Here is a 57,671-nt window from a genome sequence, read left to right as displayed (position 1 = left end):
TCCCCGAGGGCAGCAAGTACGTTGCAAGTGCGCCGGAGCTCGAGGGCGTCAAGGATGCCGATAAACTGGGCTTTCTCATGTTTGGTGGCCGTCCCTTCCAGCTCGGCTGGTGCAACGGCCACAACACGCGTCTCAACTGCCTGGAGTACCACCGCGCGAGTGAGTTCAACCTGGGCGCGCGCGACTTTATCCTGCTCGTGGCGCATCGCTGGGAGATCGAGGACGGCAAGCTCGATACCGCGTGCGTCAAGGCGTTCTGCGTGCCGGCGGGCAAGGTTGTCGAGGTCTTCAACACCACGCTCCACTACACGCCGTGCATGGTCGACGACGGTGGCTTCCAGGTGATGGTGGCGCTTCCCGCCGGCACCAACGGCCCGCGCCCCGAGGCCGCAACCGACATGCCTACCGCCGGTGACAGCTACTGCTACTGGAAGGCCGACAAGTGGGTTCTCTGCCATGCTGACAGCCCCAAGGCTGCCGAGGGCGGCTACGTAGGCCTCATCGGCAAAAACCTCGATATCGCCTGCGACTAGAATCTTCTGTCTCGATCTGTAACATCTAGCGGGCTAAATCGTCTCTACCTGTTACAGATTTAGACAAACTGCAGGGGACAGACCGAACAATCTCGATCTGTAACACCAGGCTCGGTTTCGACGGCCTACCTGTTACAGATCGAGCCAAACCGGGCCCAAGCCGCCACAAAGGTGCCTGTCCCCTTTGTGGTGGCTGCCTAGAGTTGGCTGCGCAGATAGTCAGCCATATATGGAACGGCGAAACGCACGTAACCGCGGCGCGCCTGTTCGATTACGCCGGCGTCGATGAGGCGCCGGCGATACTTTTGCGCATAGTCGGGTGTGACTGACATACGTTTCGCTACATCGGAAATGCGCGAAACGGCGTCTTCGTCATCAGTCATTGCGTCGAGAAACGCGACGTCTTGGTCCGATAGCGCGGCGAGCGTCGTTTCACAAACATCGTTTTCGAAATCGGCTTTTGACGCTTCGATAGCTCCGTCGACTTGCTCTGGCGTTACGTGTTCTCCTGTCTTGCAGCGATTGCCGATGTTATAGCCGATGAGCTGCAGCATATAGGGCGAGCCTTGGGTTGCGCGAGCGGCACGGAGGCGAAGATCGCCTGGAATATCAAGGTCGAGCTCTTCGAAAGCCCGCTGATAATAGGCATCGACATCTCCGACTGAAAGCGGTTCGAGCGTGACCTTGCGAGCGCGGTTGAGAAATGTCAGCACGCGGTCATTGAGCGTTGCACAGACGGCTCCCGGGAGACCTGCCATAACAAGCGCGACGTTGAGTCCCTCACCGACCAGCTCTTGATAGGCGGTGACGAGCTGTCTAATCTCAGGTGAATTAGCTTGGAGCTCATCGATAAGGATGAGGATGCCGTGCCCCTGCTCGGTCAGCTTGCGCGCCAGCTGCGTGAGTTTGAACTGGAAACTCTTGGTCTCCTGCACATCGCGTGTGAACTCGAGACCGGCTGAGAAGCCGAAGACGCTCAAGCTACCGCCAGAAAGTTTGGGGAGATGACGCTTGCTGACATAAGGCTCGCCTGCTTCTTGGATTTTTTCAACAATGCGCTCAAGCATATCTTCGGAGGCTACGGTGGGTGTGGCGACAACAAAACCGAGCTTGCGTGCGCGGTCGGCAAGTTCCCACAGAAGAACCGTCTTGCCGCTGCCTCGCTGGCCGAGCATGAGCATGGCTCGGTCTCGATTGCCCGGCTCCTGCTCAAGACCGGAGATGAATGTCGAAATCACGTTCCCGCGACCCACCAGATAGGACGGGCGATTTCCAAATGAGGGGGAGAAGATGGTTTCAGTCATAAGTCTCCTTTCCTTTTTTTCCTATTTTTTCCTTTCTTTCCTATTCAGTCAAATGAATTGCTGAGCGAAGGCGGTTACGTAGGCCTCGTCGGCAAAACCTCGACATCACCTGCGACTAGAATCTTCTGTCTCGATCTGTAACATCTAGCGGGCTAAATCGTCTCTACCTGTTACAGATCGAGACAAACCGGGCCCAAGCCGCCACAAAGGTGCCTGTCCCCTTTGTGGTGGTTTGGGGCGGCGGTATCAGAAAGTGTCAGACGGGGGCGGCTGCCGGGCCGCCGTGTGCGAAAAGAAGTGTCGGCCTGCGTCGCTGTCGTTGGGCGAGGCCCTATTTGCGGGGATACTGAAACCACGACAAGCAGCGTATGAAAGGATCGATGCATGGCTTTTCGTAAAGACTTTCTGTGGGGCGGCGCGACGGCTGCCAACCAGTGCGAGGGCGCCTATAACGTGGACGGCCGCGGCCTTGCCAACGTGGACGTGGCTCCGCACGGCCCCGAGCGCTATGCGGTGGTCTCCGGCCAGCGTAAAATGCTCGACTTCGAGGACGGCTATTACTATCCCGCGCAGACCGGCATCGATTTCTATCACCACTACAAAGAGGACATTGCTCTCTTTGCCGAGATGGGCTTTAAGACCTTCCGTATGAGCCTGGCTTGGACCCGCATCTTCCCCAACGGCGACGAGACCGAGCCCAATGAGGCTGGCCTGGCCTTCTACGAGGATGTATTCCGCGAGTGTCAAAAGCACGGCATCGAGCCGCTCGTGACCATCGCGCACTTCGACTGTCCGATTCACCTCATCAAGGAGTACGGCGGCTGGCGCAACCGTAAGCTCATCGACTTCTACAAGAACCTCGCGACCACAATCTTTACCCGCTACAAGGGTCTGGTGAAGTACTGGCTTACCTTTAACGAGATCAATATGATCTTGCACCTGCCGTTTATGGGTGCCGGTCTGGTCTTTGAGGAGGGCGAGAACAAGGAGGCTGTCGAGTACCTGGCCGCCCACAACGAGCTCGTTGCCAGCGCTTGGGCAACCAAGATTGCCCACGAGATCGACCCCGAGGTCAAGATTGGCTGCATGCTCGCCGCAGGTAGCTACTACCCCTACAGCTGTCGTCCGGGCGATGTGCGCCAGGCGCAGCTCGACAATCAGGACAATTACTTCTTCGTCGACGTTCAGAGCCGTGGCTACTACCCGGCCTATGCCGTCAAGAAGCTCGAGCGTCTGGGTATCGATGTGGGCATGACGGACGAGGACCGCGAGATCCTGGCCGCCAACACCGTCGACTTCATCAGCTTTAGCTATTACAGCACCCGTTGCTCCGCCGGTGCCGATAACCCCGATGTCGAGCGCACCCAGGGCAACGCCTTCGCCGGCGCCAAGAACCCCTACCTGCAGGAGAGCCAGTGGGGCTGGGCCATCGATCCACTGGGCTTCCGCATTACGCTCAACGACCTGTACGACCGTTATCAGAAGCCACTGTTTGTGGTTGAGAACGGCCTGGGCGCCAAGGATGTTGTCGAGGAGGATGGTTCCATCAACGACGACTACCGTATCGACTACCTGCGCCAGCATATCGCCGCGATGCGCGATGCGGTGACCGAGGACGGCGTTGACCTGCTGGGCTACACCACCTGGGGCCCGATTGACCTGGTGTCTGCCGGCACGGGCGAGATGTCCAAGCGCTACGGCTTTATCTATGTGGACCGCGATGATGCGGGCAACGGCACCCTCAAGCGCTCCAAAAAGAAGAGCTTCGACTGGTACAAGAAGGTTATCGCCACCAACGGCGAAGATTTGGCCTAAGGGCACTGAGGTACTCAACCTTGAGGCTCCAACCCTCCTCGCGTACCTAAAGTACGCTTCGTCGGGCTTGTCGCTCCCAATCTTGAGCACCTCAGGCCCTTAGGAGGCGGACCTGACCGTCGCGTTTCGGAAGTCCTGCTTTATAACGTCCTAGCCCAGGCGCCCGGCGAGCAGTTAATGCTTGCCGGGCGCGTTCGCATCGGGATGCCCATCAAGGAAGTGGCGTTGCGCGTGTCCCTTCTGGTCCATGCGGCTCAAAATCGCGGCGTGATGTGGATGACTGGGGTCGAATTGGCAGCATTTCGAGCCTGGCTTCGATATTGAGACTGGTTCTTTATTAAAATAGATTTCCAGACAATTGAGCTGCTGGGGGTTAACCATGAGGGGCATGGGAGACACAACCGCATATTTGCGTCGGGGCATTCGGGAGATTATATGCCTGGCGCTGTTCTTCTTCACGTTTTTGGCGTGCGAGTATCTTTTTGATGTGCGCATAGCCGAGTTCGTGCCATCGAGTGAGGTCGTCATCTACGAGAGCATCGTTGTCGGCGCGAGCGTGATTGGCTTTTTCGTGCGCCCATTTCTGTACTATCGCCTTCCCCAGACGATCGATGCGACGAGCGATATTACAGGCGTGCTGTTGGTATCGGCGTTGCTGCTGATGATTACGGCAGTGCGGTTTGAGGTAGTAATTGCCGGCGGCCTGGTGGCGTGCTGCGCCCTGGGCTATTGCGGATCGACCGCCCATGCCAATCTTGCGCGGCGTTTTGCGCAGACGCCCTGCCTGGCGCGCGCCGCCGCACTTTCTTACGCCATGGGCGTTCTGGTGCAGGTTCTCAACCACATGGTGATGCCTGTCGGCATTCCTCAGCAGGCTGTTCTGGTCGTCTGTGCGATCGCGCAGGTGGCGTTGCTCCACGGTGCCCGATGCGCCAAGCTGCGCGACGAGTCCGATCCCAACTTTGAACCCAGTGCTGCCGGGCTTTCGGTAGATGCTCTGGAATATGGCGCCAAGTGGCATGACGATCCCGAGGCAAAGGCGGCATTCCGTCGCGCCGTAGTTCGCCTGACCGTGGCGACGGCGTATCTTTCCAGCGTATTCGCCGCTCTCAACGCGGGCTTCACGACCCTGCATGCTGTCGGAGCCGTCGATTTGGGCGATTGGCCGCGCCTGCTGCTTGTCGTGAGCTCGTTGGTCGCTGGCGCACTATTTGACCTGCACGGCCGCTCGTATATGAATATCGGCATGACATGCGCCGCCATACTGTCCACGCTTTCGTTCTTTGTGCTCATCGTCGATGGCAATGGCGGCAACGAGCTTGCTGCCACGATCATCTTTTATCTGGGCTCGGGCTTTTTCGTGGTGTTCTTTACCACAAAATTCGCCGCCGTCTCGCTCTATGCGCGCTGGTCATATTTTTGGCCGTGCATGGGTCGCGTCGTCAACAACGTGTGCTCGATGCTCGTGACGGCGCCGGCGGTGGCGATCATCTCGAGTCAAAACGTGCTGGCTGCGGTCGGTGCGGCGCTCGTGATGTTTGTGGGCATTGCGATTACGCTGCTGGGGCAGTTGGGGCAACGAGCCGATGATGCCGTGATGCAGGATGGCCTGCCGCTTGCCACCGACGATCTTGGTGGGGATCTTGCGCCCACATGTTCCGACCCCGAGCCCGTGGAGGCAGCGGAGCTCACGTCCGATGAACGCCTCGATGCTTTCGTCGCCACCTTTGGGCTTACAGAGCGCGAGCGCGATATTCTTGAGGTCTTGGTCGTTTCGGACCAGAGCGTTCAGGACATCGCCACAACGCTCTTCCTTTCGCGCTCCACGCTCTATCGCCACATTTCCTCAATCAACAAGAAGACCGATACCGCCTCGCGTGTGGCCCTTATTAACTTCTTCTGGTCCTGGACGCCCAAGGACTAGCGTATGAGCCGCCGCCCAGTTCCTTACTCTAACGGGGGGATGTGGCCTCAAAGCACGCCCACATCGACGCCTCGCCTGCGCTAAACTGAAGAGCACGTACGCAATTACGAGAGGAGCCCGCATGGAGGCTTACAAGCAAGAGTTCATCAAGTTTATGGTTGAGTCCGACGTTCTTAAGTTCGGCAGCTTTACGCTCAAGAGCGGCCGTCAGTCCCCGTTCTTTATGAACGCCGGCGCTTACGTGACGGGCTATCAGCTCAAGAAGCTGGGCGAGTATTACGCCCAGGCCATCCACGATAACTTTGGCGACGACTTTGACGTCCTGTTTGGGCCGGCCTACAAGGGTATTCCGCTGGCTGTTGTTACCGCAATTGCCTACCACGAGCTGTACGGCAAGGAGGTCAAGTACTGCTGCGACCGCAAGGAGGCCAAGGACCACGGTGCCGATAAGGGCAACCTGCTGGGTTATGAGCCCAAGGACGGCGACCGCGTGGTCATGGTCGAGGACGTTACCACCAGCGGCAAGTCCATCGACGAGACCTATCCCAAGGTCAAGGCTGCTGCCGATGTCGAGATCAAGGGCCTGATCGTGTCCCTCAATCGCATGGAGGTCGGCAAGGGCGGTGTGACCACCGCTCAGAAGGAGATCGAGGCAAAGTACGGTTTCCCCGTCGCGAGCATCGTTTCCATGGCCGAGGTCGTCGAGACCCTCTACAACCACGAGATCGACGGCAAGGTTGTCATCGATGACGAGCTCAAGACCGCCATCGACGCCTACTACGAGCAGTACGGAGCTCGGGAGTAGTAGTTACGCGGTTTTACCAAATCGCGTAACGGCTCGACGCTGCGCGGGCCGCATTTGGACAATCTGACGTTCAACTTCAAGGGCGCGACCGAAAGGTCAGCGCCCTTTCGTTTCACGTCACCTTGCCTCAAATGCGGCTCGCTCGCTGTCCGTTCTCTACCTGCGGCGTCGTCTTGCTCCGAATGCGGCTCGCTCGCTGTCGTTGCCGAAACATCGGCGTTGCCGGACTAGTCATTGGGGACGTTCATAAATGACTACTCAGGAATGAGCGTGGATAATCTCCCGTTTTTGGCCTGTGTGCAGGCTCAAAGTGGGAGATTATCCACGCTCGCTTTAATTTGCCTGGGTTGCGATGCCTATCTAATCGGCTCGGCGTCTTCCCTGAGAATCGAAAGATACTCTTCATACCCGTACTGCCGGTATCTCTGTCTTGACTCGTCGAGCGGACGGAGGATACCCAATTCTTCAAATGATTTGACGAGCGAGCTCGCGGTACTCCTGCCGATATCGAGTTGGGCAGCGATGAATGCGGTGTCGACGATGGGGTGCTCTTCAAGAATGCCCAACAGCCTTTGCCCGTTTGCAGCAGTCCTTCCGAGATTTTCGGTAATGGTTGCTGTGGAACGGTTATGGAGGTCAACAAGGTTTTTTAAAGACCCTACCGAGTCCTCCGCACTCTCGAGAAGACTGTTGCAGAAAAACTCTATCCATTCCTCGTAAGTGCCTCTCTCCCTTACGGATGTGAGTTGCCGGTAGTACTCGCTTCGATTTTTCTTGAACTGGAACGATGGATAGAACAAGCAAGAATGAAGAACGCCATCATTGATGAGCATAAGTGTAATGAGAAGCCTGCCCAGGCGACCGTTTCCGTCTAGGAATGGATGGGCAATTTCAAATTGGTAATGGACGAGCGCCGCCCGCACAATCGGATCCATTTCGACTTGAGGCTCATTGATAAAGCGTTCGAGGTCCTGGAGCGTGTTACTCAAATCTTCAATGTTTGGAGGGACAAACGATGCGGTTGCAATGGTGCAGCCTGAGGGGTCAATCCAGTTTTGTGAGGAGCGCAGTTCGCCTAGATTCTTCTCCGTTCCGCGCACTCCGTCCAGCAGGACCGCATGAACTTGCCTAAGAAGTCTCGTGCACAAGGGCATCTTTTTGAGCAGTTCTACGCCGCGGTCGACAGCACGGACGTAATTCACGACGTCTGCGACATCTTTATGATGGAGTTGTGTTTGCGATGGACTAAGTAGGTCGTCAAACGTGCACTGGGTTCCCTCAATTTGCGAAGAAAGGAGTGCTTCTTTGCGCACGTACATTGTCAGATACATGTCGGCGTTGGGAACAAAGTAGAGCATGCCTTCAAGCTCTCCAAGCTTTCGTGAGCATGCGGAAAGCGTGCGATAGGTTTCCTCGGTGAGGTTTAGCTGCCTCAATGATTGCAAGGGCGTTGGAAAAAACGAATAGTAAGCCAATTTCCCCGATAGATTATTGCGGAGCGTTCCCTGGCCGTTCTCCTCGATTTGCATCGCGCCCTCCATATCTTTAGTGCCGGAAACTCGTTATTAGGCTAATCATATCAATTCTAATAACGAGTTTAAGGATTAAATAGTTATTAGAATTCATGTAAACAATCTAATGATGAGAAGTCGTTATTACTTGACCATGGAGCTCGGCTTGGTACAAGGGGGTCATCCAAAATGAACGTGGATAATCTCCCGTTTTTGGCTCGGTGACGGCCTCAAAGTCAAAGTGGGAGATTATCCACGCTCGTTAGTTAAGCGTCCGAAAATCCACACTCGCCAAACCTACCAAAAAGGGACGGGTTTATTTTGGCACGTTTCGGTCGGTATCAGGAAGTGTCAGGGACGGGGCGGCGGCAGGACTCGAGAGCGAAAAGAAGTATCTGGCTTGGTGCGCCCGCTTCTGCTCGTCCCGTGCGCAGGCGATACTCGGCTTATCGACCCGCGATGCAAAGGAGATGCTCATCCCACGAGCACTACCGGGAAGGGCTTGCGATTCGAGCCCTCGCCTTAGTATTTTGGTCATTTGGCACTATAATCACCATAGGGATGCGCATAACGTTGCGCTTAATCAAGAGGAGAAAACGTATGGGTCTGTTTGACATGTTCAAGAAGAAGGCTGAGCCCGCGACTGCCGCTGCTCCGTCCTCCATCTCTGCTTCTGCCGGCGCCGACGTGCTGTGCTCGCCCGTCAAGGGCAAGGTCATCAAGATGGCCGATGTGCCCGATCCCGTCTTTGGCGGCGAGGTCCTGGGCAAGGGCTGCGCCGTGTGGCCCGAGGACGATCTGGTCTACGCTCCCTGCGACGGCAAGGTGACCGTCACCATGGGTCACGCCGTGGGCCTGCAGTCCGATAGCGGCATCGAGGTTCTGGTGCACGTTGGCGTCGATACCGTCAACATGAACGGCGACGGCTTCGAGGGCTTCGTCAAGGCCGACGATGTCGTTAAGGCTGGCCAGCCCATGCTCAAGATCGACCGCGCCAAGATCGCCGCTGCCGGCTACAAGGACTGCGTCGTCGTGGCTGTGTCCAACACCGCCGAGTTCGCCGACGTCGAGCTCGCCGTCGAGGCTGACTCCGCTGTCTCCGCTGGCGATGCCATCGTCAAGGTCGTCCGCAAGTAGTCTGCGGCAACATAAGGGTGTTTTGGGGTGGTCGGGTTATCCGGCCGCCCTTTTTTATTGCAATGCGGCGGAACGTTTTATTGCGCGTTGGGCGGACCGGTAAACCGTTCGGACGTTAAATCGAGCCGACTGCGCCTTTGCTTTGCCGGGGGTGTTCGTTATCGGCTAGTATGGCCTTATTGTTACGACGCGCACCGCGTCGGGAAGCGCGGTGCCGCTTGTTGGGAGGAATGTCATGAAGAAGAAGCTGCTGCTTGCGCCCCTGATGGCTGTTCTGGTCGCGTGCGTGGTTGTGCTTTCCGGCTGCGGAGGTCCTTCGGTTGAGGAGCTCATCACCGAGGATCTTACGACGCAGTTTGACGAGGTCAAGAACGGTGGCGACGACTTCCTCTCTGGTCTGGAGGAGGCTTCGGGCGACGAGTTCGAGCAGCTGGGTATCGATCCCAAGGAGTATGCCAAGACCTATCTCGAGGGCTTTGACTACAAGATCGGCGACGTGACGGTCGACGAAGACAAGGGTGTCGCGACCGCCGAGGTCTCCATCACCTGCAAGTCCATGAACAAGATCGTCGAGGACTTCTCCACCCAGTATCAGGAGAAGGTTGCCGCGCTTGACACGGTTCCTTCCGATGACGAGCTGTACAAGATGGCCGGTCAGGTTATGGTCGATGTGACCAAGGCCACCGAGCCCAGGAAGACCACGGTTATCTTCAAGTACACCTGCAACGACGACGGTGAGTGGTCTGCCGACGACTCCGTCAACTCCGAGATGATGGATGCAATGCTGAGCTAGTTCGTTGCGGCGTTTTACCAAACGCCGCAACTGCTCGACGCTGCGCGGTCACCAGAGCGACAACTTGTCATTCAAAGAGGACGGCATGACCAGAAGGTCAATGCCGCCCTCTTTTCATGCCAATTTGTTCGCTCTGGTGACCGCTCGCTGTCGTTGCCAAAACATCGGCGTTGTCATGGCAGTCATTGGGGATGTTCTTAAATGACTAGTCGTTGGTGACGTTCTTGTTTGACTAGTCGTTTAAGAACGTCCCCAACGACTACTTTCCGCGCAACGGTATTGCGACGGCTGGGTTGAGCAGCACCAGCGTTACTCGCCCAGAATCAGCGCCGCGAGCTCTGCCTGGGTGTCCACCACGTAGTCGGCGCCGGCGGCTTCCAGCTCTGCGCGGCCGCGGAAGCCCCAGCTGACGCCCGCGCTCTTAAGGCCGGCGTTGTGGCCGGTCAGGATATCGACATTGGAATCGCCCACATAGAGCGTGGTTGCCGGATTGGCGCCCAGCTTTTCCATCACATGTAGCGTAACGGGTGCTTCGGGCTTGGGCGGAAACGCATCGACACGGCCCTGTACCAGCGCAAAGCGCTCGGAACCAAAATACTTCTCGATAAGCGGAGCCGCCGAGACGTGGTCCTTGTTGGTGAGCACGGCAAGCTGAACGCCCGCGGCGCGTAGGCGGTCGAGCATCTCGATTGTACCGGCATAGGGGGCGGTGTGGTCCTCCTTGTGCTCGCCGTAGTAAGCCCTAAACTCGGCAAGCGTCTGCTCAAACATGCGACCGCCGCACGCATATTCGGCAGGCATAAAGCGTTCGACGAGCTTGAGCATGCCGTTTCCCACCTTGTAGCGGTACTCGTCGACGGCAAACGTGGGCCAGCCGTGCATCTCGCAGGTATGGTTGCCGGCGGCCGCCAGGTCCTCGAGCGTGTTGAGGATGGTGCCGTCCAGGTCAAAGATCACATGGGAAAAAGCTGCTGCCATGAAAGCTCCCGTCATTGGGTTCCAAAACGCACCCCATGATACTGGGCATGCGTGCCGGGCATGTTTGGAATCTGAATATCTTTAATAGCCCTGAGCCTTTGTCGCTAGCAAATCCTCGGCAGCTGCTCTCCCACGAGCATGTCGAGGATGCGGGTCGAGCCCCAGCCGGTGCGCACGCGCACGGCGGGACGGGCATCCTCGGCAAGTGGCAGCACGCGACCGATGATGGCGGCATTCTCGCCGTAGCGGGCGGCGCGCATGGCGGCTAGCGCGGCATCGGCTTGCTCGGCCGGCACGACGGCAACCATCTTGCCCTCGTTTGCCACCTGCAGCACATCGTAGCCGAGCATCTCGCAGGCGGCCTGCACGTCGGGACGCACGGGCACGGCATCTTCGTCGACCTCCATAGCAACATTGCTGGCCTGGGCAAACTCGTTGAGTGTGGACGCCAGGCCACCGCGCGTGGGGTCGCGAAAGCAACGCGTGCCGGGCGCTGCGGCCAGAACGTCGGCAATCAGGTGGTTGAGCGGCGCGGCATCGCTTTCGATCGTGCTCGAAAACGCCAGGCCCTCGCGTTGGCTCATGATGGCGATACCGTGGTCACCCAGTGTGCCCGACACCAGGATAACGTCGCCGGGCTGGCAGTTGGCGCCGCTGAGCGCCACGCCCGTGGGAACCTCGCCCACGCCGGCGGTATTGATGTAGACGCCGTCGGCCCCGCCGCGCTCGACCACCTTGGTGTCGCCCGTGATTATGGACACGCCCGCCTCACGTGCTGTCTCGGCCATCGTCTGCACAATCTGGTGGAGCTTATCCATGGGATAGCCCTCTTCGAGGATAAAGCCACACGACAGGTAGCGCACGTTGGCGCCCGAGGTCGCGACGTCGTTAACGGTTCCGCACACGGCGAGGCGGCCGATGTTGCCACCGGGGAAGAACTGCGGCGAGACTACAAAGCTGTCAGTCGACATGGCTATGCGCCCGCTCGCGGGCAGCGCGGCGACGCCGGCGTCGTTGCCTTCGAGCAGCTCGGGCGACCCAAATGCATCCAGAAAGACCTCATCGATGATGCGTTTCATCATCTGACCGCCAGAGCCGTGGCCCAACAGGACGGTGCTATCGGTGGCAGTACGGGACATATCGAAAACTCCAATCGTGGGTGGTGCCGGTGTGTGGGTGTGTCCGGGCTAGTCGCGGTAGCGGTAGTACGCCGCGCAGCTGCCCTCGGAGCTCACCATGCACGGGCCGACGGGGTGCTCGGGCGTGCAGGTGCGGCCAAAGAGCGGGCAGCTGCTCGGCGCAATGGCCCCGCGCAGCACGTCGCCGCAGCGGCACCCGCGCGGCTCGACCGTCGCCTCAACGGGCACGTCAAAGCGAGCACGGGCATCAAAGCGCGAGAACTCGGGGCGGATGGAAAGACCCGAGTTGGCAATCAGCCCCAGCCCGCGCCATGTGGTATCGCACGGCTCAAATACCTGCTCGACCAGCTGGCGCGCCACGGGATTGCCGTCGGCATTGACGCCGCGACGGTAGGCGTTGTCGATTGCGGGCCTGTCCTCGACAACCATCTGGACCAGCATACAGATGCCCTGCAGGATATCGACCGGTTCAAATCCTGTGACCACGCCCGGGGTATTGAACTCGTCGACCAAAAAGCCAAAGGGGGCTAAGCCCGTGATGGTGGCGACGTGTCCCGGCAGGATAAAGCCGTCGATGGCGGTCTCGGGATCGTTGGCGATGGCGCGCAGCGCCGGCGGCGTGGTCTTGTGGGCGCAATAGACCGAGAAGTTCAAAAGCCCGCGCGCTTCGGCCTCCAAGATGGCGGCGGCGATGGTGGGCGTTGTGGTCTCAAAGCCCACGCCCATAAAAATGACCGGGCGATCGGGGTTTTGCTCGGCAATGTCGAGCGCGTCGAGCGGGGAGTAGACGATGCGAATGTCACGCCCTGCCGCTTTTTGCGCAGCGAGCGAGGTGGATGATCCGGGCACGCGCATCATGTCGCCAAAGGTGGTGATGATGGCGCCGTCTATGTTGGCGAGCGCGATTGCGTGGTCGATGTCGCGGTTGGCGGTGACGCAGACGGGGCAGCCCGGGCCGCTCAGCAGCTTGAGCCCGGCCGGCATAATGGAGCGAAAGCCATAGCGCCCGATGCTCACGGTATGCGTGCCGCAGACTTCCATAAGGTTGATGGCGCGGTCGCCGACAAGCTCATGAATGCGCTCGATGAGCTCGCGAGCCAGCTTGGGATTGCGGAATGCCGAGAAGTCGATACCGGAGCGAGCCGGTTGTTCGGGCGCCACTAGTAAGCCTCCGCCGGGTTGGTGGCAAGCTGGTCTTCTTCGACCAGCTCGGACATGGCATTAACAAGCTCGAGCGTTTCCTGTGCTTCCTGCTCGTCGACGATCTGGATGCCAAAGCCGGCGTGTACGAGAATATAGTCGCCAACCTGCGCCGTCGGCACGAGTCGCAGCGACACGGGGCGCTCGATGCCCATCATGTCGACGGTGGCCTTGAGGTCGTCGTCGCGTTTGACTACTTTACCGGGAACGGCAAGGCACATATTGTTCCCCTTTTATACGCTTTGCGCTGGACGGGCGCTCAATAATCCATCAGTTGATGGTAGCGCTCGCGGGCGCTGCGGGCAAACGCGCTACACCTGTGAGACGGCGGCTTGCGGGCTGGCCGAACAGCCTATTGCGGTGCGACCTGTGCGAGGCGAGTGCGTGCGACTGCCGCCTGACCGTAGGCGATGCAGCCGTCGTTAACGGGCACGGTTTGGGGAATCAAGACCGTAAGGCCTGCGTCTTTAAGCTTGCGGGTGAGGAACTGAAGCAAAAGTCGGTTCATGAACACGCCGCCCGAGAGCGCGACGGTATCGATGCCCTCGTGCACGCAGATATCGCTGGCGATGCGCGCCGAGGAGCGCGCGACGGCGACATGGAAGTCGAGTGCGAGCCTGTCGGCGGGCGCTCCGGCTTCAATTCCTCCCAAAAGTGCCTCAAAGAGTGCTTTCTGGTCCAGAACATAGGGGCCGTCTAGCCACGATGGGCCAGATGCGAAATAGCCGGCGTTGTCGTCGGGAAAATGGGCGATTTCGTTGTCGAGCGCGCGCCAGGCGGCGGCCTCAAGCTCGATGGCGGGTTCGCCCTCGTAGGTTGCCTTGTCGCAGATGCCCAGAATTGCTGCTGCGGCATCAAAGAGACGCCCCATGCTGCTGGTACGCGGGCTGTTGATGTCGCGCTCGATCATGGTGGCTGTCACGCTGCGCGTTTGCTCGTCGAGGCTGTCCAAAAGTCGAGCGGCACCTGGGTGCTCGAGCAGGCCGAGCTCACTGAGCAGGGCAAAGGCGTTGCGGCGGGCGTCGCGCACGGAGGCCGCCCCGCCGGGGAGCGCCCAGGTGCGCAAATGCGCGGCGCGCTCAAAGCCGCCAAGGCCGGCGACAAGAAACTCGCCGCCCCAAATGGTCCCATCGGTGCCGGCGCCGGTGCCGTCAAAGGCGATGCCAAGGACGCGCGCGTCGGTTGTAAGCTGGCCCGCGGCGATGGCCTCGGCCATTACGCTCGCGATATGCGCATGATGGTGCTGCACCTCGACGAGCGGCAGATTGCATTTTCGCGCCTGCTCGCGCGCCCACTGGCCCGATAGATAGCTGGGGTGTACATCGCAGGCCAAGGCGGCGGGCGCCAAGTCAAAGAGATCTTCCAAGCGCGTGCGCGCGGCGTTCCAGGCATCGAAGGTCCCGCCGTTTTCAACATCGCCGATATGCTGCGACACAAAACAGGTTGCCTCGCCGTTCGTCCCTTCGCGCGTGAGCGCAATCGTGGCCTTTTGTTGTGGCCCGCAGGCGAGCACGCAGGACGGAGCGCCGTCGAGCGCCGGCAACGGCAGCGGCTGGGGTGCATATCCGCGAGCGCGGCGCACGGGCATAACGGCGCCGCCGACCACGCGCACTACAGAGTCGTCGTAGCGCGAGAGGATCGCGCGGTCGTTACCGAGCAACGCGTCGGCGATGCCGGCGGCAACGAGGTGTTCCCAGGCAAGATCGTCATCGGTCTCGATGGGCTCTTCGCTCAGGTTGCCGCTGGTCATGACGAGCGCGTGCATACCGCGGGCTTCTGCCGCGGCAAGCAGCAGATGCTGAAGCGGGGTGTAGGGGAGCATAACGCCGAGCTCGGGCAGGTCGCGCGCGACGGACGGTGCGAGCGCGAGGGCGTCGGGAGAATCACCGCTCTCGCAAACAGCACGTCGGCGCAGCAGCACAATGGGGCGAATGCTGCCGGCCAGCAAGCCGCGCTCAACGTCGCTGATATGGCACAGGCGTTCAGCGTCGGCAAGGCTGCGCACCATAACGGCAAGTGGCTTGTTGCTGCGGCGTTTACGGCGGCGAAGCTCGGCTACCGCCTGCTCGTTGGAGGCGTCACAGGATAGATGGAATCCGCCCAGGCCCTTGATGGCGACGATGCCACCAACGGCCAGCAGCTCAACGCAGCGGTCGATAATGGCGTCGCTGGTCTCGCGCGTGGTGCCGACGGCCAGCGGCGCGGCGGCTTCGCCCGGCTCATCGCCCACGCTCGCTTCGCGCCACATGATATGCGGCCCGCAATTAAAGCAGGCATCGGGCTGCGCGTGAAAACGCCGGTCGAGTGGGTCGGCATACTCCGCGGCACACTCAGGACACATGGGAAAACGGTCCATCGAGGTAGCCGCTCGGTCATAAGGCAGCGATCGGATGATGGTAAAGCGTGGGCCGCAGTTAGTGCAGTTGATAAAGGGGTAGTGATAGCGTCGGTCGGCGGGATCGAACAGCTCACGCAGGCAATCGTCGCAGGTGGCGATATCGGGCGAGACGAGCGTCGTGTGCGCGGTCTGGTCCTGCGATGCTACGATGCGAAAACCCTGTTCATTGGCGGCATCCCAACCGTTGGCTGCCAGGTCCACAACCTCGACATGCTCTACGCGGGCTGCCGCAGGCGCATGCTCAGAAAGCGCGGCAACAAAAGCATCGAGCGCATCGGCCGGAGCATGCGCCTCGATGTGCACGCCGTCGCCCGCATTGAGCACCCAGCCGCAAATGCCATGCGCCATGGCCTCGCGATACACAAACGGTCGCATGCCAACGCCCTGCACAATGCCCGTCACATGAATATGCACATGCCGCATGCGACACCCCTCATCAAAACCGACCAAAAAGGGACAGGTTTATTTTGGTAGGTAAAACTTCTAAACCTGCCAAAACAAACCTGTCCCTTTTTGGCAGGTGCGCTGCGGGAAATCCCGCTATAGCCCCAGACTTTGCCTGGTGGCGGCGCAGGTGAGCTCGCCGTGCTTAACGCCGCGCAGGCCCAGCAGGCGATCGGCCAGTTCGTAGACGCGCTCGCCGCGACCCTTGAGCGCCAGGATCTCCAGACAGTTGTGGTGATCCAGATGCACGTGCATGGTTGATACGATCTCGTCGGTGTAGTCGTGCTGCACCTCGTCCAGGCGGCGCGTCAGATCGCCGGTATGATGGTCGTAGATCATGGTGAGCGACCCGATAACGTGCTCATCGGGCGTGCGCATTTGCTCTTTGGCGATTGAGGCGCGAATCAAATCGCGCACTGCCTCGGAGCGGTTGGCCACGTCGCCGCGGCGTGCGATCTGCTCGTCAAAGCGGCGCAGTAGGTCATCGGGCGCGGTGACCGAAAAACGGACCAGCTCGGAGCCGCCGCCGCAACGGCAGCTCGCCTCGTCGCCCGTGTCGTTGCAGTGGTCGTGCCCGCAGCCGTGCTCGTGTTCGTGTTCGGACACCCTACACCAGCTTTACGGAGCCGACGGAGTTGTGGTCAGCCTCGATGGCTTCCTCGTAGCCCTCGAGCGCGTCATGCGCCTCGTGCAGTGCGGCCATGGCAGCTTCGAGCTTGGCGCCAATGCGCTCCATGTCAAAATTCTCGGTCGCATGCAGCAGCTGATGGCTCCACTCGTGGGCGAGCTCGATGGTGTCGTCGACCTGCTTGACGCTCATGGCAAGCTGGCTCATGTTCATTCCGACGTCATGCATGGGAAATCTCCTTATGCTCGGGGCAATCCAGTGGTTCAGATTCTACTACGCCCGCGCGGGGCGCTACCGCATAAGAAAACGGGTGCGAGTCTGCGTGACCCGCACCCGTTCACTGGGGGCTGTTTGTATTTACCATACTATCCGTGGTCGCACGCGGTGCACCCAGAAGTCCGGCGAGCGGTGCAAAAGCGCTCATGGACGGCGGCAGGACGCCAAAATGTAACCAGCGTATTACAGGTGCTTTTCCAGCAATGCCTGCAGCCTTGCCTTGGGCAGCGCGCCGACCGAGCGGTCGACCTCCTCACCGTTCTTAAAGACAATCAGCGTGGGGATGCTCATGACGCCAAACTTCATGGCCAGGTCCTGATTGTCATCGACATTGCACTTGGCAACGGCAAGCTTGCCGGCCAGCTCGTCGGCTACCTCGTCCACGATGGGCGAGAGCGATCGGCAGGGCCCGCACCAGGGCGCCCAAAAATCAACCAGTACGGGAAGGTTGTCGCTAACGACGGAATCGAAATTCTCGGGGGTAATCTGCTTAATGTCAGCCATGGTGACCTCCATAATGCGACGCGGCTCGGCCGCGTAAAACTCAGTACGACCGTGCTTATACCCAACGGCCCGCAAAGCAACCACTCACGGGCGGCTCTTTTATATAATGGTGGGCACGCAAACGATTGGAGAGCGCATGCCCACGTCACAAAGCCAGAAAAAAGAAGCCATCGCCCAAGCGGCCGAGCAGGAGCTTGCATCGCTTGCGGCCCGTGGCGTGCGTATCGCGGGCAACGCGTGCTCGCCGATCGTGCTGGTCAAAGGTGATTTGGATGATGCCGAGCGCTCGGGCGGCGAACTTGCCGCCGGCGCGGATGGTGCCGCATTGCGCAAGGCGCTCGGGGCAATCGGTTACGCGCCCGAAGATTTTTGTGTGCTGGCGAGTGTTGCCGGCGCGGGCGACGGAGCTGTGACGGTGGACCACGCCCTGCCGTGCGACCTGTTCCGCGAGGCGCTTGAGGCTCTGGATCCCGAGGCGGTGCTGCTGCTCGATAACAGCGCGGCCGATGTCATGCGCGAAACCTACGCCGATATGCTCGTGGCGATTGATGACTTCGACACCGCCATGCTCAAGCCCGGTCTGGTCGCCCATGTGCAGGGCCGTCGCGTGCTCGCGCTCGATGGCTTTGAGGCGGCGCTGACCGACAAGGCGGCCAAGCAGCGCATGTGGGCCTACATCAAGCAGCTGACCCCGGCGGCCGCTCCGCTGTAGCGGATTGGCGCCGGCGAGCGATTGCCTGGCGGGCAAGACACGCCGCGAGATCGGCGCCGCGCTTCTGCATCACAGCGCGCAGCTCAAACCGATCGCCGTTAATGCGGAACTGGCAGTTGCCGTTCATGCGCTCGACGGCAAGTTTGATGCTCTTGGTGCCAAAGCCGTGGCCCGCATGCTGGGTCACGGGCATGCCGTCGACCATGCGCGGCGCGCGGTCAAACGTGTTGGAAACTAACAGCAACAGCTGGCCGTCCTCCAATCGCAGGTCAAAGTCGATGAATCGCTTTCCTTGGGGTGCGGCGCTTGCGGCGGTGATAGCGTTTTCCAAGGCATTTGAGAGCACGCTAAACAGGTCAGCGTCACCTACGTGGATGGTTTCGGGTACGGAGGCGCGCAAGTTGGCGGTAATGCCGTTTCTATTGATATCCGAGTTAAATGACGAAAGCGCAATGTTTACGGTCTCGTTGGCGCAGAAGCGGCGTACGGCGGTTCGGTCGCCGACTTGGCAGAGCTCATCGATGCGTTTGAGCGCCTCGTCGGTGTGGCCCTCCTCAATTAAAGTGGCCAGGCCGCGTAGGAAGTGGCGCATATCGTGGCGAAGAATCGACAGCTCGCGCCCAGATTGACGCCAGGCCTCGAGCTCTTTGATGGCGGCGCTGTCGCGGGTTTCGAGCATCCAGCGCTCTCGCTCGGCGGTTTCCTTTTCTTCGTATTCGCGCAGGTAAACAGCAAGAAACAGAAGATAGAAGGCACAGAGCGCAAAGGCTAAAAACTCAACCGTCACCACCGAGCCCGAGTGGAACAGCGTGGTGTAGACGTTGGTGGCATAGTCAAAGACGTAATAGACGAGCGGCAGGATTAAAAGGATGCCCAGCTCGGTGGCGCTTTTAATCGCCAAGCGCGGACCGATGTCGCCGGCCCAATGCAACAGGACGGCAAAGACGGCGAGTGTGGTTGCGATGCGTGCCAGATAGTACGCGATCTGCGAATCGGTTGCGGCAAATGCAGCGATGCCCATCCAATTGCTGAACTGGCAGCTCAGATAAGCACTCGTAATGCCGAGCGCGGCAAGCAGCGGACTCAGGCGGTAGCGCGCACACAGGTAGACGATAAGCGGCAAGTGCACGACAAGTGGATAAACCTGTCGTGCAAATAGTTCGCCGCCAACGACGTTGGCGATTGAGAAGGCGGCGCCGGTCACGACGCCGGCCCCCAGCAGCTCAAGCGCGTGGCGTCGGTTGATTTCGACACCGCACAGCGCCGCCGAGGCAAAGACGCCAAAGAGCAGCGTCGTGGCGTGGTGGATTGCCCAAAGGACCATTTCGACCGAGGAGGCCATCAGCGCCTCCTGCCCTCAAAGCGCACCGCAAAGTAGGCGTCTTGGAACCCCTGTTTGCTGCTGCGCGACAGCGGAATGCACGCGCCGGAGCGCATGACGATGTCCGTGCGATCGAAGTGGTCGATGTTGCGCAAGTTGACCTGGTAGCTACGGTGGCATTTAAAGAAGGTGGCATTTTGCGCCAAACGGTCCTCGACGCTGCGGAACGACTCGAGTGCCTCGATATCGCGCCCGTCGCGCAGGTGGAAGACCACGTGCTTGTTGCGCGCCTCGGCATATTCGATGTCGGACAGGCGCAGGGCATGGTAGCCAAAGGACGTTTTGATCACGAGCTCGTCGGTCGCTGCCGGACGCATGCTCGAAAGCTCGTCGAGCAGTTGCGCCAGGCGTTCGTAAGTCACGGGCTTGAGCAGATAGTCGAAGGCGCGGACCTCGTAGGACTCCAGTGCAAACTCGGGCGATGAGGTGAGAAACACCAGGCGCACGGCGGTATCGGTCTGGCGCAATTCGCGCGCGGTATCCATGCCGTTAACGAGCGGCATGATCATGTCGAGCAGGATGATGTCGGCGCGCGACGTGGCATGGCGGGCCAGCAGGTCCTCGCCGCGCGTGACGAGCGCAACATCGACCGCCGTGCCCGTCTCGATTGACCAACGGTCGATCATCCGGTGCAGTCTATCTAGAAAAGCGACGTCATCGTCGCAGGCAATAATCTTGAGCATTCTGAGCCCCCTTAGTAGTTCGATTTTGCCACATTGGGTGCGGACCGCTCGCGGAGGCGTGTCCCGTTTGCGCCCCACGGCGTGCAACTCGCGCCGAGCGGAATTGCGGTGGCGAAAGATGCCTCCTGCGCTATCGAGAGCTCGGCTATCCTCAGCTTGCCAGTTCGAATATGGACTTGCCGCATGATCGAATCTTTATTTCAACTTTACACCTAGGTTTACAGCTGTCTTGTCAGCTGTAAACCTAGGTGTCATACTAAAGCCCCAAGATTCGCCAAAAGAGAGGGGCCTTGATGGCACAGAGCGCGAACATGGATGCGTCGGAGCTTGCACGCGATATCGCGGCCGGCCTAGCATCGGCAACGACGGCAACGGAGCGCGCGGCACTGGTGCCCGCAGAGCTCGTCGAGGCCATTCAGCAACTTAAAACCCAACGCGACGCGGTGATCCTGGCGCACTATTACGTGGCGCCCGAGGTTCAGGCTGTGGCCGATTACGTCGGCGACAGCTTCTACCTGGCAAAGCTTGCCAAGAGCCTGCCGCAGCAGACCATCGTGCTGTGCGGCGTGGAGTTTATGGGCGAGAGCGCCAAGCTGCTCAATCCCACCAAGACCGTGCTGCTGCCCGAGCCGGGCGCGGACTGTCCCATGGCGCACATGGTCAAGCGCGAGACGGTCGATGCGGCGCGCGCCGAGTACGGCGACGACCTGGCCGTGGTCTGCTACGTCAACTCCACGGTCGAGATCAAGAGCTGGAGTGACGTGTGCGTTACCAGCTCAAACGCCGTCAAGATCGTCTCCGAGCTGCCGCAGCAGCACATCTTGTTCATTCCCGACCAGAACCTGGGCCGCTTCGTAGCCGAGCAGGTGCCCCAAAAGCACGTCATCCTCAACAACGGCTACTGCCCGCGCCATCACATCATCACCGTCGAGCAGATCGTTGACGCGACGGAGGCCCACCCCGACGCGCTCGTGCTGGCGCATCCTGAGTGCAAGGCCGACGTCTTGGCCGAGGCCGACTACATCGGCTCCACCGCCGGCATCATCAAGTACGCCGAGGAGTCCGACGCGAGCGAGTTCATTATCGTGACGGTCCGCGGCGTGCTCTACGAGCTCGAGCGCCGCTGCGAGGGCACCGGCAAAAAGTTCTACTTCCCCGCGGTGCAGCCCACCTGCGTCAACATGGATCTCATCACGCTCGAAAAACTCGTGCGCTGCCTGGAGACGGGCGAGGGCGAGGTGCAGATCGGCGTGTCGGACGAGGCCGCCGACCAGGCCAAACTTACGCTCGACCGCATGCTCGAGTACGCGGCGCGCTAAGCCAATGTGACATGAGGGACAGTCCCTTATGTCACATAACAAGGGAGAGGATTCCTGTGGAAACCAAACAATACCCCGACATGGAGTGCGACGTTGTCATTGCCGGTTGCGGCGTGGCGGGCCTGTACGCGGCCCTCAATCTGCCGACGAGCACGCGCGTGATCATGCTCTCCAAGGGCGCTGTCGACGAGTGCGATTCGATGCTCGCGCAGGGCGGCATTTGCGTGCTGCCCGAGGGCTCGGACTACGATGCCTTCTTTGAGGACACCATGCACGCCGGCCACTACGAGAACCGCCGCGAGAGCGTCGACATCATGATCCGCTCGAGCCGCTCGGTCATCAACGACCTGCTGGCGATGGGCGTGGACTTTGAGCGCAAGGCCGACGGCAGCCTCGACTTTACCCGCGAGGGTGCGCACAGCCGCCCGCGCATTGCCTTCCATGCCGACATTACGGGCAAGGAGATCACGACCAAGCTGCTTCAGGCCGTTCGCAAACTGGATAACGTGCAGATTTTGGAGCACGTGGCCATGACCGACATCCTGACGGGCGAGCGTGACGGCGCCACGGTGTGTGCCGGTGTCGTCGCCGTTCCCGTGGACGAGGACAACTCGGTCCGCCCCGCCGACGAGCTGATAAATGCCGCCGAGGGCGCGCATGCCGGCGAGCCGTTTAAGATCCATGCCCGCCACACGCTGTGGGCAACGGGCGGCATCGGCGGCATATACGACCACTCGACCAACTATCCGCAGCTCACGGGCGATGCCTGCTACATCGCTCAGGAGCATGGCATTAAGATGGAGCACCTGGACTACGTGCAGATCCACCCCACGGGACTGTTCTCGCCGCAGCCAGGCCGCACCTTCCTGATCAGCGAGAGCTGCCGCGGCGAGGGCGCGATTTTGCTCAACGCCGCCGGTGAGCGCTTTACCGACGAGCTTCAGCCGCGCGATGTGGTCGCTGCCGCTGTTCGCGAGCAGATGAAGCGGGACGGTACCGAGCACGAGTGGCTGAGCTTTGCCCCCGTCGAGCGCGATGTAGTGACCGGGCACTTTGCCAACATTCGCGCACGCTGCTTGGAGGACGGCCGCGACATCTTGGACGAGCCCATCCCCGTTACGCCTACGCAGCACTACTTTATGGGCGGCGTGTGGGTCGACAAGGACGGCCGCACCTCGATGCCCGAGCTCTACGCAGCCGGTGAGACGGCCTGCAACGGCGTTCACGGCAAGAATCGCCTTGCATCAAATAGTCTGCTCGAGGCGCTGGTCTGGGGTCGTCGCGCCGCGTGGTACATGCGCACCGGAGAGTCGCTGGCCGTGGAGCAGGCGGGCGAGCCCGCGCTCGATGGACGCCATCGCGCCCTGAGTTCCGATACCCTTGCAATCGATGATTTGGCCCGTGCCGCCGGCACGCAGGCCGCAGAGGAGTAGACCATGAATCCCATTACCATGAAGCTCGTCGTCGATGATCTGATTCTGCAGGCTCTACGCGAGGACATTACGTTTGAGGACGTGAGCACGGCGAGCGTGTGCCCCACGGCGCGCCCCGCCACGGTGGAGCTCATCGCCAAGGCCGATGGCATCATCGCGGGCTTGGATGTGTTCGCCCGCACCTTTGAGCTGCTGGATTCGCAGAGCTCGGTGCTGTTTGATGTTGCCGACGGTGACGAGGTGCACGCCGGCGACCACGTGGGCCAGGTGCGCGGCGATGCGCGCGTGCTGCTTTCGGGCGAGCGCGTGGCGCTCAACTACCTGCAGCGCATGAGCGGCATCGCTACCTATACGCACAACATGGCAGCGGCGCTCGAGGGTACCAAGACCGTGCTCGTCGACACACGCAAGACCACGCCGGGCATGCGCGTTTTCGAGAAGGCCGCGGTCGAGATCGGCGGCGGCAGCAACCACCGTTACAACCTGTCGACGGCCGTCATGCTCAAGGACAACCACATCGATGCCGCCGGTGGCGTGACGCGCGCGATCGAGATGGCACGCGCCCACGCATCGTTTACCGCGACGGTCGAGATCGAGTGCGAAAACCTGGACATGGTGCGCGAGGCTGTGGAGGCCGGCGCCGATATCATCATGCTCGACAACATGACCCACGACGACATGGCTGCCGCGATTGAGCTTATCGCCGGCCGCGCCAAGACCGAGTGCTCGGGCAATGTGGACGCCAGCAATATCCGTGCACTCGCCGACCTGGGCGTTGACTTTATTAGCTCGGGGGCGCTGACGCACTCTGCGCCGATTCTCGACCTCTCGCTTAAGCACCTGCGTCTGCTGGACGGTAAATAATGGACGCCCGCGAGCGTCGCCGTGCCATCATGGGCGTGCTCGAGCGAGCCAAGGGCCCCGTCTCCGGCAGCGCACTTGCTCGTGAGGTGGGTGTGAGCCGCCAGATTGTCGTGCAAGACATCGCCCTGCTGCGCGCCGATGGGCACGATATCGTGGCGACCAATCGCGGCTACGTGCTGCAGGAGGCCCCCAGCAGCCCCGCTGTGCCCACGCGCTTGGTCAAGGTTCGCCACGGCGTGGAGCAGGCAGACGATGAGCTTACGAGTATCGTCGACGCCGGAGGCGCCGTGCTCAACGTGATCGTCAATCACCGCGTGTACGGTAAGATCACGGCCGACCTGGACATCCGCAATCGTCGCGATGTTGAGCGCTACCTGCACGATATCGAGAGCGGCAAGAGTTTCCCGCTACTAACGGTGACGAGCGGCTATCACTTCCATCGCATCGCGGCGGAGGACGAGCAAACCCTCGACGAGATCGAGGCGATGCTCAAGGAGAAAGGCTACCTAGCAGACCTGATGCCCTACGAAGACGATCTCTCTTAGCCGACGCTGCAAACGCCCCATTTGGGCAATCTGGCCTTCAATCGTCGGTCGCGTACCAAAGTACGCTTCCCTCCTCTTTCAGGCCACCTTGCCTCAAATGGGGCGTTTTCGCTGGCGCGAGTTCAACCAACGGCGGTGCCAAATTAGCTGCCCACGAATGCAAAAAAGGAGGCCTCCGCGGCGATGCGGGGCCTCCTTTTTGTGCACGGTGTACTTTTGAGTGTGCAAGTGGGGGAGTTGTTACTCCTCGACGATCTCGGTGATCGCGCCGGCGGGGCAAGCGTCCTGGCAAGCGCCACAGGCGACGCAGGAATCCTCGTCAGCGACAGTAGCGACGTCCTGGAGCTCCAGAACGCCAGCGGGGCAGGAGTCGACGCAAACGCCACAAGCGATGCACTCGTCGGCATCAATTACGGGATGAGCCATGGTAGTTTCCTCTCTGTTGACCGACGCTACAGGCGATGTGCGCCGGTTTGATTCGGGCAAAAACATACCACGGGAGCGACCGTTTGCAATACCCTCTGGCCGGCATCTTCATACCGTTCGCCGAGTATGTCAAGGTTTACTAAAAAACGTGCAGGTGGGGCCGTTGAGCTACGCAAATGTTAGCTAAAGGTGACTTGAAATATTGAGCAATTGAGTGGGCTTTTGGAAAGCGTGTCCCGGAATCGACGCTCAAAACGGGTCACGCCTTCCTCGGGGTTGCCCCAAGACCGCCCCAGGTACCCCCAGATCCAAACCTCAGCCATCTCTACATAGATCTCAATAGATTTGCCGAGAACTCAATCAGCGCGTCTACCTGCGCATTTGAGAACCTAAACTCTCGGCAATAAGAAATCTTATATGAATTGACTTAGATTTTGTATATTCCGGCCCATAAGGGGATACACTACATCCTGAAAGACAAGCCGAAGCGCCGCGTGACAGACCGTCGAGGCGGCGCGAACGCAAAAGAGAGAGGGAATTTCTAATGGGCAAGATTCTTGGTATCGACCTTGGTACTACTAACTCCGCTATGGCCGTCCTCGAGGGCGGTTCTCCGACCATCATCGTGAACGCCGAGGGCGACCGCACCACTCCGTCCGTCGTGGGCTTCCGTGCCGACGGCGATCGCGTCGTGGGCAAGGCCGCTAAGAACCAGGCTGTCACCAACCCCAAGAACACCGTGTTCTCCATCAAGCGCTTCATGGGCCGCAAGTACTCCGAGTGCACCTCCGAGCTCAAGACCGTGCCGTATGAGGTCAAGGAGGGCCAGGGTGGCCGTGCCGTCGTCGACATCGAGGGCAAGGATTACACCGCCGAGCAGGTGAGCGCCATGGTGCTCGCAAAGATGAAGGCCGACGCCGAGAAGTACCTGGGCGAGACCGTCACCGACGCCGTCATCACCGTCCCGGCCTACTTCAACGACGCCCAGCGCCAGGCCACCAAGGACGCCGGTAAGATCGCCGGCCTTAACGTCAAGCGTATCGTCAACGAGCCGACCGCTGCTGCTCTGGCCTATGGCCTGGACAAGCAGGGCTCCGACCAGCGCATCCTGGTCTTCGACCTGGGCGGCGGCACCTTCGACGTCTCCATCCTCGACCTCGCCGACGGCGTGTTTGAGGTTCTGTCCACCTCGGGCGACAACCACCTGGGCGGCGACGACTGGGATCAGCGCGTCATCGACTGGATGGCCGATAAGTTCCAGCAGGAGAACGGTGTCGACCTGCGTCAGGACCCCATGGCCCTGCAGCGTCTGAAGGAGGCCGCCGAGAACGCCAAGAAGGAGCTCTCCGCCGCCCAGCAGACCACCATCAACCTGCCGTTCATTACCATGAACCAGTCCGGCCCGCTGCACCTCAACTACACGCTGACCCGCGCCGAGTTCGAGAAGATCACCCGCGACCTGCTCGAGCGCTGCAAGCAGCCTGTCACCAACGCCCTGCGCGACGCCAAGCTTAAGCTCTCCGATCTGACCGAGGTCATCCTCGTCGGCGGCTCCACCCGTATGCCCGCCGTCCAGGAGCTCGTCAAGACCATGACCGGCAAGCAGCCCAACATGTCCGTGAACCCCGACGAGGTCGTTGCCGACGGCGCTGCCGTCCAGGGCGGCGTGCTCACCGGCGACGTCGAGGGCATCCTGCTGCTCGACGTTACCCCGCTGTCGCTGGGCGTTGAGACCATGGGCGGCATCATGACCAAGATGATCGACCGCAACACCACGATCCCGACCTCCAAGACCGAGGTCTACTCCACCGCTGCCGACAACCAGACCAGCGTCGAAATCAACGTGCTCCAGGGCGAGCGCGAGCTTGCCCGCGACAACAAGTCGCTCGGTAAGTTCCAGCTGACCGGTATCCCGGCTGCCCGCCGCGGCGTGCCGCAGATCGAGGTCACCTTCGACATCGACGCCAACGGCATCGTCAAGGTCTCCGCTAAGGACAAGGGCACCGGCAAGGAGCAGCAGATCACCATTTCCGGCTCCACCGCTCTGTCCGACGACGAAGTCGATCGTATGGTCAAGGACGCCGAGGCTCATGCCGAGGAGGACAAGAAGCAGAAGGAAGAGGTCGAGGTCCGCAACCAGACCGACAGCCTGTGCTATTCCACCGAGCAGACCCTCAACGAGCTGGGCGACAAGGTTTCCGCCGATGTGAAGTCCAAGGCCGAGGCCGCTATCGCCGACGCCAAGAAGGCGCTCGAGGGCTCTGACGTCGAGGCCATCAAGGCCGCAGGCGAGTCCCTGCAGTCTGTGGCCTACGAGCTGGCCCAGGTTGTCTACGCCGACGCTCAGCAGCAGACCGACGGTGCCGCCGGTGCCCAGCCTGCCGACGATGACGTTGTCGACGCCGACTACGAGGTTGTGGACGACGAGGACAAGTAATCATGTCCGCCCGTAAAGCTCGCACGGAGGCGGCTGCCGCTGGCGCCGCCCCCGTTGACTCTGAGGAGAAGGACGTGAAGATTCCCGTAGAGGCCGTCGACGATACTGAGGTCAACGAGGCCCCGGCCGCCGAGGCTGCCGAGAACCAGGTAGAGGATTCCAACAAGGAGGCGACGATGACCGAGGACGAGATGGTGGAAGCCGCTATCCGCGCCGGTGAGGAAGCCGCCGACAACGACTTTAAGCTCAAGTTCGAGCAGGCCCAAAAGGAGCTTGCCGACGTGCGCAATGAGCTTGATGCTGCGGCAGAGGCTCAGAAGGCTGCCGAGGACAAGGCGAAGGACGCCACCGAGCGCACCGCCCGTTTGCAGGCCGACTGGGAGAACTTCCGTCGCCGCACCGCCAACGAGCGCATCGCCGAGCGCGACCGCGCGACTGAGAAGCTTGTCACCGCGCTGTTGCCGGTAATCGACGATATCGAGCGCGCGATCGACCATGCCCGCAGCCAAGAGCTTGCCGACGACTTTAAGCAGTTCGTCGATGGCGTCGATGCGGTGCATGCCAAGCTGCTCGATGTGTTTGCGCACGAGGGCGTTGAGCCCATCGACCCCAAGGGCGAGGCGTTCGATCCGCTCGAGCACCAGGCTGTGGGTCGCGTCGAGGACGCATCGCAGTACGACGAGACCGTCAACGACGTGTACCAGAAGGGCTACCGCATGGCAGATCGCATCCTGCGTTCCGCGATGGTGACGGTGACCTACGGTGGCGAGAAGCGCCCCGCACCGGAGCCCGAAGCGGCGCCCGAGGATGCTACGGCCGATACGGCCGAGAGCACCGAGGAGTAATTGAGAAGGGCCCCGGGGCAACACCCGGGGCCCTTTCTGGCCAAGTGCCATATGACAGCATGAGCCGCCGTCCGCAGGGGCGGCGGATGTAACAGGAGAGGAGCTACGATGGCTGCAGGCAAAACCTTCTATGACATCCTGGGCGTATCCAAGAGCGCCTCCGACAAAGAGATTAAGAGCGCGTTTCGCAAGCTCGCGCAAAAATATCACCCCGACGCCGGCGGCGACGAGGCCAAGTTTAAGGAGATCAGCGAGGCCTACGAGACGCTTTCGGACGAGAAGAAGCGCAAAGAGTACGACCAGATGCTCATGTTTGGCGGCATGCCGGGCGCGGGCGGCGCGTATGGCGGCGGCTACGGTGCCGGCGCGGGCGCCAGCGGCTGGGGCGATATCTTCGACAGCATCTTTAGCGGTAACGGCGCCTGGGGCAGCGATTGGGGCTCGGGCTTTGCCGGGGCTGCAGGCAATGCCGGCGCGGGTCGCAGTCGCGCTCGCAAGGGCGGCGACCTGTCGCTGACCGTCGATGTGACGGCCGAGGACGCGTTTCGCGGCGTGACGCACAAGGTCACCTACCGCATTCCCTCGACGGGCGAACAGCAAACCATTACGGTCTCGGTGCCCGCGGGCGCGGTCGACGGCGGCAAGCTGCGCTACAAACGTCGCGGCGAGTATGGCGTTGCCGGTGGCGAGCGCGGCGACCTGGTCGTGACCACACATGTGGAGGAGCACCCGCTGTTTAAGCGCAAAGGCGCCGACGTGACCATGGAGGTACCGGTCTCGGTCTACGAGGCGGCGCTCGGCTGCACGGTGGACGTGCCCACGCCCGGCGGTGCGACGGTTCGTCTGAAAGTGCCTGCGGGCACCCAGACGGGCAAGAAGTTCCGCTTTAAGGAGATGGGTGCGCCCGACGTCAAGCACCGTGGCCGCACAGGCGCGCTGCTCGTCGAGATTAAGGTGCAGGTTCCCACGAACCTGTCCGATGACGAGCGCGATGCCATGACCAAGCTGCGTGAGGCCGACACGCGCGACTATCGCGAGAAGGTCAATCGTTACAAGGCGACGTACTAGGGCGGTCGCGGCGCACGCCCACGCCCGCGGGCTTATGATGGACGATAACGAGACGGAAAGGGGTCAGGTGGCATGGCCGAGGACAATAGGAACAAACCGCTGTACATGATCAGCGTGGCGGCCGAGCTGACCGGCATGCATCCGCAGACTCTGCGCGTCTACGAGTCCAAGGGCCTGGTGAACCCCCAGCGCTCGGGCGGCAACACGCGTCTGTATTCGCGTGCCGATATCGAGCGCCTGGAGCTCATCAACCAGCTGACCGATGAGGGCATCAACCTTGCCGGCGTGGTGCGCATTCTCGATATGAAGGAGCGTGCCGAGGAGCGCGATCGCGAAAACGAGAAGCTTCGCGCCCGCGTTCGCCAGCTCGAGGACGAGCTACACGAGTACAAGATGCAGAAGAAGATCACCGCCCTGGCCCCGCGCGACGGCTCGGTCAACCCCGAGCAAGTCATGCGCAAGCTGCTAGGTACGGGTAGCGACCTATAGCTCCGCCGACGCTGCCGGGCACTCATTGGGGACAGACTTAAATGAGTGCCCGCAGAATGAGAGTGGATAATCTCCCGTTTTTGGCCTGTTTGCAGGCTCAAAGTGGGAGATTATCCACTCTCGTCATTTCGGCGTCTAAGTCTGCCCCCGGCACCCAACTCGTTCTTTGCTTTACTGAGATAAAGTGAACGTACAGATTCGTAACCCGCTGGCAACCGTTCTATGGCACGATATTGAACGAATGTATGCTATGCGCCCAAATCTTTTGGGCAGAGTGGGAGACAGTATGGTCAAGCTGTACGAGGACGGCATCTACCTGCGCGGCGGTAGCGAGGTTGTGCCTGTGGCCGAGGCTGCTGAGCGTGGCATTACGCAGGCGCCCGAGGATGCCAAACGCGGCACCATCGCGTATTCGATCCTCCAGGCACACAATACGTCGGGCGACCCCGAGGCACTCAAGATTCGCTTCGATGCCATGGCGAGCCACGACATCACCTTTGTCGGCATCATCCAGACGGCGCGCGCTTCGGGCATGGAGCAGTTCCCGCTGCCTTACGTGCTCACCAACTGCCATAACTCGCTGTGCGCCGTGGGCGGCACCATCAACGAGGACGACCACGTTTTCGGTCTCTCGGCCGCCAAGAAGTACGGCGGCATCTTCGTTCCGCCGCACATCGCCGTCATCCACTCCTTTATGCGCGAGAACTTCGCCGGTTGCGGCAAGATGATCCTGGGTTCCGACTCGCACACCCGCTATGGTGCCCTGGGTACCATAGCCGTGGGCGAGGGCGGCGGCGAGTTGGCAAAGCAGCTGCTGCGCGACACCTACGATGTCGCCTATCCCGGCGTCGTGGCCATCTACCTCACGGGCGCCCCGCGCCCCGGCGTCGGCCCGCACGACGTGGCGCTCGCCATCATTCGCGCCGTCTTTGCCAAGGGCTACGTCAAGAACAATGTCATGGAGTTTGTGGGCCCGGGCATCGCGAGCATGACGACCGACTACCGCAACGGCGTTGACGTCATGACCACCGAGACCACCTGCCTGTCGAGCATCTGGGCCACCGACGAGGACACGCACGCGTTTTTGACCATGCACGGCCGCGGCGACGACTATCGCGAGCTCAAGCCCGCCGATGTCGCCTACTACGACGGTTGCGTCGAGGTCGACCTGTCGAGCATCAAGCCCATGATCGCACTGCCGTTCCATCCTTCCAACGGCTTTGAGATCGACGAGCTCAACGAGAACCTCGAGGACATCCTGCACGAGGTGGAGCTCGAGGCCGCCAAGATCGGCGAGGGCAAGACGCACTTTAGCCTGCTCGACAAGATCGTCGACGGCAAGCTGCACGTGCAGCAGGGCGTTATCGCCGGCTGCTCGGGCGGCAACTATGACTCCGTGGTCCAGGCTGCCCGCGTGCTCAAGGGCGCCAATACCGGCTGCGGCGAGTTCTCGCTGTCGGTCTATCCCACGAGCCAGCCCGTGGCGCTCGAACTTACACGCCGCGGCTACATCTACGACCTCATGGAGGCCGGCGCAATCGTGCGCACGGCATTCTGCGGCCCGTGCTTCGGCGCCGGCGACACGCCCGCCAACAACGGCCTTTCGATCCGTCACACCACGCGCAACTTCCCCAACCGCGAGGGTTCCAAGCCGGGTAATGGCCAGCTGAGCGCCGTGGCCCTGATGGACGCCCGCTCCATTGCGGCAACGGCTGCCAACGGCGGCGTCCTGACGCCGGCGACCGACCTGCCCGAGGACACTTGGGACGAGGCCTGCGAGTACACCTTTGACGACGCGCCGTACAAGAAGCGCGTGTACTGGGGCTTTGGCAAGGCGGAGCCTGCCGACGAGCTGGTCGAAGGCCCCAACATCAAGCCGTGGCCCGCGATGGAGCCGCTCGGCGACGACATCCTGCTCAAGGTTTGCTCCAAGATCATGGACCCGGTCACCACGACCGACGAGCTCATTCCCTCGGGCGAGACGAGCTCCTTCCGCTCCAACCCGCTGGGCCTGGCTGAGTTTACGCTGAGCCGCCGCGACCCGGCCTACGTGGGTCGCTCCAAGGAGGTCGACGCTGTGGAGAAGCGTCGCGTTGCCGGCGAGTCCGCGGGCGACCTGGCGGCGTTCGATGCCGAGCTTGCCGGTGTGTTTGAGGCGCTGGCCGGCGCGGGTGTCGCGGCCGATGCCAAGGCGACCGAGTTCGGTTCCATGATTTACGCCAAGAAGCCTGGCGACGGCAGCGCCCGCGAGCAGGCCGCGAGCTGCCAGCGCGTAATTGGCGGCCTGGCCAACATCGTCCACGAGTACGCCACCAAGCGCTATCGCTCCAACGTGATGAACTGGGGCATGGTGCCCTTCCAGATGGAGGCCGAGCCCAACTTTGAGGTGGGCGATTACGTCTTTGTGCCGGGTATCCGTGCCGCGCTCGATGGCGACCTGAAGGACATCGCCGCCTACGTGGTGCGCGCCGATGGTGCGGTCGAGCAGATTGAGCTCTATATTGCCGATATGACGGCCGAAGAGCGTGCCATCGTCAAGGCCGGCTGCCTGATCAACTACAACAAGTTCAAGGCCGCTGCCGAGTAACTCTGCTGTACGCCCCGGACACACCTTTCCCTCGTGCTCACGCGCTTCGCGAGGGTCGCCCGAGGGAAAGGTGTGGCTGGGGCTACTGCGACGTTCTCGTTGGGTCTTGAGGGACGCTAATAAATAGACTTGCTTGATGCCGCCTCTGTTATCGGGGCGGCTTCTTTTTGTTGAAAACCACCACAAAGGGGGCAGGCACCTTTGTGGTGGTGGGGACGAGCTCGATGCTGTTGTGATCGTTGAGCGGCATGTTAATGGGCGGCTCTACAGAATTTCATCTGGGCTGGCGGGTTTGGTTGTTTTGGTGATGCCGAGTTTGGATGACGCGAAATCGTCAACATTGTCCTTAATTCCGTCTTTGGTGTAGACAGTGACCATATAGGTGCTGTGTCCGAATTCGCCCTTGTCGCGTGTTGCCCAGGCATCCCAGTAGGCGGCCCCGTTTCGCCCTTTGATTTTTCCGACACGGCGGAGTTCTGTTCGCTTTAATTTCTGGTTGCTATAGATGGTTCGACCGGCCTCCTCGGTGAGCCCGCACTGTCCAAGCATCTTGTCGAGGACTTGGTTCATGTGGCGCTCATCGGTGTTTGGTGCGTAGTCGTAGGCGAGGGTGATGAAGTCGAGTGGCTGGTCGTCGATTAGATAGTTTAGCGTCTGAGGTCCAAGGCAGAAATAGGGGGAGCATCCGTCGATCTGACCGAGCAGTGGCAACTTTGACTGCCAACTTCCGGTGGGAATTCCATCTTCGTAAAACACGCCGCGACAGATAAAGGAGAGCGAGGTGGCACGCGAGCCGGCGTCGACCATTCCGCATAAATCGAAGGGCGAGGTGATACCAAGGGAAAAGGGCGTGATGACGATAAGGAAGAGCATCACGATGGGTATGGCGAGAATGGCGATGACGTTGCGACCGGTGGAATGAGGCGGCTTCATATGCGCTCCTCGAGACAAAGATCTGTTGAGGATAGGCAGAAATGGATATGTTCAGAGAGCAATTCAAGTTTAATCTCATTGCGCGAGATGGTCGACCGTTAGCGTCGAAAACCACCACAAAGGTGCCTGTCCCCTTTGTGGTGGTGAGGAGCGCGCGGCTTCTTTTGGTAATAGTGTTAGCTGGCGGTATCATTAGTGCAGGTGGCGAAGGTTTGCATTGTGGGGTGTTTTGCCGTGAGCCGTTCTGCCCGTATTGGATTGATTGTCTTGGCGCTTGCGATCGCTGTGGTTGGCGCGGGCGCTGTCGGTATGGCATTTCTACCTGCTGCGGTGACGGAGCCGGTGGTCAAGCCTGTGACTCAATCTGTCGAACTTCTGACCGGCGACGACAAGCCCGAGACCATTACCGTTGATTTTGATGAGCAGCCGGCTGTGCTGGGCATTAGCAATTATCCGCGTATTCAGCTTGGGGCCATGCGCTATACCACGGATACAAGCCTGATCGATAGGGCGTCCGAGCTACTCAAGGGCAAAACATTTAAGCGTTGGTACGGATATGCGTCCTATCGGGCAAAAGCGAACGACATGGTTGGCGGATGCCACTCGTCCATCGAGCTGGACACTGCAAACGGCGCAAAGTTATGTGATGTCTCGTACGATCCGGGCTACGAGGGCAATGAGGGTCCGGGCATCTACATCATGGACGGCGATGTCGCCTATGTCATGGAGGGCGACCAGACCGAGCTCAACGATTTTATGGGTCAGTGTATCCAAGATGCCTATAAACAGACCTGCTTGCCTGACCCGCAGACTGCACGCGATAGTGGGTCTGCCCGTACATGGCTGTTCGAGGATGAGATGCCCTGGACCGTCGAATCGGGAAGTACGGGTTCGGCGAAGGAGTAGAGACCGCGACCACCACAAAGGTGCCTGTCCTCTTTGTGGTGGTTTTCGGTCTGTCTCGATCTGTAACATCTAGGATCAAAAATGGCTGCTAGATGTTACAGATCGAGACGGTAGCGCGCCTGGGCAGCGGCGGGCTGACATCTCAGTACCCTATCCGTAATTCACTCAGAAAATCTTATATATAGAGACTTAGATTTGTGTATAAGATCGCGTAAAGCTGGCAACAATACTTCTCGAACAACGTGAAGCCGCCCCGTAGGGCGGCCGCCCCAAGAGAGGTGATTCCATGAGAATCGATAAGCTAGCAATGACGTCGCGCGAGGCGCTGCAGACCGCCATGAGCACGGCTGCCGATGCACAGGCCGGCGCGGTGGAGCCGATCCACCTGCTGTCTGCCCTGCTCGGTGCCGGCGAGCGCAATATCTCCGTGATCATCGAGCGCATCGGTGCCGACCCGGCTCAGCTCGCACGCTCCACACAAGATGCCATCGACCATGCGCCCAAGGTGTCGGGCGAGGGTCAGCAGATGGGCCTGTCCAACGAGCTCGTTCGCGTGATCGAGAAGGCCGAGAAAAAGGCCACCAAGATGGGCGACAGCTTTGTGGTGACCGAGCATCTGCTGATGGCACTTGCCGAGGACAAGGGTGAGGCGGGTCGCGTGCTGCGTGACGCCGGCGTGACCAAGGAGCGCATCGAGCAAGTCTACGAGGAACTGCGCGGCGATGACCGCGTGACGTCTGCCGAGGACAAGACGCAGTTTGAGGCGTTGGAGCAGTACGGTCGCAACATCTGCGATCTGGCTCGCGCCGGCAAGCTCGACCCGGTCATCGGCCGTACCGACGAGATCCGTCGTACTATTCAGGTTCTGTCCCGCCGCACCAAGAACAACCCCGTGCTTATCGGCGAGCCGGGCGTCGGCAAGACGGCCATCGTCGAGGGCATTGCTCAGCGAATCGTGGCCGGCGACGTACCGAGCACCCTGCGCGACCGCGACCTCATCGAGCTCGACATGAGCGCGCTGGTCGCCGGCGCCAAGTATCGCGGCGAGTTCGAGGACCGCTTGAAGGCCGTGCTCAAGGAAGTGCAAAAGGCGCAAGGCAAGGTCATCCTGTTCATCGATGAGCTCCACACCATCGTGGGCGCGGGTGCCACCGAGGGCTCCATGGATGCCGGCAACATCCTCAAGCCGGCGCTCGCCCGTGGCGACTTGCACGCAATCGGCGCGACTACGCTCGACGAGTACCGCAAGTACATCGAGAAGGACGCGGCACTCGCCCGTCGTTTCCAGACCGTGATGGTCAGCGAGCCTACCGTCGAGGACACCATTTCAATCCTGCGTGGCCTCAAGGAGAAGTACGAGATCTTCCACGGCGTGCATATCACCGATAGTGCGCTCGTGGCAGCTGCCGACCTCTCCGATCGCTATATCGCCGACCGCTTCCTGCCCGACAAGGCCATCGACCTGGTCGATGAGGCGGCAAGCCGCTTGCGCATGGAGCTCGACAGCATGCCGGTCGAGATCGACGCCACCACGCGTCAGCTCACCCAGCTGCAGATCGAGGAACAGGCGCTCATGAAAGAGACCGACGACGCCTCTAAGGAGCGTTTGGAGGCTCTGCGCCAAGAGATTGCCGAAGTCCAGGAAAAGCTCAACGTGCAAAAGGCCGGCTGGCTCAACCAAAAGAACGCCATCGACCACGTGCAGGAGCTTAAGGGCCAGCTTGACGCGGCCAAGAGCGAAGAGGAGCGCGCGACGCGCAACGGCGATCTGGGCCGTGCGTCCGAGCTTCGCTATTCTGTGATCCCGGGTCTGCAGCAGCAGATTCAGGATTCCGAGGCTGCGCTCGAGGCGCAAAAGCAGCAGGACGGCGAGGGCCTCAACGAACAGGTGACCTCCGACGAGATCGCCGAGGTCGTGAGCGCCTGGACCGGTGTGCCCGTGTCCAAGATGATGCAGGGCGAGCTCGACAAGTTGAAGGGCTTGGAGGGCGAGCTGCATAAGCGCGTTATCGGTCAGGACGAGGCCGTCTCCGCTGTAGCCGCGGCCGTGCGTCGCAGCCGTGCGGGTCTCTCCGACCCAGACAAGCCCATCGGCAGCTTCTTCTTCCTGGGCCCCACCGGCGTAGGCAAGACCGAGCTCGCCAAGGCGCTGGCCGAGTGCCTGTTCGATGACGAGCGCGCGCTCGTGCGTATCGACATGTCCGAGTATATGGAGAAGTTCAGCGTCCAGCGTCTGATCGGTGCGCCCCCGGGATACGTGGGCTATGACGAGGGCGGCCAGCTCACCGAGGCCGTGCGCCGTCGTCCCTACTCCGTGATCTTGCTCGACGAGATGGAGAAGGCTCATCCGGATGTCTTTAACGTGCTGCTGCAGGTGCTCGACGACGGCCGTTTGACCGACGGTCAGGGTCGCCAAGTGTCCTTCAAGAACACGATTATCATCATGACGTCCAACGTGGGCTCCAAGGCTATCGCCGATCTGTCCGGCAAGGACGAGGAGGAGATGCGCCATCAGGTTGACGGGGCCATGGCTCAAACCTTCCGCCCCGAGTTCCTCAACCGTATCGACGATATCGTGGTGTTCCATCCGCTCGGCATGGCGCAGATCGAGAAGATCGTCGACATCCAGCTCGCCGACGTCCGCGCGCGTCTGGCCAAGGAGCGCATGACGCTGGCCATCACCCCGGCGGCCAAGCAGATGCTCGCCGTGGGCGGCCTGGACCCGGTCTTTGGTGCCCGTCCGCTCAAGCGTCTCGTGCAGCGCGAGGTCGTGGATGCCATTGCCGCCGCCATCATCGACGGTACGGTGCGCGAGGGCGATCAGGTGACGGTCGATGTCGACAAGGACGGCGGCTTTACCGTCGTGTGCGACAACACGCCGGCGGCCACCTACGAAGTCCCCGACGCCGAGTAGATTTTGGGCCGGCTTTAAAACCGCCCCTCATCGCAAAACGCCAAGGGCGGCGGATCCAATCGGGTCCGCCGCCCTTTTTCGTGCGACAATCGATGGTGTTGAACGTGAGTACATGGCAAGGAGCTATGCAGATGACAGACAAGAACAAGACGAACACGCCGGCGACCGATGCCGCACCCGCCGCACCTAAGCCTGCGCCTAAACCGGCGCCCAAGCCGCGCGACCCCTATATCCGTGCCGAGAACGAGGATGACGACGGCTACGATCCTTATAGCGATCGTCGCCCCGAGCGCGAGCCCCTCTTCGAAGCCGACCCCTGGCGCTAAGTAGCTCATTTGGGACGGGGCTTTTTTAGCTACTTTGTTTTCGGCTAGAGGCGTTCATGCCTGCCCCCTCGGCCGCTCGATATCCTCCGGGAGGGGCCACTAATAGAAAACTTGCTTATCCATTAATCAAGATACGCATAATCTTGCTCTCCTGCTAATCAAGAATCGTTATAATCTTGATTAGCAGGAGAGCAAGATTGGAGAATTATGGCATTCAACGACTTGGTGGCTCAAAAAATAAAGGACTTTGAGCAACAGGGGATTCCGCAGGTCTTTGAGCGCGACCTTGATCTGGGCAACCCGCAGGAGCCAAAGCGCGACAACATCGTATATGTGATTGTGGGCGCCCGTCGTTGTGGAAAGACGTATCGCCTGTATCAGGAGATACGGCGGCTTCAGGGCCAAGGCGTCGAGCTTGACCGGATGCTATATTTCAATTTTGAGGATGAGCGCTTGCGTCCGTATGAGCCATCGCTACTAGCGGACGTGCTCGATACATTCTATGCACTATATCCTGCTGCTCGAGGCGAGGGCGCCTACCTTTTCTTTGACGAGATCCAGGAAATACCCGAATGGGGTGCGTTTCTGCGACGCGTGGTCGATACGGAGAAGGCGACCGTTTACGTGACGGGATCTTCTTCTAAGATGCTGTCCTCAGAACTTAAGAGCGAGTTCAGGGGCCGTTCTCTTGTGCGAGAGCTTTTTCCGTTGAGTTTTTCGGAATACGTCCGATATAAGACGGGGAGCGTTCCTGAGTCGAACGCACCCTTCTCCTCGAGCGATGCAGCGTTGCTCCGACACCATCTGGTCGGATATCTCGAGCGAGGGGGATTCATCGCGACACTTGAGCAGACGCCCGCAGACGCGATTCAGCTGCTACAGGAATATGCGTCGCGAACGGTCGCCATGGACGTCGTTGAACGTTACGACGTCAAGAACCCCCGTTTGGCCTCGCTGTTTCTGGCGCGGTGCATGGCATCTTCGGGACGAGAGCTGTCAGTGAACAAAGTGTACAACGAGTTCAAGAGCAGACAGATATCCGTCAGTCGAAATACGCTCAGCGACTTACTTGAGTATTACGAGGACGCCTACCTGCTGTTTTCGGTGCCGGAGTTCACGCGTTCGCTTGCAAATAATACGCGGTCTGCGTCTAAGGTCTACGCCGTCGATCCTGCGATGTTCGGAGCGTTCTCCCCCGCATCGGCATTGGATCATGGTCAGAGGCTCGAGACCGCGGTGTTCAATGCGCTCAGAAGAAGGACCCCCGCCGTGCGGCCCGGTTCGGTTTGCCGCCTGCTGATTAAAGATAAGAATAAAAGCCATGAGGTGGACTTTGTGGCTGGGGATGCACTGCTCATGCAGGCTTACGGCCTGATTCAGGTAAGTGTGGATATGACAAGCGAGAAAACGCGCGAGCGCGAAATTGCCGCGCTCGATGCCGCGATGGCCCAGTTTGATCTTGGCGAGTCGGTAATCGTTACCATGGATGAGCAGGCCGATATTCCATGCAAACACGGCGTGGTACATGCTGTGCCCGCATGGAAGTGGCTCCTTTCCTAATCGTCTATGGATTTGCGAGGCCAGGACTCAGGTGTCATGGTCCGCTAGTCCTGGGCCTTGATGCTCGGCAGGAGAATCTGGGCGAGGTAGTCGGTCTCGAGTTTGGTCGCAGCGTCGGCCTTGCCGTCTTTGCCGACCAGTACGTTCTTGATCTGGCTATAGGTGTAGCGGTTGCCGGTCGTGAGCTCGACAAGCTCAATGGCCGAGTCCATAGGGTAGGTCGACACGGGATTCTGCGTCCGTCCGTTGATGGTCTGGGGCACCACGTACGGATAGACGGGACCGCTGGCGTAGACGGTATAACCGTTGCCTAGGTTGGCCGCACCCAAAACCGTATCGCCCTCATCGGGCGTAAAGCTCTCGCCCTCGCGCACTGCGACGAGCGTCACAATCGGCGTATCGCTGTCGCCGGCAAGATAGATGCATAGCGTGCTGCCATTTTGCCAAGTCTCGACCTTGCCGTACCACTCGACGGGGATATCGAGCTGGTAGAGGTCGGTTGCCTTGTGGCGGGCGTCGGCATCACGGGCCGCCTGTGCCTTTTGCGCGCTCACGGCATTGACGGCGGCGTCGCGCCGCGCGGTTGCCGCCTGCTGGAGCACCTTGGCGGTGGCGGCGGAGCTCGCGCCTCCCTCCTCGGCATATTTGGCGGCGGCATCGATCTGGTCGTCGGTTACCGTGTCGGCCGAAGGCACCTTGAGCTTAAAGGCGGCCTGGCTGCTTAGGTCCTGTCCGTCGCTCTTGATCGTGACCTGCGCCTTGGTGGTCGGCACGGTATAGACGGTGCCGTCGGACGCGATGGGGGAGGCAGCGATGGAGAGCGTGTAGTCACCGGGTAGCAGTTTGATGCCACGGCCGTGCTCGTCAACATAGAGTGTTTCGCTCACGGAGGATCCGTCAGAATCCTGGCCACTCACTTGTACGGGAATCTTGGAGCCGGCGGAACAGTCGAGGCCCGCGGCATGCACGCCAATCTGCACCGACATCATCGTGTGGGCATTGGCGGCGACAGCGGCAGCCTGCTCTTGCTGATATCCGTTCCAGGCAGCATAGCCTGCACCGCCGGCGACGAGCGCGACGGCCACGACACCGGCGACCATCAGATTGCGGCGCTTGGGCGACATCTTGCGATGGCGGACCTCGGCTTCGTGTGCCGAGGGAACGGACGGCAGGGGAATATCGCCCATGGCGATGGTCTCATCCACGGCTGGTGCGGAACCCAGGCCAGGAAGCTCGCGAGTCAGCGAATCTTCGGCCGGTAAGCTGTCGAGCAAGACGGTTTCCTCGCCCGTGTCGGATTCGGGCTGGTCGTCGGCCTCGCTATCGTCCTCTTCGGCTTCGTCAGGAGCGTCTTTGGCGTCGCCGCCTTCGTCCTCAGTGTCTTCGTGCACCTCGTCTTGCGCGTCGACGACCGAATCGCTAAACGAGAGCTCGTCTAGCGCGATCCGGTCAAGGCTCTCCAGGGCTTCGGCACATGCTTCCGCATCCTGGGCCGCATCCTCGCGGCCATACGTCTCATCGCTCATATATCCCCCAATGCAATATCGGCTCAACACTGTACCCAAAAATGGAGCCATATAAAGCGCATACGAAATATAAGATCCGATTTAACCTGAGCGCATCGTTCGGCCGCATCCTCGCGGCAGCAAAAGGCCCCCGGAACGCGGACGAATCACATTCCGGGGGCTCTGCAATGCGTTGAGTTGCGCGGAGCCGGCTATGCTGCTTCACATTCAAGCGGCGTTTGCGCCGGGCATGTTACTCGGCGTGTGCGTAATCCACCTTGGCGCGGCGAGCGGTAGCCTTCTCCCAATCGCTGGTGCCCTCAAAGACATCCTGCTTGTAGGGATTGCGGCCGAGCTTCTTGGCGCGGTAGGCGATGTAGATGATCGCGGCGATGTTGGCGACCAGTGCGGCGATCGAGACCGCAGTAGCGGCGCTGGGGTCGAGCGTGGAGTGGGTCACAAAGATGGACTCCTCCTGGAAGTACGGGAACACCTGGGCAAACATGCACCAAATGGCCAGCGTAAAGGCACGGTTCTGGATCCAGCCGCCCTTGTTCCAGATAAAGGCGGCGACGGTGGGCGCCAGCAGCAGCGCAAAGCCGCAGAACCAGGAGTGGGTGGGCAGGCAGTTGTAGGTGTAGCAGAAGTTCCAGATGTCGTAGGCGATGATGTAGACCCAGGTCATGTCGGGCCACAGCATGTCGGTCTGATTCTCGGAGGCGTAGACGCTCCACCAACCGGTCATGCAGAAGATGTTGATGATACCGGCGATGCCGTTGAACACGTTGTTCCAGCCGGCAAGCTGCGTAGCACCTTCGGAGGTGACCCAAGTGGACTGGCCCAGGACAAAGAAGTGATAGGCGCTCTCAAAGTCGGACACGACGGCGATCATGATGTTGATGGCGACGATCACAAACGGCCACGCGCGGAACCAGTGTGCCTTGCCGATCTTGCCCCACTGGTACTTAATGGCAATGAAGCCCCAGCAACCGGCCAGCGCCGCGTATACCTTGGCGTAGTGGAACCAGCTGTTCTGGTACACATGGGTGGGGTTGGTGAGCGCCCACTCGGCGCCCTGTGAGACGCCGATGGCGATGGCGACGCAGTAGATGGTCATGGCCAGCGGAGCCACGCCAAAGATGATGGCCGCGCCCAGCTTGGTGCGGCGGCCGACCTCGTTGAGCACGATCAGGCCAATAAAGACCATGGCCCAGCCGGCCCAGTGGATAAGGGTATCGCTACCCCAAACATCGAACAGCATGCTGCTCTCCTTTCACACGCCCGCGGCCCCTCTTCCGATCGCGGGCAGTTTGGCCAAATGTCGTCAGTTCTGGGGCTTGCGCTCCGGATACTTGGCGGTATAGCCCTCGATGTGGAGTGTCGAGGCGATGATTTCCTTGACCGTCTCGTCGGGCACATCGGGGTGCGTGCGGATATACATCAACAGTCCCATGATGAGGGTGTAGAACGTCTCATAGACATGGTCGATGCGCAGGTCATGATGGGCGACAAAGTCCACCACGGTGGTGTCGCAAATGTATTGCGCCACGCGCTGGACCACGTTGTGCAGAAAGCCGCCGTAGAGCGCGCCGCTGCTCGAGGTAAGCGTGCTCGGCAACTCGTGGCCGCTCACGACCAGGCGCTTAAAGAGCGGAGCGACGGTGTCGAGTGCGCCTTCGATGTCACCAACCGTGCGGCTGGCGTTCCACTGCTCGAGCTCGGCGATAAAGCCGTCGATCGCCTCGTCCATAACGGCGGTGACGGCGGCGTCCATATCGGCAAAGTAGTGGTAGAACAGCGAGCGCGTGCAGCCGGCTCGCTTGGTCACGGCCGATACCGATAGGTGGGAAACGCCCAGCTCGGAGCTTACGGTGCGCACGGCATCGAGGATCTCGCGACGGCGTTCGTCGCCCGTCAGGCGCTTTGCCGCGCTGTCGGACGCGAGGACGGCATCAGCCACAGAGATGTTTGCCGTGTTATCGCTCATGCGTTTGCCGCCTTTCATCCGTTTGGGCCCGACCGTTCGCCTAACAGTCTTGATTATTGTTGACGGTTCGTCAATACTGTTTTTGACACAATGTCAACAATAGCGGGTGAACGGCATGGGGGGCATGTCGAGCCCGTACAAAGAGGGGCGCCGCGGTCTCGCCGGGCTGTGGCAAGAGAAGGGACAACCATGATTCTCAACGGACCGGGGATTAGCTATACCGAGCCCGATATCGGCGCGGAGTTCGTGCCGCCGATACCGGAGCATCCGCGCGAGGCCATCGTCAAACTGTGCGAGCACTGCACCAACCGCCTGCTGCACCGCGATGAGCTGCTGGGCTACGAGTACTGGTCGTTTGCCGAGGCCGCGACCGACGAGCAGGCCGAAGTGCTCTGCAAGATGAAGATGCGCCGCCCCTACACGCTGCCCGAGATGGTCAAGCTCACCGGCATGCCCGAGGCCGATATCGAGAAGATGCTCGACGATATGAGCTACACGGGTCTGCTCGAGTACAACTGGGAAAACCCCGAGCGCGCCAAGCAGTGGGTGCTGCCCATGCTGGTGCCGGGTTCTGCCGAGTTCCTCAACATGCGCGTGAGCCAGCTCGAGGAACACCCGGTCTACGCCAAGTTCTTTGAACAGGCATCCAAAGGTCCGCTGTCCCGCGCCACACCGATGGTGCCGCCCGGAGGCGCCGGCATCGGCATGCACGTCATTCCGGTCGAGAAGGCCATTGACGCCGCGAGCACCTCGGTGCCGATCGAGCATATCGAGCACTGGCTCGACAAATACGAGGGTAAGTATGCCGCCAGCACCTGCAGCTGCCGCGCGAGCCGTCGCGTGATGGGCGAGGGCTGCGCCGACGATCCACGCGACTGGTGCATTGCCGTGGGCGATATGGCCGACTATGTGGTCGAGACCGATCGTGGCCATTACGTGACCCGCGATGAGGTTTACGACATCTTGCGCCAGGCCGAGGACAACGGCTTTGTGCACCAGATCACCAACATCGACGGCGAGAACAAGATCTTCGCCATCTGCAACTGCAACGTCAACGTGTGCTACGCCCTGCGCACCTCGCAGCTGTTCAACACACCCAACCTGTCTCGCTCGGCCTATGTCGCCAAGGTCGAGAAGGACAAGTGCGTGGCCTGCGGTCGCTGCGTTGAGGTGTGCCCGGCCGGTGCCGCCAAGCTGGGCCAGAAGCTCTGCAGCAAAAAGGCCGGCGGACAGGTGCCCGAGTATCCGCGCCAGGAGCTGCCCGATGCCACCAAATGGGACCACACCAAGTGGTCGCCCAACTACCGCAACGACAACCGCATCGAGACGCATGAGTCCGGCACCGCGCCCTGCAAGACAGCTTGCCCCGCGCATGTCGCCGTTCAGGGCTATTTGAAGCTCGCGGCTCAGGGTCGATACGACGAGGCGCTGGCGCTCATCAAGCGTGAGAACCCGCTGCCCGCTATCTGCGGCCGTGTGTGCAACCGCCGCTGTGAGGATGCCTGCACCCGCGGCCGTGTGGACGCCGCCGTGGCTATCGACGAGGTCAAGAAGTTCATCGCCCAGCGCGATCTGGACGCCACTACCCGCTATGTCCCGCCTGTGGTGACCCCGACGCGTGCCGGCGGCTTCGACCAGAAGATCGCCATCATCGGTGCCGGTCCGGCCGGCCTGTCCTGCGCTTTCTACCTGGCCGAGAAGGGCTACAAGCCCGTCGTGTTCGAGAAGAACGAGCGCCCGGGCGGCATGCTCACCTACGGTATTCCCAGCTTTAAGCTGCAGAAGGACGTCATTGAGGCCGAGGTCGAGGTTATTCGCCTGATGGGTGCCGAGTTCCGCTATGGCGTGGAGGTCGGTCGTGATGTGACGCTCGACGAGCTGCGCGAGCAGGGCTTTAAGGCCTTCTACGTGGCTATTGGCTGCCAGGGCGGCCGCCTTGCCGGTATTCCGGGCGAGGATGCCGAGGATGTGACCGTGGCCGTCGACTTCCTTCGCGAGGTTAACAGCGGCAAGATCGATACCCTGTTCGGCCGCACCATTGTGGTGGGCGGCGGCAACGTGGCCATCGACGTTGCCCGCAACGCCTGCCGTCTGGGTTCCGAGCACGTTGAGATGTTCTGCCTGGAGAGCGAGGCCCAGATGCCCGCCAGCGAGGAGGAGCGTCGCGAGGCCGTTGAGGACGGCGCTCACATCAGCTGCGGCTGGGGCCCCAAGGAGATTCACCTGGACGATGCGGGTCGTGTGTGCGGCATCACCTTCAAGCGCTGCACGCGTGTCTTTGACGACGAGGGCCGTTTTGCGCCCGAGTACGACGAGAACGATCTGCGCCGTGTCGATGCCGACCGTGTCGTCATGTCGATTGGCCAGTCCATTGTGTGGGGCGACCTGCTGGCTGGCTCCAAGGTGGAGCTCGGCCGCGGCCAGGGTGCCCTTGCCGATCCGCAGACGTACCAGACCGCCGAACCCGACATCTTTGTGGGCGGCGACGTCTACACCGGCCCCAGCTTTGCCATCGACGCTATCGCGGCCGGTCATGAGGCCGCGGTGTCCATCCATCGCTTTGTGCAGCCGGGCTCCACGCTCACCATCGGCCGCAACCAGCGCCGCTACACCGCGCTTGACCGCGACGATGTTGTGATTGAGAGCTATGACAACGCAAGCCGCGAGGTGGCACGTGTCGACCGCGAGCGCGAGAAGGCTGCGCCCTTTAGCGAGTACGTCGAGACCTTTACCGAGGAGCAGGTGCGCGCCGAGACCGCTCGCTGCCTGGGCTGCGGTGCCTCGATCGTCGACCCCAACAAGTGCATCGGCTGCGGCCTGTGCACCACCAAGTGCGCGTTTGACGCCATCCATCTGGATCGCGACCGCCCCGAGTGCTCAACGATGGTCAAATACGAGCAAAAGCTCCCAAGCCTCGGCAAGTATGCCCTCAAGCGTGCTATCAAGATCAAATTCGGGAAGAAGTAAGAAACGCAACAAGCAGGAGAACGGCGCAGGGAGCGGTTGGACAGCGAGCGAGTCCCGGGCGTGGCGAGGTGCCTTGAAAGAGGAGGGCATAGGGCTTTTGCCCATGCCCGACGATTGAAAGGCAGATCGCCCGTCTGGGGCTCGCGCAGCGTCAAGCCGACCGCCGTTCGGTAGAACGGCGGAAGGAATTAAAAGTGCACGAGCTCGGGATTGTTTATCACATCATTCGTGATGTCGAGAATGTGGCGCGCGCCAATGGCGTGAGTCGCGTTTCGAGCGTGACGCTGCTCCTGGGCGAGGTCTCGGGCGTCGTTCCCGATCTGCTGCTTGATGCTTGGCGCTGGGCGGCAGATAAAAAGCCTATCACGCAGGGCGCGGAGCTTATTGTGGAGCCTGTCGAGGCCGTGACGCATTGCGAGGCGTGCGGCTGCGACTACGCGACGGTCGAGCACGGCAAGACCTGCCCCCATTGCGGTAGCGGCGAGACCTATCTGCTGCAGGGCCAGGAGGTCATGATCAAGCAGATCGAGACCCCCGACGAGGACCCGACAGACGCTGCCCCCGACGGCCTATCCGATGCCCCCGATGCCGTCGACGCCGCCAACCCCCTCCACATCGCCTAACTTAGTCGTTGGGGACGTTCTTAAACGACTAGTCATTAAAGAACGTCCCTAACGACTACTTTGCTAGAGCATATTTCTTACCATTAGTCAAGCACCATCTGTTTAAACGAAATAGCCTCAACGCGAGCACATTTGTGTCTGTTTAAAACCGGCAATAATGAACAGCGTGCTCAATTCGGTCATGTAAATAGATCAGCTATCAATCCTCAGCAGCAAATCAGCCAAAATACTGGAATGTAATCAGCTTGTAACAAAACAAGACGTTTAAACAAATAATGCTACCTTTTGCAGTTTTTCAAACAATTCTGTTGTATTTGCAGCTATACTTCATAACTGTCGTGTAGGAATTACGTAGACAAAAAGGAGGTTATGTGATGGTAAGTATTGTTCTTGCTAGCCATGGTGACTTGGCGGCTGGAATCAAGCAGACGGGCTCGATGGTCTTTGGCGATCAGCCGTCTGTTGCCGTGGTCTCGCTCGAGCCGAGCATGGGCCCCGACGACTTCCGTGCCAAGGTCGAGGAGGCAATCGCTTCCTTCGAGGACCAGGAGCAGGTGCTCTTCCTCGTTGATCTGTGGGGCGGCACGCCGTTCAACCAGATCAGCGGGCTCATCGAGGGCCACGATTCCTGGGCTATCGTCACCGGTGTCAACCTGCCTATGCTCATCGAGGCATATTCGCAGCGCTTTGACGCAAAGAACACTGCACATGCGATCGCAAAACATCTCGTGACTGAGGCTAAGGCCGGCGTGCGCGTCAAGCCCGAGTCTCTGGAGCCCGAGGAGAAGAAGCCGGCTGCGGCCGCCGCTGCTCCTGCGGGTGCCATTCCTCCGGGAACGGTCATCGGCGATGGGCACATCAAGATCGCCCACGTCCGTATCGACACGCGCCTGCTGCATGGTCAGGTGGCCACCACGTGGACCAAGCAGATCAACCCCAACCGCATCATCGTGGTCTCCGACGGCGTTGCTCACGACGAGCTCCGCAAGACCATGATCGAGCAGGCTGCCCCTCCGGGAGTCCACGCCAACGTCGTGCCTATCAAGAAGATGGCCGAGGTCGTCAAGGACACGCGCTTTGGCGACACCAAGGCGATGCTGCTGTTCGAGAACCCGCAGGATCTGCTCAGGGCCATCGAGGCCGGCGTCGACATCAAGGAAGCCAACATCGGTTCCATGGCCCACTCCAAGGGCAAGGTCGTCGTCACTAACGCTGTCGCTATGGGCGATGACGATGTCAAGACCATCGAGGCTCTCAAGGCCAAGGGCGTCAAGTTCGAGGTCCGCAAGGTTCCTTCGGATTCCTCCGAGGATCTCGACGCCATGTTGAAGAAAGCTAAGGCCGAACTGGCCGCTCAAGCATAGTAAAGGAGGGTCCGATACATGTCTGCAATCACTATTCTGCTTGTTGCGATTGTCGCGTTGCTTGCCGGTATGGAAGGCATTCTGGATGAGTTCCAGTTCCATCAGCCGCTCGTGGCATGCACGCTTATCGGTCTCGTAACCGGTCACCTTCAGGAGGGCATCCTCCTGGGCGGTTCGCTCCAGATGATGGCCCTTGGCTGGGCTAACGTCGGCGCCGCCGTCGCGCCTGACGCCGCTCTGGCCTCGGTCGCTTCTTCGATCATCATGGTGCTCGCCCTCAATGGTGGCGCCACCGATTCGGCCAAGGCCGTTACCGCCGCCATCGCCGTCGCCGTCCCGCTGTCGGTCGCCGGTCTGTTCCTGACCATGATCTGCCGTACCCTGGCTACCGCTATGGTTCACGGCATGGACGCCTGCGCCGAGAAGGGCGACTTCGCCGGCATCGAGCGTTGGCAGTACGCCGGCATCCTCATGCAGGGTGTTCGTATCGCCATCCCGGCAGTACTTCTGTGCATCATCCCGGCCGAGGCTGTTACCAACGCGCTTAACGCTATGCCCGACTGGCTGTCCGGCGGCATGGCTGTCGGCGGCGGCATGGTCGCTTCCGTCGGTTACGCCATGGTCATCAACATGATGGCCACCAAGGAGACCTGGCCGTTCTTCATCCTCGGCTTTGTCCTTGCTGCCATCCCTCAGCTCACGCTGATTGCCCTTGGCCTCATCGGCATCTCCCTTGCCCTCATCTACCTTGGCCTTAAGGATCTGGCCAAGCAGGGTGGCGGCATGGGCGGTGGCTCCGGTGACCCGCTCGGCGACATTCTGAACGATTACGAGTAGGAGGGGAGTGATACATATGGCAGAGAACAAGATTCAGCTCACCAAGGCTGACCGTAAGAAGGTTTGCTTCCGTCATCAGTTCCTTCAGGGCTCGTGGAACTACGAGCGTATGCAGAACGGCGGCTGGTGCTTCGCAATGATCCCTGCGATCAAGAAGCTCTACACCAGCAAGGATGACCAGATTGCCGCTCTTAAGCGCCACCTGGAGTTCTATAACACCCACCCCTATGTTTCCGCCCCCGTCATTGGCGTTACCCTCGCCCTCGAGGAGGAGCGCGCCAACGGTGCTCCGATTGACGACGTCGCCATTCAGGGCGTCAAGGTCGGTATGATGGGCCCGCTCGCCGGCGTCGGCGACCCCGCCTTCTGGTTCACCCTTCGCCCGATTCTGGGCGCACTGGGCGCTTCCCTGGCCCTGTCCGGCAGCATCGCCGGTCCGCTGCTGTTCTTCTTCGCGTGGAACATCATCCGTTACGCCTTCCTGTGGTACACGCAGGAGTTTGGCTACAAGGTCGGCTCCTCCATCGCCAAGGACCTCTCCGGCGGTCTGATGGGCAAGGTCACCGAGGGTGCTTCCATCCTGGGTATGTTCATCATCGGCGCCCTGGTCGAGCGCTGGGTGTCCATCTCCTTCACCCCGGTCGTCTCCAAGGTCACGCAGTCCGCTGGCGCCTATATCGACTGGGCCAACCTGCCCGCCGGTTCTGAGGGCATCAAGCAGGCATTGACGATGTACAGCTCTGTCGGTGCCAACGCACTCGACCCGGTGAAGGTCACCACGCTTCAGGCCAACCTCGATCAGCTCATCCCCGGCCTTGCCGCCGTGTGCCTGACCCTTCTGGTCTGCAAGCTCCTCAAGAAGAAGGTCAGCCCGATCGTCATCATCCTGGCTCTCTTCGCCGTCGGCATCATCGGTCGCGTCTGCGGCTTCATGTAAGCACGCTTCGGCTTAAGACCGAGAGTTGCTAGGCAAGGGCTTTTGAGCCATTGAAACGGACCGCACCCGGTGGGTACACTGGATGCGGTCCGATTGTTTTTATTGGAGGGCGAGGCGCGTATGGCGCAATCTCAGAACAGCACGGTCGATCTGGCAACGCCGGCAACCTGCCTGATGGGGCTTACCAGTCACGGTAACGTGATGGTGGGCAATAAGGCGTTTGAGTACTATAACGAGCGCAATCCCGAGGATTATATCCAAATCCCGTGGGACGAGGTCGACTATATTGCCGCCGAGGTTTTGCGCGGCACCAAGAAGATTACGCGTTTTGCCATCTTTACCAAAGAGAATGGCCACTTTACGTTTTCGACGCGCAATGACAAGGAAACGCTTCGCGCGGTGCGTAAGTACATTGACGAGGACAAGCTCGTTCGTTCGCCCGACTTTATCGATGTGACGGCCAAGGGCGCCAAGAGCATCCCCTCCGTTATCAAAAACCTCTTCCACAAAGGTAACTAGCTCCTCATAAGTTGCGGTGAAATAGTTCCTAAATACGGCTTTAGATGCTTCAGACAGGAACTATTCCACCGCAACTTCGAAGTCTAGTCATGCGACGTATTGCGATGCAGTAAATCTGCTACACTAGTACAACATGCCTCCGTAGCTCAGGGGATAGAGCACCGCTCTCCTAAAGCGGGTGTCGACGGTTCGAATCCGCCCGGGGGCACCAGAGGAATATCGAGCCCGGTACCGCTACGGTGCCGGGTTCTTCTGGTTCAATGCCATGTCAAAAACGAAGCGCCCGCTTGCTGGGGGAGCAAGCGGGCGCCTGTGAGCGAATATGTTTGCGGCGAGAGCCGTGATGAGCGGTGGGGTGGCGACTAGTTGGTCGTACCGGAATCGTCACCCGTGCCCGAGCCAGAGCCCGAACCCGAGCCAGAAAGTGCGACCGTCAGCGTAATCGTGCTGTCGGTGGACTGCTTGCCAGTGGGGGAGACGCCCGTAACGGTGGCATCCTCGTTACCGCTTACGGGATTGCCGTTCTGGTCACAGAAGCCGATGTTATAGAAACCGGCGTTGTTGAGCGCGGTGACGGCGGCGGAGATGCTCTTGCCGTACAGGTTGCCCGGAACACTGGCCTTGCCGGACTTCTTGGCAATGACGACGGTAATCGTGGCGCCGGGCTTCTGCTTGCCACTGGGGTTCCAGCTGATCACGGTGCCCTCGGTAACCGAGTCGTTCTCCTGGTAGCTAACGTCGACGCCAAAGCCTGCCATATCGAGGGCGTTGCGCGCCTGGGCCTCGGTCATGTCGGTCAGATCGGGGACGGACGTGGTATCCGGGCCGCTCGAGACCTTGTACGAGATGGTCGTGCCCTTCGCGACTTCCTTACCGGCTTCGGTGCCCTGCTCAAAGACCTGGCCCTCATCGGCCTCGTTGGCCTCCTCGGAGGCGTTGCCCTTCAGGCCAACGCTTGCCAGCGCGGCCTCGGCCTGGTCCTTGGTCAGGCCGACAAGCCGGGGAACCTCAACCTTCTCGGAGGGCTTGGGACCCTTGGAGATTACCAGGTTCACCTTGGTGCCCTTGGCCTTCTTGGTGTTGCCGTTGGGCGTCTGCTCGGCGACCTTGCCCTCGTCGACATCGTCGTTGTAGCTTTGGTCGATGGTGCCGACCTCGAGGCCGGCTTCCTTGATCAGCTCGACGGCAGTCTGCTGGTCCTTGCCCAGCACATCGGGCACGGTGACCTGCTCGCCGCCAAAGAGTCCTGTGGCAAAGGCCACCACGATGCCGATGACGGCAACGGCTGCCACCACGGCGGCGATGATCTTGTTCTTGTTGGATTTGGGCTTTTCGACCTCGTAGGAGCCGGTGGAGCCCGAAACCGAGCTACGGGCGGTATTCTGGCCGCTCACGCCCGAGACGGGACGCACCATGGTGCGCGTCTGATCGGAAAGCTCGCGAGTCTTGGTGGCGCCCAGCTCACCGGGGGCACCGATGATGCGCGTGGGCTCCGAGATGTTGACGGCACGGCCCGACAGGTAGCTGTTGAGCACCTGACGCAGCTCGTCGGCGGTCTGGAAGCGGTTTGCCGGGTCCTTCTCCATGCACTTGAGGATGATGCGCTCAAGGTCGGCGTCGACACCGGAGTTGATCTGGCTCGGCGGAATAGGCAGCTCGTTGACCTGCTTGAGTGCGACCGAGATAGCGTCGTCACCGTCAAAGGGAACGCGGCCGGTGGCGCACTCGTACATCACGACGCCCAGCGAGTAGATATCCGAGGTGGGGCCGAGGTCCTGACCACGGGTCTGCTCGGGGCTGACGTAGTGGGCGGTTCCCAGCACGTTGTTGTCTTGCGTGAGGTGGCTGTTCTTGGCGCGCGCGATGCCAAAGTCCATCACCTTGATGTTGCCGTCGGGCAGCACCATGATGTTCTGCGGCTTGATGTCGCGGTGGATGATCTCGTGCTTGTGGGCGACCGAAAGCGCGGAGCTGATCTGCGAGCCGATCTGGGCGACCTTCTTGGGGTCGAGGGCGCCGTGGCTCTTGATGCCGCTCTTAAGGTCGGTGCCGCGCAGGTACTCCATGACGATGTAATAGGTGTCGCCGTCCTTGCCCCAATCGTAGACGCCCACGATATAGGGGGAGGAGAGACCGGCTGCTGCCTGGGCCTCCTGCTTAAAGCGTGCGGCGAAGGTTGCGTCGCCAGCATACTGCGGCAGCATGATCTTGACGGCTACCGTGCGGTCGAGGACCTGGTCCTGCGCACGGAAGACGGTCGCCATGCCGCCTGTCCCCACCTTATCCTTGAGGAGGTATCTTCCCCCGAGGACCCTCTGTTCCATTCCTGCTCCTAACATAACTATTCGCTCAACGATGTGTGTAGTACCTACGATGTGGCCGCTGGGGCCGTGTGGCGCGTTGCCGTTAACTCTTCGGCCGCGGCGCGCCTCGGGTGACCGATTCGATCATGGGCATCACGCTCCCTGTGCGGCGAGCGCTGCGGTCAGGACGATGCCGGCAATCTTGGCCGCCTTGACGTCGTGTTTGTCGTAATCCTCCAAGGCCACCGAGATGGCGACCGTGGGTGAATCGTAAGGTGCAAAGCCAACGAACATCGAGTTGACGTTGGTGCCGCCGGTCTCGGCCGAGCCGGTCTTGCCGGCGACCTTGACGCCGGGGATCTGGGCATCGGTGCCGGTGCCGGACTGGACGACGGCAAGCATGGCCTGCTTGACCTGGTCGGCCGTGGCGGAGCTGACGGCCTGACCCAGCGAGCGGGACTGCGTGGTCTTGACCACGGTTCCGTCCGGGGCGAGTACCTGGGCTACAAAGTACGGGTCCATGACCACGCCGCTGTTAGCGATGGCGGCGGCAATCACGGCGTTTTGCATGACGGTGGTCTGCGGGCCGGGCGTGTGGTCCATGCCGACAGGCTGGCCGGCGCCGGCCCAGGCGGTCTCCCACTCGGTCATGAGCGACGGGTCGGCCATGATGGAGGCCGCGGAGGTCAGGTCCTGGCCGAGCTTTTGGCCGTAGCCAAAGGCGTTGGCAAACTGTACGAGCGTGTTTGCGCCAACTTCGTTTGCCACCTGGCCAAAGACGACGTTGGAGGACACGGCAAAGGCCTGCTGCAGGCTGATGGTGCCGTAGCTCTCGTTGGCATAGTTGGTGACCGGTGCGTTGCCGATGTCCATGGAGCCGGGCGCCTGGTAGGTGCTGGTAAGGCTGGCGGCACCGGTCTCGAGTGCCGCGGAAAGCGTAACGACCTTAAACGTTGAGCCCGGCGTGTACAGCGCGTCCATGGCGCGATTGTACATGGAGCCGTCCTCGCCGCCGCCCGTCTGCAGCAGGGCATCGATGTTGGTGTTGTCGTAGGTGGGCGAGCTGGCACATGCGAGCACCGCGCCGGTACGCGGGTCGATGACCACTACAGCGCCCTTAAAGCCCTTGAGTGCCTGCTCGGCAGCCGTCTGGATGCGCGAGTCGATGGTGAGCTTGGCGGTGTTGCCCGGCTGGGTCTGGCCCGCGAGCGACGCGATGGCGTTGTTCCAGCTGGAGTAATCCTTAGAGCCGGTGAGCGTGTCGTTCATGACGCTCTCGATGGCGGTGGTGCCATACTGCTGGCTCACGTAGCCAACCACGTGCGCTGCCAGGTTACCGTTGGGGTAGGAGCGTACGTAGGTGCCGTCCTCCTGTTGCAGCGACTCGGCCAGCGTCACGCCGTCGGACGTGATGATGGAACCGCGCTGGATGTACTTGGAGCGGGCGATGGTGTGGTTGTTGGTCGGCATGTCCTGATAGTCCTTGGCCTTGATGACCTGGACATAGGTGAGGTTGCCGATAAGGATGGCGAACAGCGCCGTAAAGGCGAGCACCGCGCGGGTTAGACGGTTGGCGAGCGCCACGCGGCCGAGCACACCGGATTCAGGTGTGTCGAGCAGGCGACGGCGCATGCGCGAGCCGACGGAATGGCTGCCGCTGCCGTAGGAAGACGAGGTGGCAAAGCGCGTGCCCGTCGGGGCGGCGGCAGATGCGACCTGATCATCGGTGATGGCGGCCATGGTGCCGGTGCCGGTAAGCTCGGCCTCGCGTCCGGTCGCCTCGTCACCGGCGCGCAGCAGGAGCGCGACGATGATAAAGCTCGCCAGCAGCGAGGAGCCGCCCTGGCTCATAAAGGGCAAGGTGACGCCGGTCAGCGGGATCAGGCGGGTAACGCCGCCAACGATCAAGAAGGCCTGGAAGCTGATGGCGGCCGTAAGGCCCGTGGCGCTAAAGGCGGCGAGGTCGGATTTAGCGCGGGCAGCCGTGGTGAGGCCACGCACGGCAAAGAGCATAAACAGGATGAGCACGGCGCCGCCGCCCAAAAGACCCATCTCCTCGCCGATGGCCGAGAAGATAAAGTCGGACTCGACGACGGGGATGTTGTTGGCCATCCCGTTGCCGATGCCAACGCCGACCAGACCGCCGTCGGCAAGCGAGAAGAGCGACTGGACGATCTGGTAGCCCTGGCCCTGGGCGTCCTTAAACGGATCGACCCAAACCTGGAAACGCACCTGAACGTGCGACAGGAACTTGTAGGCGCCCACGGCTCCAACGGCTAAGAGCGCAAGGCCGATAACGACATACGAAAAGCGCCCCGTGGCAACGTAGAGCATCAGCAAGAAGATGGTGTAGAACAGCACGGCCGAACCCAGGTCGCGTTCGAAGACGACGACGAGCAGGCACACACCCCACACGGCAAACAGCGGCAGCAGCAGTCGCAGGCGAGGGATCTTAAAGCCCAGGATCTTGCGGTTGGAGATGGAGAGTAGCTCGCGGTTCTCGGCCAGGTACCCGGCCAGGAACAGCACGATAAAGACCTTGGCGAACTCGCCAGGCTGGATGGTAAAGCCCGCGATGCGAATCCACAGCTTGGAGCCCGAGATCGTGGTGCCGATAAAGATAGGCAGCATCAGCAGAATGATGCCGATGATGCCAAAGGTGTACTTGTAGCGCATGACCACGTCGAGGTTTTTGACTAGTGCAAGCGTTCCCACCATGAGCGCCACCGAGACAAACAGGATGATGAGCTGTGAGATGGCGAGAGCGGGGGCGAGACGCGTCACGAACGTGATGCCGATGCCCGAAAGTATAAATACGATGGGCAGGATGGCGGGGTCGGCACCGGGCGCCAAGATGCGCACGGCAATGTGGGCCGCGGCAAAGGCGGCAAAGAGGCCGATCGGTACGGCGAGCGTCTCAAAGGAGATGGCAGCGCCCGCGGTGAGGACGTACATCGCATACAGCAGGATGACGGGGAACGCCGAGGCGATGAGCAAGAGCAGCTCGGTGTTGCGGCGACTCATAAGCGGCACTCCCTTTCTAATTCTTATCGGAGGCTTCGGCCTCGGCGGACTGTTCGGCGGTTTTCTCGGAATCTGATTCGGAGGTCGATCCCTGATTGGTGTTGTCGCGAATCGTTTGCGCGTCGATCACCTGGCGGGTCTGCTCCTCGTCGATCTGGTGGCGGTACTTGGATATCGTGTCCTGCGCATCGTCGACACTTGTTTGCGGAATGCCCGCCTTGAGGCGGTTTTGCGTGTCTTCGGGCAGGTCGGACAGCTTGATGCTGGTTTCGCTTTCGAGCCAGTGGAGCTTGAGTCCGAGTGGCTTGCCGGGCAGGCCGCGCCAGACGGCGACATTGCCCTGGTAGGTACCCAGGTAGTACGAGCCGGTGACACCCGTGTAGGCCCAGATGCCAGCTGCCAGCACAAAGACGAGGGCCAGGATGGCGGCGATAGTAACGTTGCGGCGACGCACGCGTTGCGCCTCGCGCATGACGCCATCGTCAACCAGGTCAACGACTACTACGGTCACGTTGTCGTGGCCGCCGGCGGCAAGCGCCGCGTCCACTAGGTTGTCGACGCAGATTTGCGCGGTTGAGGACTGCGTGGCGATGTTCTCGATATCGCTATCGGGAATCATGCTCGAAAGGCCGTCGGAGCACAGGATCAGGCGGTCGCCTTCCTCGATATGCAGAGTGAAGTGGTCGGCATACATGGCGGGGTCCGAGCCCAGTGCGCGGGTGATGACCGAACGGTTGGGGTGGACGCGAGCCTCGTCTGCCGTGATCTCGCCGGCGTCCACGAGCTCCTCCACGTAGGAGTGGTCGCGGGTCACGCGGATGAGCGTGCCCTCGTGGAGCAGGTAGGCGCGCGAGTCGCCCACGTGGGCGATGGCGAGCGTATCGTTTTCGATATAGGCGCAGGTGGCTGTGCAGCCCATGCCGGGCTTGCCCAGGCCGTTCAGGGCCGCCTCGATTACGGCGGCGTTGGCTGCCTCGACGGCTGCGGCCAGGCGTGCTGCGTCGGCGGACTGTGGGGCCGTCTTGGCTATAGTCTCGACAGCGATAGAAGAGGCTACCTCGCCGGCGGCGTGACCACCCATGCCGTCGCATACGCAAAAGAGCGGCGACTGCACCAGGTAGGAATCCTCATTGTGCGGGCGCACACAGCCAACGTCGGAGCGGGCGCCCCACATGAGTTGCGTGGTGGTACCGGCATCATAGGTCGAGTCGGTCTCGATGCGCTCCTCGGTCAGGGGCTCAAAGCTCATGGTCGAGCCGGGGTCTTTGAGCTTGGCCTCAACGGCAGCAACGTCGATCTCGGCGGTGTCACCGGGAGAGACGGTGTCGGTCTCGGCGTTTGATTCGGAATTGTCGGTGTCCGGGGAGTCGGGCTCCTCGGACACGCGGGCGGTCGACTCGTCGTCTTGCGGGCTGACGTCTATAGGCTCGGGCGCCGGCGTAGACGCGGGCGCAACCTCGGATGCCGGGGCTATGGGAAACGCCGGCGCGGCGGGCTCGGGTGCCGCAAACACCGCAGCGCTCTCGTTGATTGCCGCGGCGACGGGCTCTGCAAAGTGAGCCGGCGCCGGGGTTGCTTCGGGCGCTGTGGGCTGTTCCGCAGCATGTGCGCCGATGGGCGCCGCTACGGCATCCTCTTCGTCCTCGTTATCGGCGAGATCCGAAATATCATGCGTTACATGCGAAAGAGGCAGGGAGAACACGGTGTCCTCGGGCTCCACGGGTGCGGAGCCCGCCGGAGCGGCGTGGGCCGGTGCAGCTACGGCGGCAGCCGGTGCCTCGGTCATAGTTGCGGACTTGTTCTCCTCGTCGATCATCGACGGTTCACCTTCATGACCACGTCGCCAATCTGGACTTCGTCGCCCTCACGCAGCGTCGCGGGCTCCACGAGTTGGCGGCCGTTGACGAGCGTGCCGTTAAGTGAGTTGAGGTCCTCGATGATGAGCGCCGGGCCCTGCAGCGAAAAGCGCGCGTGCGAGGCTGAAACGAACGGTTCGTTGATGCAGATGTCCGAAGATGGCGAGCGACCGACGATGACGGGGCCGAGCATGTCTACGTGGATGCCGCGGATACCGCGCGGACCCTTGTCCACATCGATCGTCCAGATAGCCGAGTCGCGGCGCTGTCCACGCACAAGTCCCACGCCGGTCTTCATGACGGCGAACAGAAAGATATAGAGCAGGGCGACCAGGACGATGCGGCCTGCAAAAAGGACGATATCGATGTTCATAAGCGACTATCCCCTAAATTCAAAGGTACTCAGGCCAAACGTCAGCAGATCGCCGTTGCGCAGCGGGCAGCGCGTAATGCGGCGGTTGTTGACGAGCGTGCCGTTGGTGGAATTGAGGTCCTCGATCGACCAATCCGAGCCCGTAAAGGTGAGCTGGGCGTGGCGGCGCGACACGTTGGGGTCGCGCAGGGCAATGTCGGAAACTGAGCGCTCGCGACCGATGGTCACCTGTGCGGAGGTGATGCTATGGCTCTCGCCGCTCACGACGTCGACGAGCTGGGCGAGCGGGCGCTGCGGGGCGCGAGTGCTCGCCATGTTGGAGGCGATGCCGGCTGCGGCGCCTAGGCCCACGGCGGCACCGGTCGCGGCGGCTCCGCCCATGCCGGCAAGCGCGTCGCGCGAGACGGTCTGCGGCACTGGGATGGGTGCGGCGGCGGGGTCGGGGACGCTAGGCGCGAAGGGGTCTGCCACGGCAAGCGGGTCGGGAGCGGCGGCGCGAGGCGTCGGCTGCTGCTGGGGCATGGCGGCGGGGCGCTGCTGCTGCGGGGCGGCAAACTGC

The 57,671-nt window shown here is 61.0% G+C and carries 48 protein-coding genes and 1 tRNA gene (1 of these 49 cut by a window edge); 27 read left to right on the top strand and 22 right to left on the bottom strand.

Going from position 1 to position 57,671, the window contains the following annotated elements; translation table 11 throughout:
* On the top strand, positions 1-533 hold the 3' portion of the coding sequence (locus DWZ01_RS05790) for a DUF4867 family protein (RefSeq protein ID WP_117848351.1). It extends 112 nt beyond the left edge of the window; the window shows 533 of its 645 coding nt (coding positions 113-645); the start codon falls outside the window, past its left edge; the stop codon is at positions 531-533.
* A gap of 197 nt (positions 534-730) precedes the next feature.
* On the opposite strand, the gene DWZ01_RS05785 is transcribed toward DWZ01_RS05790, so the two are convergent.
* Positions 731-1,837: an ATP-binding protein gene (locus DWZ01_RS05785; protein ID WP_117848350.1), complete on the bottom strand. Its 1,107-nt coding sequence runs from the start codon at positions 1,835-1,837 to the stop codon at positions 731-733.
* A gap of 384 nt (positions 1,838-2,221) precedes the next feature.
* Here DWZ01_RS05785 and DWZ01_RS05780 point away from each other — a divergent pair, with 384 nt between their 5' ends.
* From DWZ01_RS05780 to pyrE, 3 genes are all read left to right on the top strand, one after another.
* A complete protein-coding gene (locus DWZ01_RS05780; protein ID WP_117848349.1) occupies positions 2,222-3,652 on the top strand; it encodes a 6-phospho-beta-glucosidase in 1,431 nt (476 codons plus the stop codon).
* Between the two features lie 388 nt (positions 3,653-4,040).
* Positions 4,041-5,576, top strand: a complete 1,536-nt coding sequence (locus DWZ01_RS05775) for a helix-turn-helix domain-containing protein (RefSeq protein ID WP_158557000.1) — start codon at positions 4,041-4,043, stop codon at positions 5,574-5,576.
* Positions 5,577-5,697: 121 nt separating this feature from the next.
* Entirely contained in the window at positions 5,698-6,381 is a 684-nt protein-coding gene (pyrE, locus tag DWZ01_RS05770) for an orotate phosphoribosyltransferase (RefSeq protein ID WP_117848347.1), read from the top strand.
* Positions 6,382-6,737: 356 nt separating this feature from the next.
* Here pyrE and DWZ01_RS05765 read toward each other — a convergent pair whose 3' ends face one another.
* Complete coding sequence (locus DWZ01_RS05765; RefSeq protein ID WP_158556999.1) at positions 6,738-7,910, bottom strand: Fic family protein; 1,173 nt, start codon at positions 7,908-7,910, stop codon at positions 6,738-6,740.
* Positions 7,911-8,492: 582 nt separating this feature from the next.
* Here DWZ01_RS05765 and DWZ01_RS05760 point away from each other — a divergent pair.
* Both DWZ01_RS05760 and DWZ01_RS05755 read left to right on the top strand, forming a co-directional pair.
* Positions 8,493-9,029 carry a PTS glucose transporter subunit IIA gene (locus DWZ01_RS05760; protein ID WP_117790320.1) on the top strand — a complete coding sequence of 179 codons (537 nt, stop codon included), beginning with the start codon at positions 8,493-8,495 and terminating at the stop codon, positions 9,027-9,029.
* A 235-nt stretch (positions 9,030-9,264) separates the two neighbouring features.
* Positions 9,265-9,822, top strand: coding sequence for a hypothetical protein (locus tag DWZ01_RS05755; RefSeq protein WP_035136614.1), 558 nt, complete (start codon positions 9,265-9,267; stop codon positions 9,820-9,822).
* Positions 9,823-10,131: 309 nt separating this feature from the next.
* On the opposite strand, the gene DWZ01_RS05750 is transcribed toward DWZ01_RS05755, so the two are convergent.
* The 8 genes from DWZ01_RS05750 to trxA form a co-directional block, all read right to left on the bottom strand.
* Positions 10,132-10,800, bottom strand: a complete 669-nt coding sequence (locus DWZ01_RS05750) for an HAD family hydrolase (RefSeq protein ID WP_233506179.1) — start codon at positions 10,798-10,800, stop codon at positions 10,132-10,134.
* 104 nt (positions 10,801-10,904) lie between these two features.
* Positions 10,905-11,939 carry a hydrogenase expression/formation protein HypE gene (hypE, locus tag DWZ01_RS05745; RefSeq protein WP_117848344.1) on the bottom strand — a complete coding sequence of 345 codons (1,035 nt, stop codon included), beginning with the start codon at positions 11,937-11,939 and terminating at the stop codon, positions 10,905-10,907.
* Between the two features lie 48 nt (positions 11,940-11,987).
* Positions 11,988-13,100: a hydrogenase formation protein HypD gene (gene hypD / locus DWZ01_RS05740; RefSeq protein WP_226790499.1), complete on the bottom strand. Its 1,113-nt coding sequence runs from the start codon at positions 13,098-13,100 to the stop codon at positions 11,988-11,990.
* Complete coding sequence (locus tag DWZ01_RS05735) at positions 13,100-13,360, bottom strand: HypC/HybG/HupF family hydrogenase formation chaperone (protein WP_006235228.1); 261 nt, start codon at positions 13,358-13,360, stop codon at positions 13,100-13,102. Before DWZ01_RS05735 ends, hypD begins: the two co-directional genes overlap by 1 nt.
* 131 nt (positions 13,361-13,491) lie before the next feature.
* Complete coding sequence (gene hypF / locus DWZ01_RS05730; RefSeq protein WP_117848343.1) at positions 13,492-15,960, bottom strand: carbamoyltransferase HypF; 2,469 nt, start codon at positions 15,958-15,960, stop codon at positions 13,492-13,494.
* A gap of 117 nt (positions 15,961-16,077) precedes the next feature.
* A complete protein-coding gene (gene nikR / locus DWZ01_RS05725) occupies positions 16,078-16,587 on the bottom strand; it encodes a nickel-responsive transcriptional regulator NikR (RefSeq protein WP_199412398.1) in 510 nt (169 codons plus the stop codon).
* Position 16,588: 1 nt separating this feature from the next.
* A complete protein-coding gene (locus DWZ01_RS05720; protein ID WP_006235225.1) occupies positions 16,589-16,837 on the bottom strand; it encodes a hypothetical protein in 249 nt (82 codons plus the stop codon).
* A gap of 231 nt (positions 16,838-17,068) precedes the next feature.
* Positions 17,069-17,389 (bottom strand): thioredoxin, encoded by a 321-nt coding sequence (gene trxA, locus DWZ01_RS05715; protein ID WP_117848379.1) that lies wholly within the window; start codon positions 17,387-17,389, stop codon positions 17,069-17,071.
* Positions 17,390-17,525: 136 nt separating this feature from the next.
* Between trxA and DWZ01_RS05710 the strand changes: the two genes are divergently transcribed.
* Positions 17,526-18,101, top strand: coding sequence for a hypothetical protein (locus DWZ01_RS05710; RefSeq protein WP_117848342.1), 576 nt, complete (start codon positions 17,526-17,528; stop codon positions 18,099-18,101).
* On the opposite strand, the gene DWZ01_RS05705 is transcribed toward DWZ01_RS05710, so the two are convergent.
* On the bottom strand, positions 18,067-19,443 hold the full coding sequence (locus DWZ01_RS05705) for a sensor histidine kinase (RefSeq protein ID WP_117848341.1): 1,377 nt from the start codon (positions 19,441-19,443) through the stop codon (positions 18,067-18,069). The genes DWZ01_RS05710 and DWZ01_RS05705 overlap by 35 nt on opposite strands.
* Complete coding sequence (locus DWZ01_RS05700) at positions 19,443-20,165, bottom strand: LytTR family DNA-binding domain-containing protein (RefSeq protein ID WP_117848340.1); 723 nt, start codon at positions 20,163-20,165, stop codon at positions 19,443-19,445. The genes DWZ01_RS05705 and DWZ01_RS05700 overlap by 1 nt, the downstream gene beginning before the upstream one ends.
* Before the next feature lie 293 nt (positions 20,166-20,458).
* Between DWZ01_RS05700 and nadA the strand changes: the two genes are divergently transcribed.
* The 4 genes from nadA to DWZ01_RS05680 are packed head-to-tail and all read left to right on the top strand — an operon-like array spanning position 20,459 to position 24,326.
* The gene (nadA, locus tag DWZ01_RS05695) at positions 20,459-21,484 is read left to right on the top strand and encodes a quinolinate synthase NadA (RefSeq protein ID WP_089573637.1); all 1,026 of its coding nucleotides are present in this window, start codon (positions 20,459-20,461) and stop codon (positions 21,482-21,484) included.
* A 56-nt stretch (positions 21,485-21,540) separates the two neighbouring features.
* A complete protein-coding gene (locus DWZ01_RS05690) occupies positions 21,541-22,917 on the top strand; it encodes an L-aspartate oxidase (protein ID WP_233506178.1) in 1,377 nt (458 codons plus the stop codon).
* 3 nt (positions 22,918-22,920) lie between these two features.
* Entirely contained in the window at positions 22,921-23,781 is an 861-nt protein-coding gene (gene nadC, locus DWZ01_RS05685) for a carboxylating nicotinate-nucleotide diphosphorylase (RefSeq protein WP_117848339.1), read from the top strand.
* Positions 23,781-24,326 carry a transcription repressor NadR gene (locus DWZ01_RS05680; RefSeq protein WP_117848338.1) on the top strand — a complete coding sequence of 182 codons (546 nt, stop codon included), beginning with the start codon at positions 23,781-23,783 and terminating at the stop codon, positions 24,324-24,326. Before nadC ends, DWZ01_RS05680 begins: the two co-directional genes overlap by 1 nt.
* Positions 24,327-24,566: 240 nt before the next feature.
* Here the strand turns inward: DWZ01_RS05680 and DWZ01_RS05675 are convergent, their stop codons facing one another.
* Complete coding sequence (locus tag DWZ01_RS05675; RefSeq protein WP_006235216.1) at positions 24,567-24,752, bottom strand: DUF362 domain-containing protein; 186 nt, start codon at positions 24,750-24,752, stop codon at positions 24,567-24,569.
* A gap of 544 nt (positions 24,753-25,296) precedes the next feature.
* Between DWZ01_RS05675 and dnaK the strand changes: the two genes are divergently transcribed.
* The 5 genes from dnaK to DWZ01_RS05650 all read left to right on the top strand — a co-directional run bounded on the left by dnaK (position 25,297) and on the right by DWZ01_RS05650 (position 32,178).
* Positions 25,297-27,189: a molecular chaperone DnaK gene (dnaK, locus tag DWZ01_RS05670; protein ID WP_117848336.1), complete on the top strand. Its 1,893-nt coding sequence runs from the start codon at positions 25,297-25,299 to the stop codon at positions 27,187-27,189.
* Positions 27,190-27,191: 2 nt separating this feature from the next.
* Entirely contained in the window at positions 27,192-28,034 is an 843-nt protein-coding gene (locus tag DWZ01_RS05665; RefSeq protein WP_117848335.1) for a nucleotide exchange factor GrpE, read from the top strand.
* A 108-nt stretch (positions 28,035-28,142) separates the two neighbouring features.
* Positions 28,143-29,102, top strand: a complete 960-nt coding sequence (locus DWZ01_RS05660; RefSeq protein WP_117820970.1) for a DnaJ C-terminal domain-containing protein — start codon at positions 28,143-28,145, stop codon at positions 29,100-29,102.
* A gap of 72 nt (positions 29,103-29,174) precedes the next feature.
* Positions 29,175-29,591, top strand: coding sequence for a heat shock protein transcriptional repressor HspR (locus tag DWZ01_RS05655; protein ID WP_117848334.1), 417 nt, complete (start codon positions 29,175-29,177; stop codon positions 29,589-29,591).
* A 286-nt stretch (positions 29,592-29,877) separates the two neighbouring features.
* A complete protein-coding gene (locus tag DWZ01_RS05650) occupies positions 29,878-32,178 on the top strand; it encodes a hydratase (protein WP_117848333.1) in 2,301 nt (766 codons plus the stop codon).
* 264 nt (positions 32,179-32,442) lie between these two features.
* Here DWZ01_RS05650 and DWZ01_RS05645 read toward each other — a convergent pair whose 3' ends face one another.
* Entirely contained in the window at positions 32,443-33,111 is a 669-nt protein-coding gene (locus tag DWZ01_RS05645; protein WP_117848332.1) for a hypothetical protein, read from the bottom strand.
* A 234-nt stretch (positions 33,112-33,345) separates the two neighbouring features.
* On the opposite strand from DWZ01_RS05645, the gene DWZ01_RS05640 reads away from it, so the two are divergent.
* From DWZ01_RS05640 to DWZ01_RS05625, 4 genes are all read left to right on the top strand, one after another.
* The gene (locus tag DWZ01_RS05640; protein ID WP_147329350.1) at positions 33,346-34,017 is read left to right on the top strand and encodes a hypothetical protein; all 672 of its coding nucleotides are present in this window, start codon (positions 33,346-33,348) and stop codon (positions 34,015-34,017) included.
* 286 nt (positions 34,018-34,303) lie between these two features.
* On the top strand, positions 34,304-36,931 hold the full coding sequence (gene clpB, locus DWZ01_RS05635; protein WP_117848331.1) for an ATP-dependent chaperone ClpB: 2,628 nt from the start codon (positions 34,304-34,306) through the stop codon (positions 36,929-36,931).
* A 131-nt stretch (positions 36,932-37,062) separates the two neighbouring features.
* Positions 37,063-37,257 (top strand): hypothetical protein, encoded by a 195-nt coding sequence (locus tag DWZ01_RS05630; RefSeq protein ID WP_232049598.1) that lies wholly within the window; start codon positions 37,063-37,065, stop codon positions 37,255-37,257.
* 207 nt (positions 37,258-37,464) lie between these two features.
* Entirely contained in the window at positions 37,465-38,817 is a 1,353-nt protein-coding gene (locus DWZ01_RS05625) for an ATP-binding protein (RefSeq protein ID WP_055250796.1), read from the top strand.
* Between the two features lie 44 nt (positions 38,818-38,861).
* Here the strand turns inward: DWZ01_RS05625 and DWZ01_RS05620 are convergent, their stop codons facing one another.
* The 3 genes from DWZ01_RS05620 to DWZ01_RS05610 form a co-directional block, all read right to left on the bottom strand.
* On the bottom strand, positions 38,862-40,343 hold the full coding sequence (locus DWZ01_RS05620) for a hypothetical protein (RefSeq protein ID WP_117848330.1): 1,482 nt from the start codon (positions 40,341-40,343) through the stop codon (positions 38,862-38,864).
* Between the two features lie 232 nt (positions 40,344-40,575).
* Positions 40,576-41,583: a DUF5692 family protein gene (locus DWZ01_RS05615; RefSeq protein WP_117848329.1), complete on the bottom strand. Its 1,008-nt coding sequence runs from the start codon at positions 41,581-41,583 to the stop codon at positions 40,576-40,578.
* 63 nt (positions 41,584-41,646) lie between these two features.
* Positions 41,647-42,309, bottom strand: coding sequence for a TetR/AcrR family transcriptional regulator (locus DWZ01_RS05610; RefSeq protein ID WP_117848328.1), 663 nt, complete (start codon positions 42,307-42,309; stop codon positions 41,647-41,649).
* 189 nt (positions 42,310-42,498) lie between these two features.
* On the opposite strand from DWZ01_RS05610, the gene DWZ01_RS05605 reads away from it, so the two are divergent.
* The 7 genes from DWZ01_RS05605 (at position 42,499) to DWZ01_RS05575 (ending at position 49,767) form a co-directional block, all read left to right on the top strand.
* A complete protein-coding gene (locus DWZ01_RS05605) occupies positions 42,499-45,276 on the top strand; it encodes an FAD-dependent oxidoreductase (protein ID WP_199412396.1) in 2,778 nt (925 codons plus the stop codon).
* A 194-nt stretch (positions 45,277-45,470) separates the two neighbouring features.
* Complete coding sequence (locus DWZ01_RS05600; RefSeq protein ID WP_117583629.1) at positions 45,471-45,899, top strand: hydrogenase maturation nickel metallochaperone HypA; 429 nt, start codon at positions 45,471-45,473, stop codon at positions 45,897-45,899.
* Positions 45,900-46,273: 374 nt separating this feature from the next.
* The gene (locus DWZ01_RS05595) at positions 46,274-47,263 is read left to right on the top strand and encodes a PTS sugar transporter subunit IIB (protein WP_089573275.1); all 990 of its coding nucleotides are present in this window, start codon (positions 46,274-46,276) and stop codon (positions 47,261-47,263) included.
* Between the two features lie 18 nt (positions 47,264-47,281).
* The gene (locus DWZ01_RS05590; RefSeq protein WP_089573274.1) at positions 47,282-48,100 is read left to right on the top strand and encodes a PTS mannose/fructose/sorbose transporter subunit IIC; all 819 of its coding nucleotides are present in this window, start codon (positions 47,282-47,284) and stop codon (positions 48,098-48,100) included.
* 16 nt (positions 48,101-48,116) lie between these two features.
* A complete protein-coding gene (locus DWZ01_RS05585; protein WP_117564942.1) occupies positions 48,117-49,037 on the top strand; it encodes a PTS system mannose/fructose/sorbose family transporter subunit IID in 921 nt (306 codons plus the stop codon).
* A gap of 120 nt (positions 49,038-49,157) precedes the next feature.
* Positions 49,158-49,556 (top strand): DUF956 family protein, encoded by a 399-nt coding sequence (locus DWZ01_RS05580; protein ID WP_117564941.1) that lies wholly within the window; start codon positions 49,158-49,160, stop codon positions 49,554-49,556.
* Between the two features lie 135 nt (positions 49,557-49,691).
* Positions 49,692-49,767 (top strand) — tRNA-Arg (locus DWZ01_RS05575).
* Positions 49,768-49,918: 151 nt separating this feature from the next.
* On the opposite strand, the gene pknB is transcribed toward DWZ01_RS05575, so the two are convergent.
* The 5 genes from pknB to DWZ01_RS10910 form a co-directional block, all read right to left on the bottom strand.
* Positions 49,919-51,880 (bottom strand): Stk1 family PASTA domain-containing Ser/Thr kinase, encoded by a 1,962-nt coding sequence (gene pknB / locus DWZ01_RS05570; protein WP_117848327.1) that lies wholly within the window; start codon positions 51,878-51,880, stop codon positions 49,919-49,921.
* Between the two features lie 132 nt (positions 51,881-52,012).
* Positions 52,013-54,883, bottom strand: coding sequence for an FtsW/RodA/SpoVE family cell cycle protein (locus DWZ01_RS05565; protein ID WP_117848326.1), 2,871 nt, complete (start codon positions 54,881-54,883; stop codon positions 52,013-52,015).
* Between the two features lie 16 nt (positions 54,884-54,899).
* Entirely contained in the window at positions 54,900-56,699 is a 1,800-nt protein-coding gene (locus DWZ01_RS05560) for a Stp1/IreP family PP2C-type Ser/Thr phosphatase (protein WP_117770281.1), read from the bottom strand.
* Positions 56,696-57,112 (bottom strand): FHA domain-containing protein, encoded by a 417-nt coding sequence (locus DWZ01_RS05555; RefSeq protein WP_006235180.1) that lies wholly within the window; start codon positions 57,110-57,112, stop codon positions 56,696-56,698. The genes DWZ01_RS05560 and DWZ01_RS05555 overlap by 4 nt, the downstream gene beginning before the upstream one ends.
* Positions 57,113-57,118: 6 nt before the next feature.
* Positions 57,119-57,671 (bottom strand): FHA domain-containing protein (locus DWZ01_RS10910; protein WP_233506177.1); only part of this gene is annotated, 553 nt, incomplete at its 5' end.

Origin of the sequence: Collinsella sp. AF28-5AC (assembly GCF_003457875.1) — a bacterium.
In the GTDB taxonomy this organism is placed as follows: domain Bacteria; phylum Actinomycetota; class Coriobacteriia; order Coriobacteriales; family Coriobacteriaceae; genus Collinsella.
The sequence above is the reverse complement of the archived record's forward strand: the minus strand, read 5'-3'. Positions and strand labels throughout refer to the sequence as shown.

Bases quoted from the DNA above. Each gene is read 5' to 3' on its own strand.
- hypE (WP_117848344.1), bottom strand. From the start codon at position 11,939: ATGTCCCGTACTGCCACCGATAGCACCGTCCTGTTGGGCCACGGCTCT.
- DWZ01_RS05700 (WP_117848340.1), bottom strand. From the start codon at position 20,165: ATGCTCAAGATTATTGCCTGCGACGATGACGTCGCTTTTCTAGATAGA.
- trxA (WP_117848379.1), bottom strand. From the start codon at position 17,389: ATGGCTGACATTAAGCAGATTACCCCCGAGAATTTCGATTCCGTCGTT.
- DWZ01_RS05760 (WP_117790320.1), top strand. From the start codon at position 8,493: ATGGGTCTGTTTGACATGTTCAAGAAGAAGGCTGAGCCCGCGACTGCC.
- DWZ01_RS05555 (WP_006235180.1), bottom strand. From the start codon at position 57,112: ATGAACATCGATATCGTCCTTTTTGCAGGCCGCATCGTCCTGGTCGCC.
- DWZ01_RS05585 (WP_117564942.1), top strand. From the start codon at position 48,117: ATGGCAGAGAACAAGATTCAGCTCACCAAGGCTGACCGTAAGAAGGTT.
- DWZ01_RS05675 (WP_006235216.1), bottom strand. From the start codon at position 24,752: ATGGCTCATCCCGTAATTGATGCCGACGAGTGCATCGCTTGTGGCGTT.
- nadC (WP_117848339.1), top strand. From the start codon at position 22,921: ATGAATCCCATTACCATGAAGCTCGTCGTCGATGATCTGATTCTGCAG.
- DWZ01_RS05750 (WP_233506179.1), bottom strand. From the start codon at position 10,800: ATGGCAGCAGCTTTTTCCCATGTGATCTTTGACCTGGACGGCACCATC.
- DWZ01_RS05560 (WP_117770281.1), bottom strand. From the start codon at position 56,699: ATGATCGACGAGGAGAACAAGTCCGCAACTATGACCGAGGCACCGGCT.
- dnaK (WP_117848336.1), top strand. From the start codon at position 25,297: ATGGGCAAGATTCTTGGTATCGACCTTGGTACTACTAACTCCGCTATG.
- DWZ01_RS05605 (WP_199412396.1), top strand. From the start codon at position 42,499: ATGATTCTCAACGGACCGGGGATTAGCTATACCGAGCCCGATATCGGC.
- DWZ01_RS05665 (WP_117848335.1), top strand. From the start codon at position 27,192: ATGTCCGCCCGTAAAGCTCGCACGGAGGCGGCTGCCGCTGGCGCCGCC.
- hypF (WP_117848343.1), bottom strand. From the start codon at position 15,960: ATGCGGCATGTGCATATTCATGTGACGGGCATTGTGCAGGGCGTTGGC.
- DWZ01_RS05590 (WP_089573274.1), top strand. From the start codon at position 47,282: ATGTCTGCAATCACTATTCTGCTTGTTGCGATTGTCGCGTTGCTTGCC.
- DWZ01_RS05615 (WP_117848329.1), bottom strand. From the start codon at position 41,583: ATGCTGTTCGATGTTTGGGGTAGCGATACCCTTATCCACTGGGCCGGC.
- DWZ01_RS05595 (WP_089573275.1), top strand. From the start codon at position 46,274: ATGGTAAGTATTGTTCTTGCTAGCCATGGTGACTTGGCGGCTGGAATC.
- DWZ01_RS05645 (WP_117848332.1), bottom strand. From the start codon at position 33,111: ATGAAGCCGCCTCATTCCACCGGTCGCAACGTCATCGCCATTCTCGCC.
- nadA (WP_089573637.1), top strand. From the start codon at position 20,459: ATGGCACAGAGCGCGAACATGGATGCGTCGGAGCTTGCACGCGATATC.
- DWZ01_RS05720 (WP_006235225.1), bottom strand. From the start codon at position 16,837: ATGCATGACGTCGGAATGAACATGAGCCAGCTTGCCATGAGCGTCAAG.
- DWZ01_RS05775 (WP_158557000.1), top strand. From the start codon at position 4,041: ATGGGAGACACAACCGCATATTTGCGTCGGGGCATTCGGGAGATTATA.
- DWZ01_RS05660 (WP_117820970.1), top strand. From the start codon at position 28,143: ATGGCTGCAGGCAAAACCTTCTATGACATCCTGGGCGTATCCAAGAGC.
- DWZ01_RS05650 (WP_117848333.1), top strand. From the start codon at position 29,878: ATGGTCAAGCTGTACGAGGACGGCATCTACCTGCGCGGCGGTAGCGAG.
- DWZ01_RS05620 (WP_117848330.1), bottom strand. From the start codon at position 40,343: ATGAGCGATGAGACGTATGGCCGCGAGGATGCGGCCCAGGATGCGGAA.
- pknB (WP_117848327.1), bottom strand. From the start codon at position 51,880: ATGGAACAGAGGGTCCTCGGGGGAAGATACCTCCTCAAGGATAAGGTG.
- DWZ01_RS05780 (WP_117848349.1), top strand. From the start codon at position 2,222: ATGGCTTTTCGTAAAGACTTTCTGTGGGGCGGCGCGACGGCTGCCAAC.
- DWZ01_RS05625 (WP_055250796.1), top strand. From the start codon at position 37,465: ATGGCATTCAACGACTTGGTGGCTCAAAAAATAAAGGACTTTGAGCAA.
- DWZ01_RS05755 (WP_035136614.1), top strand. From the start codon at position 9,265: ATGAAGAAGAAGCTGCTGCTTGCGCCCCTGATGGCTGTTCTGGTCGCG.
- DWZ01_RS05735 (WP_006235228.1), bottom strand. From the start codon at position 13,360: ATGTGCCTTGCCGTTCCCGGTAAAGTAGTCAAACGCGACGACGACCTC.
- DWZ01_RS05765 (WP_158556999.1), bottom strand. From the start codon at position 7,910: ATGCAAATCGAGGAGAACGGCCAGGGAACGCTCCGCAATAATCTATCG.
- DWZ01_RS05565 (WP_117848326.1), bottom strand. From the start codon at position 54,883: ATGAGTCGCCGCAACACCGAGCTGCTCTTGCTCATCGCCTCGGCGTTC.
- DWZ01_RS05610 (WP_117848328.1), bottom strand. From the start codon at position 42,309: ATGAGCGATAACACGGCAAACATCTCTGTGGCTGATGCCGTCCTCGCG.
- DWZ01_RS05580 (WP_117564941.1), top strand. From the start codon at position 49,158: ATGGCGCAATCTCAGAACAGCACGGTCGATCTGGCAACGCCGGCAACC.
- pyrE (WP_117848347.1), top strand. From the start codon at position 5,698: ATGGAGGCTTACAAGCAAGAGTTCATCAAGTTTATGGTTGAGTCCGAC.
- DWZ01_RS05680 (WP_117848338.1), top strand. From the start codon at position 23,781: ATGGACGCCCGCGAGCGTCGCCGTGCCATCATGGGCGTGCTCGAGCGA.
- DWZ01_RS05785 (WP_117848350.1), bottom strand. From the start codon at position 1,837: ATGACTGAAACCATCTTCTCCCCCTCATTTGGAAATCGCCCGTCCTAT.
- DWZ01_RS05705 (WP_117848341.1), bottom strand. From the start codon at position 19,443: ATGGCCTCCTCGGTCGAAATGGTCCTTTGGGCAATCCACCACGCCACG.
- clpB (WP_117848331.1), top strand. From the start codon at position 34,304: ATGAGAATCGATAAGCTAGCAATGACGTCGCGCGAGGCGCTGCAGACC.
- DWZ01_RS05655 (WP_117848334.1), top strand. From the start codon at position 29,175: ATGGCCGAGGACAATAGGAACAAACCGCTGTACATGATCAGCGTGGCG.
- DWZ01_RS05630 (WP_232049598.1), top strand. From the start codon at position 37,063: ATGACAGACAAGAACAAGACGAACACGCCGGCGACCGATGCCGCACCC.
- DWZ01_RS05710 (WP_117848342.1), top strand. From the start codon at position 17,526: ATGCCCACGTCACAAAGCCAGAAAAAAGAAGCCATCGCCCAAGCGGCC.